We start from the raw sequence: 54735 nt of genomic DNA on the forward strand, positions 1-54735 counted from the left end.
CGGCAGATCCCCGCATGACCCCCCGCCCGCTCCTCGACGGCGCCGCCATCCTCGACGCGCTCCGCGCCGCGCTGGTGCGCTACGTCGTTCTCCCTTCCCCGCAGGCAACCGATGCGGTGGTGCTGTGGATCGCCGCGACCCACGCCCAACCCGCGTGGGCACACGCACCCCGCCTGGTCATTCGCGCGCCGGAAAAGCGGTGCGGGAAATCCCGCCTGCTCGACGTCGTCGAAGCGACCTGTCACAACCCGCTCATCACCGTCAACGCCAGCACCGCGGCTATTTACCGATCGATTGACGACGACCCGCCGACCCTGCTCGTGGACGAAGCCGACACCATTTTCGGCGGGAAATCCGCCGACACCAACGAAGACCTCCGCGGCCTACTCAATGCCGGACACCAGCGCAACCGGCCCGCGCTGCGCTGGGACAACGTCGGCCGCCAACTCGAGCGCTGCCCCACCTTCGCCATGGCCGCACTCGCCGGCATCGGCACCATGCCCGACACCATCGAAGACCGCGCCGTCGTCATCCGCATGCGCCGCCGCATGCCCGGAGAAACCGTCTCCCCCTACCGCCACCGCCGCGACCGACCCACCCTGCGCACCATCGCCGAGAACCTCGCCACCTGGCTACGCCCCGACCTCGATACCCTCGAACGCGCCGAACCCGCCATGCCCGTCGAAGACCGCGCCGCCGACACCTGGGAACCGCTGTTCGCCGTCGCCGACCACGCCGGCGGACCCTGGCCCGACCGCGCACGACGCGCCGTGGACGTCCTGACCGCCGAAGCCGACGAGGGCGAGGAAACCTCCCTGCGCGTCCGGCTCCTACTCGACTGCCGCCGCGCGTTCGGAACCGACGCGGGACTTCCCACCGTCCGGCTGCTGCAACGCCTCAACGGCGACCCCGAAGGGCCCTGGACCGAGCAGGGCCCGGCCGGGCTCACCGGCCGCCGGCTGGCCGTCATGCTCCGCGACTACGGCATCCGCTCCGCCAACATCCGCTTCCCCGACGGCACCCAAGCCAAGGGCTACGACCGCGCCGCGTTCACCGACGCATGGGCCCGCTACTGCCCACCCGAAGAGCTTCCGGAGCAGGTCGCGTCCCATCCGTCCCAAGCGTCCCCGAGCTGGTCAGGGCGGGACGGATACCCGCCCTGGGACGGATCGATCCGTCCCACCACCACCATCCGTCCCAGCCTGACCAGTGTCGGGACGCTTGGGACGGATGGGACGGACACCCCGCCGGCACCCCCAACCGCCCCGGTATGACCGGACGCCCGACCCCGGCGCGCGCCCCGCCTGGTGGCAGAGCAGGCCCGCCGTCCGCCGCCGGTTTCGTGCCCCAGGAGCACCCCATGCCTGCCAACCCGACCAAGGTCCTCCTCACCGTCGAAGAAGCCGCCGAACAGCTCACGATCGGCCGCACCACCCTCTACGGACTCATCCGCACCGGCGCCATCACGTCCGTCCGCATCGGCAAGCTCCGGCGCCTGCGCCCCGCCGACCTGGCGACCTACACCACCCGACTCAGCGACTGATCCGATCCCGGGGCGCGGCGACCGTCTCGCCAAAGTCACCCGCCGCGCCCCGGCCCCTTCACCCCAAGGAGCCACCGACCATGCCCCGCAAGCGCAAGGAAGGAACACGAGCGCCGAACGGCGCCGCATCGATCTACCTCGGAGCTGACGGCCGCTGGCACGGCAGGGTCACGATGGGCGTGCGCGACGACGGGCGCCCCGACCGCCGGCACGTGAACGCCAAGACCGAAGCCGAGGTTCTCCGGAAGATCCGCAATTTGGAGAACGACCGCGACGCCGGCCGTACCAACCGCCCCGGCCGTAAGTCGACGGTGGAATCGTGGTTGTCGCACTGGCTGGAGAACATCGCCGCGCCGACCGTCCGGCCGAAGACCTACGCCGGATACCGGACCGCCGTCCGCCAATACCTCATTCCCGGTCTGGGAGCGCACCGCATTGACCGACTGGAGCCCGAGCACATCGAAAAGCTGTGGGCGAAGTTGCGATCCAGAGGACTCAAGCCCGCGACTGTTCACCAGGCCCACCGGACTCTGCGCACAGCACTGAACGAAGCGTTGAGGCGAGGGCAGATCGTCAGGAATCCGGCCACACTGGCCAAAGCGCCACGGCTGGTCGAAGAGGAGATCGAGCCGTTCACGGTGGACGAGGCGAAGCGAATCCTCGCCGTCGCGGCGGATCGCAGGAACGGAGTCCGCTTCGCACTGGCTCTCGCACTCGGCATCCGCCAGGGGGAGGCTCTCGGCCTCCAGTGGCGTGACCTCGACCTGTCGGCTGGCACCCTGATGGTGCGCCGGGCGATCCAGCGGCACACCTGGCGGCATGGCTGCAAAGTGGCCTGCGGACGGAAGCGCGGCGCCGACTGCCCGATGCGTCACGGTGGCGGTCTGGTCGTGGTGGAAACGAAGTCGCGCTCCGGCCGCCGGACCATCGGCCTTCCGTCGCCGTTGGTGGCCTGGCTCAAGCTGCACCGCCAGAAGCAGCAGGCGGAGCAGGCGACAGCCGCGGATCTGTGGACCGACGGGGGTTGGATCTTCGCTCAGCCCACCGGACGACCCGTCGACCCCCGCGCTGACTACGAGGAATGGCGCGACCTGCTCACCAGCGCCAAGGTCCGCCCGGCGCGGCTCCACGACGCACGCCACACCGCGGCGACCATGCTGCTCGTCCTGAAGGTCCCCACCCGCGCCGTCATGGACGTCATGGGCTGGTCGCAGGCGAGCATGGCCACCCGCTACCAGCACGTGCCCACCGAAGTGCTTACGAGCATCGCCGATCTCATGACCGGCCTGCTCTGGCTCCCGCCCGAGCCGAAACGGGACGAGGGGGACGAGGGGGCGGCCGGGGTACCCGTTCCGGCGCGGTAGGGAGGTACAACGAGACCAGGACTGAGACCAGGGCGGCCGCCGGAACTCCGGCGGCCGTTTCCTTGCCTGGTCAGAGAGTGCCCCTGGCAGGAATCGGACCTGCGGCCTACCGCTTAGGAGGCGGTCGCTCTATCCACTGAGCTACAGGGGCGCTGCGGGGCGATCCCGCACCTGGCCGGTCGGATGCCTGGCGATGGCTCCATGATCGACCGGGCGGGATCACTCAACGCCTCGCAAGCCTACGCATCCAGACACCGGTGTGGGAAGGCGACTCCACCCGGGCCCGCGCACACGCGCGAACCCGGACGGCCGGCGCGTGGATCCCGACGGCCGGTACGGGGCACGGGTGCTCAGCCGAGCTGCTCGGCCATCTCCACGAGCTCCTTGCAGCGGGGGCAGACCGGGAAACGCTTGGGGTCGCGCACCGGTTCGAACTTGTACCCGCACAGCGCCGTCACGCGGCCGCCTTCGATGGAGGCACGGACGATCTCCTCCCTGCGCGCGTAGTGAGAGAGATCATCCCCCTCGTCCGAGCGGGTGTCAGAGGTCTCCGGCGCGATCTGAGTCGTGCTCATACTCTCGAGTGTAGGTACTCGCCGCAGCCGAGCCGCCGGACTGGTGTCCCTGACCGCGGGCCGGCCGTGAGCCGTCCGCGGCGCGGCTGGTGCGGACGTTCACCCTGGCCTAGGCGGGCAACGCCGCGGGCTCGCGCCACGCAGTTCGTCGAGTGAGCGGTAGCCGCGACAAGTTGTACTTGCATCGATACTCTGAGTAGGAGCCAGTCTGGCCAGCGACACGGTGACGGAACGGGCACGGACATACCACACTCCGCCATCAGGACGCAGAGGAATGCGGCTCCTCCTGCCAGGCGTTGCGGCGTACTCTGGTTGCGGACGAAGGAGACCGGTGACTGGACTGATCGACAGTACCGAGATGTACCTCCGGACCCTGTATGAACTACGGGAGGAGGGCATCACCCCGCTGCGCGCGCGCCTGGTCGAGCGCCTTCACGTGAGCGCGCCGGCCGCGAGTGAGTCGACCGCGCGCCTCGCGAACGAGGGCCTCGTCGCGCTCGCCGACGACCGGACCGTGCAGTTCACGGAGAAGGGCCTGGTCAGAGCGACGGCGGTCATGCGGAAGCACCGCTTGGCCGAGTTGCTCCTCACCAAGGTCATTGGCCTGGACTGGGCGCTGGTCCACAACGAGGCCTGCCGCTGGGAGCATGTGATCTCGGACGAGGTCGAGGCCCGGCTGACAGTCCTGCTCGGTGACCCGAAGCGGTGCCCGTTCGGGAACGAGATCCCGGCGCAGCTCGAGACGGCGCAGCCGCCTGGTGTGGCACCGGTGAGCCTGCTCACGTCGGCTGAGCGAAGCAACACCGGGACCAAGTCGGTGACGGTGGCCTGGATCTCGGAGCGCCTCCAGACCGACGAGGAGGCGATGCGCGTCCTGCGGGACGCCGCGATCGTGCCCGGGGCACAGCTCTACCTGAACGCGCGCGGCGACAGGGTGTACATCGCCAAGCCGGACGGCGACAGCGAGGCCGAGATCGACCGCAGCACAGCGGCGCTCGTCTACGTCAATCACTGATCCGGGAAACGACAGCACACACGGCATACAGCACACACGGCGCACAGGGCACGCAGCACCTGTACAGAGCCACAGCACGCAAGCATCTGTACGGATGCGGATCTGACTGTCGGGCCGGGCATAGACGCCCGGCCCTTCGTCTGTCCGAGCGCCACCCGGTGGGCGGGGCAGCTACCCGCCCACCGGCCAACCCCGCCTCGTGCGCGACCCGCACAGCTCGCTCCATCGATTGGGGGGGAGCTACACGGGTCACGCACAAGCCGGGCCGGGGGCGGGGACGGGGCCGGGGCCGGAGCGTCGTCGGGCACCGCGTCCGGGCGCGTCAGGCGCCCGGGCGGACACCGCCCTGGAACGTCGACCACCACACGTTCTCGATCCGTACGACCTCGCCGGTACGCGGCGCGTGGATCATCTGGCCGTTCCCGATGTAGATGCCGACGTGGTAGAGGTCAGCACCGAAGAAGACCAGGTCGCCGGGGATCAGCTCGTCGCGGGTGACCCGCCGGCCAGCCGTCCACTGGTCGCCTGTGTAGTGCGGGATGCTGACGCCGGCCTTTCCCCAGACCCACTGGGTGAGTCCGGAGCAGTCGAAGCTGTCCGGGCCCTCGGCACCCCAGACGTACGGCTTGCCGAGCTGGGCGCGCGCCTCCTGGACGGCGCGGGCCGCGCCGCCGCTGCCGCCGGTCGGGGGTGGCGCGGCCGGCAGGGCGGGTGCCGCGGCGAAGGCGTTGCCGGCCGTCGTGACGAGACCGGCCTCCCGGGTGAGCCGGTCACGTTCCAGGGCGGCCTGGCGGGCCGTCTCGGCGGCGGCCGCGGCCTCGGCGGCCTTGCGGGCCCGCAGCGCGGCGGCCTCGCGTTCCCGGGCCTGGCGTTCCAGCTCCGCCTGCCGGGCGATCAGGCCGTCCAGCAGCCTGCCCTGCTCGCCGGCTGACTCCTCCAGCCCGCGCCGGCGCTCGGCCAGTGAGTCGACGAGCCGTTGCCGGCCGGCGCGGGTCTCGTCGGCGGCCTGCTTCGCCTCGGTCTGGTCGTGGCGGGCCAGCCGCAGGTCGGATTCGGCGGCCCGCTGCCGCCGGGACAGCGCGTCGACGGCGCCGGCGCGGTCGAGCGCGGTGCGGGGATCGCCGGTGAGCAGGATGGAGAGCTGTTCCAGCCCGCCGGAGCGGTAGGCCGACGTCGCCAGGCCGCGGTGCCGGTCGGAAGCGTGCCGGACGGCGACGTCCGCCGTTCGCAGCTGCTGGGCGGCCGTGGCCGCGGCGCGCTCCGCCTCGGCGAGACGGATGCGTTCGGCGTTGTACTGCTCGGCGGCCACGGACATCTTGTGGTTGAGGTCGTCGAGATGGGCCCGGGTCGCGGTGATCTGGGCGGCGATGCTTCCGAGGTCCTCGGCGTGGCCGACCTGTGGCCCTCCGCCGGAGCCGCCGGGGGTGTCGCTGTTGGTGTCGCTGTGGGTGTCGCCGCCGCGGGTGGGCGCGTTCGGCTCCGCGCGGGCCATGCCCGCCCCGATGCCACCGCCCGCGCCGGTCAGCGACGGCCCGGCGGCGAGAACGCCGAGCAGGGTGATGAGGACCGGGCGCATGCCCCGTCCGTCAATGGTCCGGCGCGTTGCCGACCGGTGGGAACCTTTGTCTGTTTCGAGTGCTGGCGTACTTACATTGGCGTTACCTGGCGGGTCCCCGTACGGGGACGAAACGGGCGGAGATACACCCGATCGGGGGATAGTGCAGGCCTCGTGGGACGGGCTACCGGCACTATGGCAGCCCTCCGTCGGAACACTGGTCACGACGCCGCACCGTAACTGTATGCAGTTGTACAGTCACGGAAGCACGCCGAACGACACGGAGAGTCCCGTAACATCCACGCTGAGTCCAAGCTCGAGGAGCATGGGTCGCCCAATTAATCGATTTCACATGTCAGAAACAGGAAAGACACTAGATCGGAACAGATCTTATCGACTCTTCGGCCGAAGGACCGGGACGAGCGCAGCGTGGCCGGGGACCGGGGTAGCGCAGTCCGCGCGGTGCGCGCGGGGGGAATGACAGGAGAGACATGGACGAATTGAGCTCGGGCGATACCGCGTGGGTGCTCGTCAGCGCCGCACTTGTGCTCTTCATGACGCCCGGCCTGGCCTTCTTCTACGGCGGTATGGTCCGCGCGAAGAATGTGCTCGGCATGCTCATGCAGAACTTCTTCTGCATGGGGATGATCACACTGGTGTGGTCGGTCGTCGGTTTCAGTATCGCCTTCGGCGAGGGTAACGGATTCTGGGGCGGTTTCGACTTCTTCGCCCTCCAGGATCTCACTGCGGGTGACGGGGCGATCCCATACGTCGCCTTCGTCGCCTTCCAGATGATGTTCGCGGTCATCACGCCCGCCCTGATCACCGGTTCCACCGCGGACCGGATGAAGTTCAGCTCCTTCGCGATCTTCGTCACGCTGTGGTCGGTCCTGGTCTACTCGCCCATCGCGCACTGGGTGTGGGCGAGCAGCGGCTGGCTGTTCAAGCGCGGCGCGCTCGACTTCGCGGGCGGCACCGTCGTCCACGCGAACGCCGGTATCGCCGCGATCGTGCTGGCGCTGTTCCTCGGCAAGCGGCGCGGCTGGCCTACCGGCGACTTCCGCCCGCACAACGTGCCGTTCGTGCTGCTGGGCACCGGCATCCTGTGGGTGGGCTGGTTCGGGTTCAACGCCGGCTCGGCGCTGGGCGCGAACAAGGTCGCCGCGATCGCGCTGCTCAACACGCAGATCGGTGCGGCCACGGCCATCCTCGGCTGGATCGCGATCGAGCGGCTGCGGGACGGCAAGGCCACCACGCTCGGCGCCGCGTCGGGTGCCGTCGCGGGTCTGGTCGCGATCACCCCGGCCTGTGGGTTCGTCTCGCCGATGGGCTCGATCGCCATCGGCCTGCTGGCGGGTGCGATCTGCGCGCTGGCGACGTCCATCAAGGGCAAGGTCGGCATCGACGACTCGCTCGACGTCGGCGCCGTCCACCTGGTCGGGGGTGTCCTCGGTGCGCTGCTGACCGGCTTCTTCGCCACCCTCGACACCAACGAGATCGGCAAGGACGGTGTGTTCTACGGCGGTCCGTGGAGCGTCGTGGGCGAGCAGGCGCTGGCCATCGGCGCGACGCTGGGCTACTCGGCGGTCGTGACCACCCTGATCGCCCTCGCGCTCAAGTACACGATCGGGCTGAAGGTCTCGGACGAGGACGAGGAGATCGGCCTCGACGAGGCGCTGCACGGTGAGACGGCCTACCGGCTGACGTCCATCGGCGGCAGCGGGTTCACCTCCGCCGTCACCGCGACCAAGGTGCCTGAGGAGGCCAAGGCATGAAGCTCGTGACGGCAGTCATCAAGCCGTTCAAGGTGGACGACGTCAAGACCGCCCTCGAGGGCATCGGCGTCCACGGGCTGACGATCTCCGAGGTACAGGGCTACGGGCGGCAGAAGGGCCACACCGAGGTCTACCGCGGGGCCGAGTACAAGGTCGACTTCGTCCCCAAGATCAAGATCGAGGTGGTGGTGGACGACGAGGCCGTCGACGAGCTCGTCACCGCGATCACGACGTCCGCGCAGACCGGCAAGATCGGCGACGGAAAAGTGTGGGTTGTCCCGGTCGACGCTGTCGTCCGTGTACGGACGGGTGAGCGGGGCTCCGACGCCCTGTAAGCCCGGGAAGAACATTCGGGGGCGCGCCTGTTACGGCGCGCCCCCTTTCTTTTCGGCACTGTGACGCCGCGGCGAACATCTTGCCGTGGAACCGTGAACATCGGGCGAGAAACCGCGACAGACTGCGGGTGCGGGGGATAGGACCCAGTACGACGGGGGTGGCGGGTGAACGACAGGCTCCAGGCCCTGCGGGGCCGGGTGGACGCTTTTCCCGGTGTGACCGGGCCCGCGTTGCGGGAGGCACTGGTCGAGCGCGCCGACGCGGCCCTCGGGGAGCTGTTCGGGGAACCAGGGCCCGGAGTCGCGCTGCTCGCGGTCGGTGGCTACGGGCGAAGTGAGCCCGCCTTCGGCAGCGACCTGGACCTTGTGCTCGTCCACGACGGCCGCCGAGGCGACATCTCCGCCGTCGCCGACGCGATCTGGTACCCGCTGTGGGACGCCGGAGTCGGCCTGGACCACAGCGTCCGCACCGTGGACGAAGCCGTCTCCGTCGCCGACTCCGACCTCAAGGCGGCGCTCGGCCTGCTCGACGCCCGCGTGATCCGTGGTGACGGCGGCCTCGCGGGCACGCTGCTGGAACGGGTCCGGACCCGGTGGCGGGAACGCGCACCGCGCCGCCTGCCCGAGCTCGCCGAGGCGGTCGCGGAGCGCGCGCGCCGGATGGGCGAGCTCGCCTTCCTGCTCGAGCCCGACCTCAAGGAGGCCCGGGGCGGCATGCGGGACGTCCACGCGCTGCACGCCCTCGCCGCGGCCTGGGTCGCCGAGGCGCCGCCGGAGCGCGTCCAGGCCGCCTACCAGGTGCTGCTCGACGCCCGCGGCGAGGTGCGCCGGCTCAGCCACGGCCGCGCGCAGGACCGCCTGCTCCTGCAGGACGGCACGGCGGTGGCCGCGGCACTGGGCTACCCCGACTCCGTCACGCTGTCCCGGGCCATCTCGGACGCCGGCCGCACGATCTCCTGGACGTGGGACACGACCTGGTACCGGGTGGCCGCCGCGCAACGCTCGAAGATCCGTTCCCGGCTGCGCCGGCCGGTCCGACGGCCCCTCGACGAGGGCGTCGTCGAACAGGACGGGGAGATCCAGCTGGCCCGCGACGCCGAACCCGCCACCGACCCCGGGCTGGTGCTCCGGGCGGCCGCGGCCGCGGCACGCGCCGGCGTCCCGTTCGGGCGCTACGCCATCGACCGGCTCGGCCGCGAGGCGCCGGCGATGCCCGAGCCGTGGCCCGAGGCCGCCCGGGACGACCTGGTCAGCCTGCTGGCGACCGGGGACGCCGCGGTGCGGGTGCTGGAGTCCCTCGACCAGGTCGGGCTGCTCGTGCGGCTGATCCCCGAGTGGGCGGCCGTGCGCAGCAAGCCGCAGCGCAACCCCTACCACCGCTACACCGTCGACCGGCACCTGATCGAGGCCGCCGCCCGCGTCGCCGCCCACACCAGGGACGTCGACCGGCCCGACCTGCTGCTGCTCGGCGCGTTGCTGCACGACATCGGCAAGGGGTACCCGGGAGACCACACTGACGCCGGCATCGTCATCGTCCAGACGTTGGCGCCCCGGCTGGGCCTGCCGCCCGAGGACACCGAGGTGCTGGTCGAGATGGTCCGCCATCACCTGCTGCTGACCGAGGCGGCGACCCGGCGGGACATCGACGACGTCGCCACCATCGAGTCGGTGGCGGCCGCAGCTGGCAGCGTGCGCGTACTCACCCTGCTGCACCGGCTTACCGAAGCCGACGCGAAGGCCACCGGCCCGACCGCGTGGAACGCCTGGAAAGCCCGGCTCGTCACCGACCTCGTCGACCGGGCCACCGCCGTGCTCGACGGCAAGGCACCGCCGTGCCCGCCCGCGCTCACCGAACGGCAGACCGCCCTGCTCGCGCTGCCCGACGACCTCACCGTGCAGGTCAACCCGCTCCCCGACGAGGGCATGTTCGAGATCGTGGTCGTCACCGCCGACCGGGTGGGCCTGCTCGCGACCACCGCCGGCGTCCTCGCGCTCAACCGGCTGGACGTCCGCCGCGCCTCCGCGCGGGGCGCCGGCGGCCGCTCGCTGCTACAGGCCGCCGTCGCGTCCGCGCACGGGCACCGCCCGGACCCGAAGCGGCTGCGCGACGACCTGCGCGCGGCCCTGGCGGGCACCCTCGACGTCACCGCCCGCCTGGCCGGCCGGGAACAGGACTACGCCACCACCCGTCGGTGGAACACGCCGGGGGCACCTCAGGTGATTTTCGACGACTCCGGCTCGACGACGGTCATCGAGGTGCGCGCCCCCGACCGTGCCGGGGTGCTGCACCGGATCACCGGCGCGCTGGCCGAGGCCGGTCTGGACGTCCGCACCGCGATCGTCGCGACCCTCGGCCTGGACGTCGTCGACGCCTTCTACGTCGAGGACTCGTCGGCCCCGGTCACAGCTGCCTCCACGGCCAGCACGGCCAGCTCTTCGGCCACCATCTCCACGTCGGCCACCTCTGCGTCTGTCGAGTCTGTGGCCGCGGCGTCCGCCGCCTCCGTGACCGGCCTCGCCATCCCGCGACTTCTGGGTAGCGCGCGGCGGGCCGAGGTGGCGACCGCCGTCATGGCCGCGCTCGACACAGGGGAGCCCGGCTAACCCCCCGCGGGGACGACCGGGGCTGGCCCGCCAGACGGCCTCGGTCGCCCGGCTCGCGCCCCGCTCGCGCCCGGCGAGCGACATGTCCCGTCAAACGCCGGGAGGGGCGGGGTCTGGTTCGCCGCGCGGGACGCTATGCTTGGGACGCACACTCAGGAGGCTTCGCCTAGTCCGGTCTATGGCGCCGCACTGCTAATGCGGTTGGGGGCTTATACCCCCTCCGGGGTTCAAATCCCCGAGCCTCCGCCCCCCGCGGTCGGGCCCGTCCAGCACGGACGGGCCTCTGACCAGGTACTTCTTTTCCGCTCTCTGAAATCCCCGAGCTCTCACCATCGCTGGTGAGGACATGGTGCGGACGTCGCGCTGGACGGGGGATCGCCGCGGCCACCGTCTCCGCCGCCTGCTGCCCCGCCGAGCGCAGCAGATGGACGTACAGGTTCGCGGTGATCGACGACGACGAGTGACCGAGCCGCTTGGAGACCAGGGCCAGGTCGACCCCGGCCGCAAGCTGGATCGACGCCGACGAGTGCCGCAGGTCGTGCAGCCGCCGCGGGGACAATGCGGGGACAACAGGTCCCGGCCGAGCTCGGCCCCGACCTCTTTAGCCCGGCCCGGCGGCAAGCTGCCCGCCCCGGGTTTACCCGGCTAGAGGTAGGGCAGGGGGCGAGCTGGGTGCTGCCTGGCCACTCCCGGAGTTGGCGACTGTGCGGCCGGGAGCGCCCGCCTCGACCGCCGGCCCCGCTGCCCCACCCCGGGACCGGCGGCCTAGCGCGGGAAGCGGCGTGGCGGCGTGGCGGGTGGTCGGCGGCGGGCGGGGCGACGGTCCACGCTGGGACTCCGCCGCCCCAACCGCACGAGCGCCTGCTGCTCGGCGCCCTCGACACCGAAAGACCGAAAGCCCTGGCCTCGCCGCCCTGCTCGGTGACTCTGCTCGGTGACTCGGTGACTCGGTGACTCGGTGAGTTGGGCCTGCGGGTCCCCCGCTGCGCGCCCGAGTGGCGTCGGTCCTGAAGGCCGCCCCAGCTAGCGGCCCCCGGCGGCGTCCGTGACCGCGTCGAGCACCCAGTCGTCCGGCGGACTGCCGCGCAAGCCGTCGGCGGTGGGATAGACCCGGCACTGCAACCCGTAGTCGATCCGGCTCGCCGCCGACGGGTCGACGTCGCGGCCGTCGACCCGCAGCGTCGGCGAGCCCAGGAACCGCAGCGTCCGCGCCCTCTCGGGACCTTCGACCTCGACGAGCCGCACCGGCTCGTGCACGCCCGCACGTGTCAGCAGGTAACCCAGGTGGGCCAGCAACGGCCGGTAGTTCGGGCAGTCCGTGACATAGAGCAGTTCGACAAGCACCGTCACCCTCGCCTCCGTCCGGTCAGAGCGAGTGGCCCACACCAGCGTTGACCGACCTTTCACGCCCGGCAACACTCGACCCGGGCGACGACGCCCGCCGCCGGCACGTGCCGGTCACAAAGCGAGAGGACCGGCTGTGTTCATCAGCACCGACGACCCGCGCGCCGTCGCCGCGGTCGCCGCCGTCCACGCCGGCGACCTGCCCACACTGCGCCAGCTACTCGCCGACCACCCCGAACTTGCCACCGTTCACCTCGGAGACGAGGGGGACCAGGGGATGTCCCGGACCATGCTTCACGTCGCCACCGACTGGCCCGGCCACTACCCGAACGGCCCCGCCACCGTGGCCACCCTGGTCGAGGCGGGCGCCGACGTCGACGCCCGGTTCACCGGGCCCCACACGGAAACCCCGCTGCACTGGGCCGCCAGCAGCGACGACGTCGCCGTCCTCGACGCGCTGCTCGACGCCGGAGCCGACATCGAGGCCGAAGGTGCGGTCATCGGCGGCGGCACCCCGCTCGACGACGCCTGCGCCTTCGGCCAGTGGAAAGCCGCCCGGCGGCTCGTCGAACGCGGCGCCAGCACCACCCTCTGGCACGCCGCCGCCCTCGACCTGCTCGACCGCCTCACCGCCGCCTTCGACGCGACACCGCCCCCGACCGCCGAAGACACCACCCGCGCATTCTGGAGCGCCTGCCACGGCGGCCAACGCCGCACCGCCGAATACCTCCTCGACCACGGCGCCGACATCAACTGGGTCGGTTACGACGACCTGACACCTCTCGACGCCGCCCAACGCACCGGAGCCAACGAACTCGTCGCCTGGCTGCACCACCGCGGCGCCCGGTCCACCGGAACCACCAGCAAGACACAGTGCTGACGAACACCAGCGCATCCTCTGCACACCGCCTCCACTGACCACCGCACCCCTGCCGGTCCACTGAGCCGGGTGGGCCCGGCGAAGGCGCTTGCAGTGCGGCTTCTGCACCCCGGGTTTCGTCATTTCCATCACCGCGCTGCTGCGCGACATCCCGAGCCCGTCGGACGAGGAGATCCGCGAGGGCCTGTCGGGGAACTACTGCCGCTGCACCGGCTACCAGGGAATCCTCGAGGCGGTGCGCCGCGCCGCGGCCACCGGTGCAACCAGCGCGGACGGTTAGCACCGGGGCCGTCCCGCGCGCCGGATCAGCCACAGGGCGACGACGAGCACCGCCGCGACCGGTGCCATCCGCTTCGCCACGGGCACGGCGATCGTCCCGAGCAGGTTCACCGGGACGGGCTCCTGGCCGCGCGCCTCCGCGCGGGCGGCTGTGATGTCCCCGCCGGCCGGGCGCGGAGCGGGGCGCGTGGCAGCTTCCTGGTGAGGAGCGGGAACGTCCGCCGCGGCAACGGGAGTGTCGTCAGGTGCTGAGTCGGGTACGGAGGCGGGGGCCGCGGAGAGGACGTTGCTCTCCAGGCACTGGACGAACTGCCGGAGCAGCTTGGCGCTCACGTCGGCGAGCACGCCGCGGCCGAACTGCGCGGCCTTGCCGGAGATGGTGAGGTCGGTGGAGAGCCGGACGGCGGTCGCGTCGCCGTCCTCGGTGAGGGTGGCGGTGATGACCGCGCTGGCGTTGCCCTGGCCGCGGGTCTCGCGGCCGTCAGCCCTGATCACGGCCCGGTGGGCGGCGTGGTCCTTCTCCTGGAAGGTGGCCTTGCCCTTGTACTGGGCGGTGATCGGCCCGACCTTCACCTTGACCGCGCCGCGGTACTCCTCGCCCTCGACCGACAACAGCTCGGCGCCCGGCATGCACGGTGCGATCAGTTCGAGGTCGGTCAGCACGTCCCATGCCCGGTCGATCGGCACGGCGACCCGGAACTCGTTGGTCAGCTCCACTGCTTATGTCCTCACGGTGTCGGCGCCGCGGACGACCGGCGCGCCTTCTCCAGCAGCGAGACGATCGTCGCGGGGCTGGCGGGCAAACTTGTGATCTTCACTCCGAACGGGGCCAGCGCGTCGGCTACGGCGTTGACGACCGCCGGGGCCGAGCCGATCGCGCCGCCCTCGCCGACCCCCTTGTAGCCTCCCGGGTCGGGCGCGGGGGTCTCCAGGTGGCCGTACTCGATCGTCGGGACCTCGGTGGTCGTCGGGAGGAGGTAGTCGACGAACGTCGAGGCGAGCGGGTTGCCGTCGGGGTCGTAGGCGAGGTTCTCCAGCAGTGCGCCGCCGATGCCCTGCACGGTTCCGCCGGCGATCTGCCCCTCGACGACGTTCGGGTTGATCATCGGGCCGACGTCCTCGCCGACGATGTGGCGCAGCAGCGTGACCTTGAGCCGCTGCGGCTGCCGGCGGTGCCGGCGCCGAACGGCGTGACCGCCGTGTCGCCCTGGATCGTGGCGACCTGGTCGAGGTCGACGCCCAGCGCGTCGGCGGTCAGCTGCACCACCGTCGTCTCGATGCTGTTGCCGGTCGAGCCGCCGGCCACATAGACGTTCACCGCGCCGGACGGCTCGATGCGGATCGTGGCGCCCTCGGTGGCGTAGTACCCCATCCCGGTCGAGGTGGGCTCCACATAGCTGCAGGTGCCGACCCCGAGGTAGCGGCCGGCCGCGCGGGCCTCGTGCTGCTCGCGGCGGAACGCCCCGTAGTCGAGCATCTCCAACGCTAGGTCGAAGGTCTCCCGCGGGGACATGTGGTCGTAGGGCATCCCGCACGGGTTCACGTACGGCATGTCGGCCAGGCCGAGCAGGTTGCGCCGGCGCAGCGCGACCGGGTCGAGGCCCATCTGCCGGGCGGCGATGTCGAGGAGCACCTCGCGGGCCATCGACTCGAACTGCCAGGGGCCCCGGTAGGCCGTCCGGCCGCTGGTGTTCGAGAACAGCGAGACCGTCGACCAGGTGGCCTGGGGGATCCGGTACGGGCCCGGAAAGATCATCCCGACGGCCGCCGACGTCCCGACCGGCCACGGGCTGGGGTAGGAGCCGACGTCCTGGGCGTGGTCGATGTGGGCGGCGAGGATCTCGCCGTCGGCGGCGAACGCCATCCGCGCCCGGCCGTGCTCGTGGCGGGCCTGGCCGGCCGACATCAGGTTCTCGCGCCGGTCCTCGATCCACTTGATCGCGGCGGGGACCTTGCGGGCCGCCAGCATGACGCACATGTCCTCGCGCAGCGGGATGACCTTCTGGCCGAAGCCGCCGCCGGTGTCGCGCATGATGACCCGGACGCACTGCTCGGGCAGGTCGAGCAGCCGGGCGCAGAACGCCCGGACCTCGTGCGGGGCCTGCGTCGCAGCCCAGATCGTGAGCTCACCGGCGGACCACTCGACGACCAGCCCGCGGGTCTCGATCGGCACCGCGGCGTAGCCCTGCTGGTAGATGGTCTCGTCGGCGACGTGCGCCGCGGCGGCGAAGACCTCCTCGGCCGCGGCCGGCGGCGGGCCGCCCATCCTCCCGGCGACGTTGCCGGGGTAGGCCTCGTGCACCAGGGCGTCCGCCGTCTCGGCGTCGCGGTAGTCGGCGACGGCGGGCAGCGGGTCGTAGTCGACCTCGACCAGCTCGGTCGCGTCCTCGGCGATGTACCGACTCTCGGCGATCACCAGGGCGACCGGGTCGCCGACGAAGCGGACCTCGTCCGAGGCGAGCGCCGGCCGGGGCGTGTCCGGGATGTCCTTGCCCATCGAGGTGTACCACTGCTCGCGGATGTCCGGGTTGAGATCGGCGGCGAGGAACACGGCGTGGACACCGGGGAGGTCCAGCGCGGCCGAGATGTCGACATGGGTGACGCGGGCGTGGGTGAACGGGCTGCGCACGAAGCAGGTGTGCAGCATGCCCGGCCGCCGGACGTCGTCCACGAACGTGCCGTGCCCGGTGAGCAGGCGCCCGTCCTCCACCCGCTGGACCCGGGTGCCCGCATAACGCGCCGCGGTGGTCTCGCGCATGAGCACCTGCTCCGTTCGTGCGCCGGACGGCCGGACGGTCGGATAGCCGGCATACCGCGTACGTCACAGATGTCGCGTACGTCTCACATGCCGCCGGCGCACGACTCTAGCCGTCCGGGCTCGACGATGTTGGGCGACCGCTCAGGAGGGCGCGTCCGCGGCGGTGCCGGCCGCGGACGGGCGGGAACCGGGCCAGCGCCGTACATCCTCCGGGGTGTCGAGGTCGGCGGGATCACCCGGGACCGGCACCTCGTCGACCAGATCCGGGTGCGCGGCGAGGAAGCGGCGCGCACCCTCGTCGGCACCGGCGAGCGCGATCGCCTCGCGCCACAGCCGCGGCGCCATGACGATCGGATGTCCGCGCCGGCCGCCGTAGCGGCCGACGGCGACCCGGCCCGGCCGCCAGGCCGCCAGGACGGCGCGCACCGCGTCCGCGCCGATCCCGGGGGTGTCGACCAGCAGCACCGCGACCGCGTTTACCCCCGCCGTATCGGCAGTGGGCGCCGGGCCGCGGGCGCGGTCCAGCGCGAGTGTGAGCGAGCTGCGCTGCCCGCGGCCGGGGTCAGGGTTCACCACGACGTCCGCGCCTGGAACGGCCGTGCCGTCCCGGACCACCGCGATGATCCAGCGGCAGCCGGCGTCCCGCGCGGCGGCCACCGCGCGGTCCACCAGCCGCGCCCCGGCCACGACGAGCTCGGCCTTCGGCGCGCCCATCCGGCTGCCGCCGCCCGCCGCGAGCACGGCCGCGACGATCCGGGCCGGTGCGTGTCCGGTCATGCCGGCCAGTCTGGTCCCGTCGGTCAGTCTGGTCCCGCCCGCGTGGCGGGAACCGGGGCGGGGAGGATGTCAAACTCGCCGTCATGCCGTTACGTGACTTCGCCGACCCGGCGGCGGTGGCCGGTGCGCTCGACGCGGCCGGGTACGTGCCGGACGAGGGCGTCGCCACCGCCGCGTTCCTCGCCCTGCGGATGGGCCGGCCGCTGTTCGTGGAGGGCGACCCCGGCGTCGGCAAGACCGCGCTGGCGCACGCACTGGCCACGGTCTGCCAGGCCCGCCTGATCCGCCTGCAGTGCTACGAGGGCATCGACGTGAGCCAGGCGCTCTACGACTGGGACTTCCCGCGCCAGGTCCTCCACCTGCGTGCCGCCGCCGGCAGCGCGGACCCGGGCGAGATCGAGGCCTCGCTGTACGACCGCCGCTTCCTGATCGCCCGCCCGGTGCTGCAGGCACTCGAGCAGAGCCCCGCCGTCCTGCTCGTCGACGAGATCGACCGCGCTGACGACGAGTTCGAGGCGTTCCTGCTCGAGGTGCTCGCCGAGGGCTCGGTGACGGTCCCGGAGATCGGCACGATCCGGGCGGACGTCCCGCCGCTGACGGTGATCACCTCGAACCGGACCCGTGAGGTGCACGACGCGCTGAAGCGCCGCTGCCTCTACCTGTGGCTGGACCATCCGGACTTCGCCCGGGAGGTGGAGATCGTCCGGCGGCGGGTGCCGGGCGCGGCGCGCCAGCTCGTCGCGGACGTCGCCCGGGCCACCGCGTGGCTGCGGGAGGCGGGCCTGCTCAAGCCGCCCGGCATCGCCGAGACGATCGACTGGGCGCTGGCCCTGCACACCCTCGGCCGCTCCCGCCTCGACGGGGAGGCGGCGCGGATGACGCTGGGCGCGGTGCTGAAGTACCGGGAGGACATCGTCCGCGCAGAGCGGGAGCTGGGCGAGATCGTCGGCGGGCTGACGTGAACGCGCGGCCGTCCGCCGCGGGTCCGTCCGCCGGGGGTCCGCTCGCCGAACCGGACCCGCTGGTCGCCCTGACCGGGTTCGCCCGCGCGCTGCGCGGCGCCGGCGCGGCGGCGGACGCGAGCCGGGTCGCGACGGCGGTGCAGGCACTCACCCACCTCGATCCCACCAGCGCCGCCGACGTGTACTGGGCCGGTCGCCTGGCGCTGTGCGCCGAACCGGACGACCTGCCGCGCTACGACGCGCTGTTCGACGAGTGGTTCCGCGGGCGCCTCGACGGGCTGCCCGGGCAGGCCGCCGCCGGGGCCGTCGCGCCGTCGTCGCGGGCGGTGCGGGTCTGGCCGTCCAGCGGCGCCGGCACCGCGCGCGACGACGGTGACGACAGCCCGGCCGACCCGCTCCCCGTCGGCGCGAGCGACGTCGAGCTGCTGCGCCGCCGCGACGTCGCGGACCTCAGCCCGGCGGAGCGGGCCGAGATCGACCGGCTCGTCGGCCTGCTCGCCCCCCGGGTCGGGTCCCGTCCCAGCCGCCGGCGCCGGCCCGGCGGGAACCGCGGGCTCGACCCGCGCCGCACCGTGCGCGCCATGCTGCGCGACGGCGGCGAGCCCGGTGAGCTCGTCCGCGCGCGCCCGCGGGTACGGCCCCGGCGGCTGGTGTTCCTCGTCGACGTCAGCGGTTCCATGAGCCCCTACGCCGACGTGATGCTGCGCTTCGCGCACGCCGCCGTCCGGGTCGCCCCGTTCGCCACCGAGGTGTTCACCTGTGGGACCAGGCTGACGCGACTCACCCGTCCGCTGCGGCTGCGGGACGCGGGGGAGGCCCTGCGGGCGGCCGGCGAGGCGATTCCCGACTGGAGCGGCGGCACCCGCCTCGGGGAGTCGCTGCGCGCCTTCCTCGACCTGTGGGGGCAGCGGGGCACCGCCCGCCAGGCGGTCGTGGTGATCGTGTCCGACGGGTGGGAGCGCGGCGACGTCACCCTGCTCGCCGAGCAGATGGCCCGGCTGGCCCGGCTCGCGCACCGGGTCCTCTGGGTGAACCCGCACACCGGCCGGGACGGGTTCACGCCGACCGCCGCAGGTATGTCCGCGGCGCTTCCCCACGTGGACGACCTGCTGGCCGGGCATACGTTCCAGGCACTGCGAGGACTTGCCGAGGTGATCTCCGATGCGTGACGTGCTCCCCGACCTCGAGAGCTGGTGGCAGGCGGGGGAGACCGTGGGCCTGGCGACGGTCGTCGGCACCTGGAAGTCGGCCCCGCGCCAGCCGGGCGCGGCGATGGCTGTCACCCCGGACGGCTCGGTCGTGGGCAGTGTCTCGGGCGGCTGCGTCGAGGGGGCCGTGTACGACCTGGCCGAGCAGTGCCGCGCGACGTCCGTCCCCGTCCTGCAGCGCTACGGGGTCAGTGACGACGACGCGTTCGCGGTGGGCCTCACCTGCGGGGGCATCATCGACGTCTTCGTCGAGGCGGTGAGCCGGCGGACGTTCCCCGAGCTCGGCGGGATCCTCGCCGACGTCCGGGACGGCCGGCCGGTCGCGATCGCGACGCTGGTCAGCGGGGTGGGCACCAGCACCGTCGGGTCCCGCCTCGTCGTCCGGCCGGGCTCCGTCGAGGGCACCCTCGGCAGCGCGCGGTTCGACACGGCCGTCCGCGACGACGCGCGCGGGATGCTGGAGCAGGGCCGGACGGGCATCGTCCGCTACGGCCCGGACGGCGAGCGGCGCGGTGACGACAGTGCCGTCTTCGTCGCCTCCTACGCGCCGCGGCCGCGGCTGATCGTCTTCGGTGCCATCGACTTCGCCGCCGCCCTGGCCAGGGTGGGCGCCTTCCTCGGCTACCGGGTGACCGTGTGCGACGCACGGGCGACGTTCGCCACCCGCAGGCGGTTCCCCGAGGCCGACGAGGTGGTCGTCGACTGGCCGCACCGCTACCTCGCCGCGACGGCGGTGGACGAGCGCACGACCGTCTGCGTCCTCACCCACGATCCGAAGTTCGACGTGCCGCTCCTGGAGGTCGCGCTGCGCCGGCCGCTGGCCTACCTCGGCGTCATGGGCTCGCGCCGCACCAACGCCGACCGCGCGCGGCGGCTGCGGGAGCTCGGCTTCTCCGACGCCGACCTGGCCCGCCTGCACGCGCCCATCGGCCTGGACATCGGGGGGCGCACACCGGAGGAGACCGCGATCTCCATCGCCGCGGAGATCATCGCGACGCGGCACGGGGGATCGGGCGCCCAGCTACGGCAGCTGTCCGGCCCCATCCACCATGACCTGTCCGCGCCGGCCGGTGACCCATCCACGACGTTCGGTGATCCATCCGCGCCGGCCGGTGACGTGCGGGCGTCGGCCCATGACGGCTGAACGTCGAGTGCCGATCGCACGGATCTGATTCCTGTTACTCTCCGGCCGTGCTGTTCGCCTTACGCTTCGACTTCCGTAATCCGGACCTCGCCGGTACGACCATGGCCGACCGTTACGCGGCGGCCCTCGACATGGCCGAGTGGGCTGACCAGCTGGGCTGCGTGACCATCGCGGTCTCGGAGCACCACGGCTCGCCGGACGGCTACCTTCCCAGCCCGATCCCGATGCTCGCGGCGATGGCCGCCCGCACCACCAAGGTGCGCTTCCGTATCGCGGCGCTCATCGCACCGTTTCACGACCCGCTGCGCCTCGCCGAGGACCTGATCTTCCTCGACAACATCAGCAAGGGTCGCGTCGACCTGATCGTCGCGGGCGGGTACGTCCGCGAGGAGTTCGCCATGTTCGACATCCCGATGTCCGAACGCGGGCGCCGGGTGACCGAGACCGTGACGACCCTCAAGGCCGCGTTCTCCGGCGAGCCGTTCGAATACCGCGGCCGGACGGTCCACCTCACCCCCGGTCCCTTCCGCCCCGGCGGCCCGCAGATCTCGCTCGGTGGCAGCAGCGAGCCGGCCGCCCGTCGCGCGGCGCGCATCGCCGACGGCTTCGTCCCCTCGGTGCCGGAGGTCTGGGAGTTCTACCGCGACGAGGTCCAGAAGCTCGGCCGGCCCGATCCCGGACCGAGCCCGATCGGCCCTAACCAGGTCACCGCGCTCGCCGAGGACGCCGACGAGGGCTGGAAGCGAATGTCGCCGTTCTTCCTCCACGAGACGAACGCCTACGGCGTCTGGCAGGCCCAGAACAACGCGGCCTCTCCGTACCGCACGGCTGTCGATGCCGACCATCTGCGCACGACCGGGCAGTACCGGGTGCTGACGCCCGAGCAGCTCGTGGCCGAGCAGAAGGCCGCGTCATTCGCGTTCACCCAGCTCCACCCGCTGTGCGGGGGAATGCCGCCCGAGTCGGCGTGGGACAGCCTGCGCCTGTTCGAGCGCGAGGTTCTGCCGGCCTTCCGCTGATCCGTCGCCCCGTCTGATTCGCGCCCGCCGGCGGTCGACGCCGCTTCTGGCCGCTGGCGGACCGTACTGATCCCTGGTTCCCGAATGCTGATGCCCGAAGCCCGAACCGGCTTCGGGCATCAGCATTTCGGGCCCGTGGAACCCCGGTTTCGCGATTCCAGCCGGCGTTCGTGTTCGCGGGCCGGCGGCCCGCGCGGTCAGATCCCCGGATCGGCCGGGTCCACCCGTACGACGCGGAAGTCGGCGCCGACGATCCGCCCGTACATCTCGGCTGACATCGGGCCGGGGAACGTCCCGACGACGGAGGTCGGGGACCCGGCGTCGTCGACGAGCACGACGGCGTAGGCGCTGGGTGCCGCCCACTTCCCGCGCACGGCGTGCTCGACGTGCCGCCAGCTCTCCTCGGACGGGGGGTGCAGGGGGCTCGGCGTCGTCACGCCGGCCTCGCTCTGCGGAAAATGAATTTAACTTCTTTAAATGAATCTAATGCCACTCTGTCGGCCTCGACGAGGTCGGCCTCGACGAGTCGGCGCCCCTTTGTCATGTATCGCTCCGGTCCGGGCGGTGTTCCTGCTGGATGGCGTCCCCTCTCCCTTCGACCAACGGTCCACCATGACGGGCGATCGGGCGAGGGTGTGAGTGGCGTCATACTGCAGGCATGCGGAGGAAGGGACACAGAGCCACCGGCGCGTCGAATGCGGCACGGTCAACGGGCCGGTCCGGTATGGCACGATCAGCACGGGAGATCAGCGGACGAATTGTGGCGGCCCTGGCGGCCGGCGCCTCGCCCGCGTGGGTGTGACAACAGTCAGACCAGCTGGAATCGGTCGGCGACGAACCAGAACCGAGGACCCCGGGTAGACGATGTGAAGCACATACAACCCTGTCTCGCCAAGTTGTTGGGCGCAATCGTCCAGCGCAGGAAGGCCGCCGGGCTCAGCCAGGCCCAGCTGGCCAACCGGGTGCGTTACCAACCGAGTTACCTCTCGAAGGCCGAGCGCGGCCTGCTGGGCGTGCCGTCGCAGTCGCTCGTGGCCGCGATCGACGCGGAGCTGAACGCCGGCGGCGCGCTCGTCGAGCTGCGCCGTCATGCGTGGCTGGAGGACAAGGGCGGTCAGGCGGGCGTCATCTGGCGGGGAGTCCCGGAGGAGGTGGACATCACGGATCGCCGACAGCTCATCGTCGGGGGCGGCGCCGTCGCGGTCGGGCCGGCGGCGGCCGCGGCCCTGCCGGCCGTGCCAGCACTGTCCGATGCACCGGCATCGTCGGGCGCGTCGGCCGTTCCCGCGCCCCGGTCCGGAGCGGCCGGGCCCCCGGCACCGAGCCGGATCGACCTGTCGGGGCGGTGGTGGACGTCCTGGCAGACCTTCCGGGACGGCAAGGAGATCCGCTCCTCGCAGGAGGTCAGCGTGGAGCAGGCCGGCGAGGTCCTCCGCATCGAGGCGGTCTCGCGCGGGCTGGCCCTGGAGGAGGGCGGCTACCTCTGGTCGGGCGAGCTGCGCGTCTTCGACAACGAGATCGTCATGGGTTGGTACGTGGCGGTCGACGGCCCGGTGCGGTCGAAGGGCACGCTGTTCCTCTCGCTGCACCCGCACGGTGACCGGCTCACCGGCCGCTGGGTCGGCCTCAGCTACGACGGCCTGTTCATCGAGGGGTGGGGAGCGATGGCTCGTTCGGAGGAGGCCACCGTGACCCTGATCGACCGCCTCAAGAAACAGTTTCCGAAGGTGGCGTGACGGCCGCTGGAACCGGCGAGCCGGAGCAGCGTGGAGGACCTCGGTGCGGCGGTCGTCGCCCTCCGGCCGGAGGGCGCGACCGCCGTCACCGAGATCATCTTCCGCATCCGCTCGCCGAGCGTCTCAGCGCGTCGCGCGGATGGACTCCCGCAGCGAGGTCAGCGTGGCGGCGATGGCCGTCGGCTCGTAGCCGCAGTGGGCCATGCAGTTCTCGCAGCGGGGGTCGCGGCCGCGGCCGTACGACTCCCAGTCGGTGGTGTCGAGAAGCTCCTGGTAGCTCGAGGCGTATCCGTCACCCATCAGATAGCACGGCTTCTGCCAGCCGTAGAGGGAGTACGACGGAATTCCCCACGCGGTGCAGGGGAAGTCGACCTTGCCCTCGAGGAAGTCGAGGAACAGCGGCGAGTGCTGGATGCGCCAGCGCTTGCGCCGGCCGTCGGCGAACGCCTTGCGGAAAAGCTCCTGAGTCTCCTTGACGCCCAGGAACTTGTCCTGCTCAGGGGCCTTCTCGTAGGCGTAGGCCGGCGAGAGCATCATGCCGTCGACATTGAGGTCGTTGTTCAGGAAGTCCAGCACCTCGATGACGGTTTGCGGGGTGTCGGTGTTGAAGAACGTGGTGTTCGTCGTCACCCGGAATCCGCGTTCCTGCGCGTCCTTGATCGCGTCGACGGCCTGGGCGAAGACGCCCTTCTTCGCCACGGACTCGTCGTGGCGGTCCTCGAGCCCGTCGATGTGCACCGCGAGCGACAGGTACGGCGAGGGCTTCAGCTTGTCGATCTTGCGCGGGAGCAGCACCGCGTTCGTGCAGAGGTAGATGAACTTCTTGCGCTTGACCAGGCCTTCCACGATCTGCTCGATCTGTGGGTGCATCAGCGGCTCGCCACCCGCCAGACACACGACGGGCGCGCCGCACTCGTCGACGGCGGCGAGCGCCTGCTCGACCGGCATGCGCTGCTTGAGGACGTCCGCGGGGTGCTGGATCTTGCCGCAGCCCTCGCAGGAGAGGTTGCACGCGAACAGCGGTTCCAGCTCGAGCGTGATCGGGAACTTGTCTCGACGTGCGATTTTCTGCTTCAGCAGATAGGCACCGATCTTGATCGCCTGACGCCGCGGAATGCTCATATTCACCCTTCCGGTGTTGATCTACGTTCGCCTGGTGGGTGGTGGAGTCGCGATGCCGTACCGCTCCCCTAAGTCTAAGGAGGCGCCTTATCTAGTTCTTGGAAAAATTCTTCGATGAGAGCTACTTAACCGGCTGGCCGAGATCTTTTTCCGGTCAACTATGTCGCCACCAGCCCGTTTACCGAAGCGAGATGCGATTTTCACGTACCCGCCGGCTACCGCGGTCTCACATCGAACTGGACCTTTGGGCCCGTCTTAGGTCATCGTCAAGGGCACAACGCCCGTCGAGGCGGCGGACGTCCGACTGCTCGCGTACGCACCCGCGAAAGCCGTTGCCCGGCCAGTCAGGCCCGGCGAAGCAGGTCGGAGCCACGACCGTAACCCGGTGGACGGAAATGCGCCGCGCCCGAACGTGCCGGGTCATCGGGCGGGCGGGTCACCGTGCCATCCGGTACCGGGACGCGGGCGGGCCGTCGGATGCCGCCACCGGACTGAAGACCCCGGTCACGCGGTACGTCTCGGCGGGCACCGGCACCGGGCCCGGTCCCGGGACGCGGAATCGTCCCGGCGCGGCCTCGGGGCGCCGATACCAGTACGGGGGCGCCCGGCGGAGCCGGTCCCGGCGGCCGGCGGGGGCGATCGACGTGTATGCGGGGGAGCAGACGCTCGGCCGCGGCATCCCGGCCTGGGGGAGACGAAGGAGCCCGCGGGCGCAGAGGGAGTGGAACGCGCGGAGGAGACGGGGGCGCAGAGGCAGCCGAGGAGACGGCGGAGATCGCGTGGGCGCGGGCGGTGCGCGGCCACGCATGGCCCGCCCGGTCGCGCGGGCCGACGGGTTCCGTTCGCCGGCTTGGGCGTCGGTGCCGTCGAGGTGGTGTGCACCGGTGGTGATCACGGTGCCGGGCGCGGTGCGCCTGATCGTCCAGTGCTGGAGCCGGGGTGGCTTCGTAGCCGACACGATCCGGCGGGTGCCGGGCGGCGTTGTCGGGAACCGTTGTCAGGAACCGTTGTCGGGCGGCGTCATCGGGAACCGGTGCCGGTCAGCGTCGTCGGGGCCGGCACCGGCGCGCTCGTGGTTCGGCCCCGCCGCGGGAGCGCCGTCCCGGGCGGACCGTGCCGGCGGCGGCCGACCACGAGCTGGCGGACGTCACATGTCGAGGCGTGACTCGATGGTGCGCAACCGGTGGCGGGCCATCGCCAGGTTCGCGCGGCTCTTGTCCAGCACCAGATACAGGAACAGGCCGCGCCCAGTGTGGCTGCTCAGAAGCCTGATCAGGTGGTACTGCCGACCGAGGGTGATGAGGATGTCCTCGATGGTGTCCTGCAGGCCGAGGCTCTCCATCGTGCGGATCTTCGCCCGGACGACCTCGGTGTTCCCGGCGGCCGCGATCTCCAGGTCGAAGTTATGGATGTTGCTCAGCTTGCCGAGCGTCATCCCACTCGTGAAGTCGACGAGGGCGACCCCGGTCGCCCCCTCGATCTCCAGCGATTCCTTCAGTGCAACGTCGACGCTGTTCATGTCGCCTCCCACGTGATCATCAACTTCTTCCAGGGCAGCCAGGTCACTGCCTTCGTCGTTGGCGGATCGGTCCGCTCGTGCAAACCACCAGGTCCCGAGCCTTATCCGCATTTCGCCCCACCTGAAAATGGGGGCACTCTCCGGGTCGTCGAGCGCCATGTCGTGGCGGCCCTCTCTCCCGGCAATGCCAACTCGCAGGTGCCTGTCAGGGCCATCTCACCAGGATTCGGGCAGATCTGACCCGTGCATTGGTGGAGCACTTCGCACGGTGATCGACTGACCAGGCAATTAGAGTGTCGCGAGTGCATAAATTGAGAGGTCCGTGGGATTGTCTACCTGAATTCGTATAACCGCAGGTCAAGACAGGTGTCGAGCCCCAGGAGCAGGCGGCGCCGGCGGGACGGGCACGCGACCCGGCCGATTCGTCCCGTGGCCGCGGTGGTCTCGGCCCCGCCACACCGCCCCGAAGCCCCCACGTGGCAGGCGATCCACCATCGTTCCGTGGACGGCCCTCCGGTCCTACGGCCTACAACCGGGAGCCGCCCGCGATGCCACGGGCCACGCCGAGCACGCGTTCAGAGCGGAACGTGTGCTCAGAGCTGAGCGATCTGCTTGGCGATCGTCTCCACGTCGGAGTAGGTCACACCGATCAGCCCGACCTGCTTCCAGCGTAGTATGCCGTTCGCATCCACGAGGAACACCGACCGGCGTAGTCCGAGTCCTGGCAGGGAGATGCCATACTGCTTGACGACCGTGCGGTCGTCGTCCGCGAGCAGGGGAAAGCCGAGAGAATACGAACGGGCGAAGGCTTCGTGGCTGTCGAGGTCCTGCGGGCTGATTCCCCAGACCAGGGCCCCGAGGTCACGGAACACCTCGATGCCGGCGGCGTAGGAACACATCTGCTTCGTGCAGACCGGAGTGTTGTCACCCGGGTAGAAGGCGAGGACGACCGGGTGGCCCCGCTCCCCGGAGAGGGCGAACTCGGACCGGGTGGCCTCCTCACCGGTCAGCGTCAGGCCGGGCAGGGTGAAGTCGGGCGCCGGCTGACCGATCGCGGGCGTCGCCATCTCAGGCCACCCCCCACTCGCGGCCGAGCGACCCGCCGGGCATGACACGGCGGCCCGGGTCACGGGGGCAGCCGGGGTGAACCCGCCTGGTGGGATCGTCGAGAAGACTCGACATCTGGCTCCTTCCGGGTGCGCCGCGGCGGGGACCGGTCGCGTGCGCCGGGTCACTGGACCCGCGCCCGTGGTGGATGACGGCCAAGCCGTGGATGGCTGAATTAGGTAGCCGTACCGGTGACGTAAAGCGCCGTGTCACGTTTTCGGCTGTTTCGGTCACCTTTCCACCCACCCACGGGCCGCGGAGCTCGCGGGGGACGGGGCGTCCGAGCCCCGAGCGGGCGTGGGATCTGAAGTGTGGCGACTGAGAGAGTCCATGGTGTCACTCGGTCGCCACGCTTCTGTCCGGTGCCGGGATGGGATCGGGTTGGGGTGCGGCTCGGGCCTCGGGGAAGGTGCCGGGAGGTCCGGTGTAGGGGCGGGTGGTGCGCGGTGGTGTCGTCTGGACATTGTTCTTCTATTGAGGGACCAAGGGCCCTGGTCTGCGGCGATGGTCCCGGCTTCCGGGAATCGGAGTCCGCGGGGCCTTCCGTGCCGCGACAATGGCCGGTCGGGATTGCAGGCCTGTGGCACCGCTCCGAGCGAAGGCCTGCCCACCCGGGTCCGGCTCATATCGAGTCGCCAATGTGTCGATAAAGTGAATGGCTGGCATTTCCGGTTACACGGAACGCATACTGCACGGTCCTGGTATTCCACCGGCGGCTGCGTCGTCGGGTGGCTCTGCGGCACGTGGTCGGCGGCCCCGGATCCTCCAGCTGGTCGACCTGCGTTCCGTCGGGTTCCGTAGCGCGCGGAATGGTGGAGGATGACCTCTTCGGCGGTGAAAGAAGGGTCGATTCCTGACGCGGTGGAACCGTCGCCGAGCGACTTCTTTCGCATCCGCTGGCCGTCTCCGTCGACTACTTTGAGTCACATGACGCGCTGGTGGCTCGCGTCCACGCCCCGCGCTCGCGGCTCCGCCATGCCCTCCCGCGGTAGCCGAGCCGCGGAGCCGCCGCGGTTCCGCGGAGCCGCCCAGCCGCCCAGCCGCGGTTCCGTGGAACCGCGGAATCGCAGCTCCGTAGTCCTGTCACGCCACTGCGTCACGTAGCGCCGTAGCGCCGTAGCGCCGTAGCGCCGAGCAGGCGACGCGCTCGGCGGTACGGCGGAATGGCTGGTTCAGAAGGTGACGGGTTGCGGAACGCCGCCGCTGCGGGCCAGGAGCACGTCGAGGTCGTAGTCGTACCAGCGGCGCAGCGGCCGCGGCGATGCCGAGCGGCCCCACTCGTACATCTGGCGCTGCGCGTCGAACGAGCCGTCGTGCCACCTGCGCAGGACGTCGCCCAGACGCAGCGGCTCGGGCAGGAAGGCGGCGGTGCCTAGCAGGTCCGCGAGGCGTCCGACCGCCTCGGTGGGTGTCGCCTGGCCCTGGTCCACCTCGTCCATCACACCGCCGAGCCGGCGGAACAGGTCCTGGAACTCGGGCAGGTCCGGGCAGAAGGTACCGGGGAAGGGGGCGTCGAAGAGCCGGTCGAACAGCGCCGGGTCGCCCCGCTCGAGGAAGCCGAAGTAGGTGCCGACGATCCGCGAGATGCCCAGGTTCCAGGCCATGAACCACACCTTGGACCAGGCCCGCCACAGGTCGAAGTCCTGGAAGGACGTGTACGAGCCGGCCACCAGCCGGTCGTTCACGTCGAGGATCGTCTGGTTGAGCTGGTCGATGGAGGCGAAGCGCTCGGCCGAGAGGTCGCCGTCGGTGAGGGCGTCCATGAGCATGGGCGCGAAGGCGTAGATGACCTGCATGGTGTTCGCCATGCCGCGGGAGAACAGCGCGTCGATGGCGCCGGCGGCGTGGCTCATCATGGTCCAGCGGTCACCCACCGTCCGGGTGCTGGAGTACTGGGTGCGCCCGGTGGACACCCAGTCCCAGGTGGGCCGGGCGGCGGCGAACTGGCGCGCCACGCTGGGGAAACGGTCCAGGTAGGTCTGCCACTCCTCGTCGGCGGTGACGCCGGGCTGCTTCGGGAAGCGGCGGGTGTCGAGGTTGAGGCCGACGCTGCACAGCGGGTTGGTGGCGCTCTGGTGGTTGTCGAACGGGATCACCCAGAGCCACCCGCCGTCGAAGATGTGGTGCAGCGTCCCCTGGTGCCACGGTGACGGCTGTCCGCTGGGCCGGGTCACCTCGTCGAACGGGGTGACCCCGACCATGTGGGTGAACAGCGTCCGCGAGTGTGTCCTGAACCGGCAGGGGTCCTCGCGCAGGCCGTACTGGTTGGCCAGCACCGAGTTCCGCCCGGAGGCGTCGACGACGTAGCGGACCCGGATCCGCTCACCGGCCCGCGTCGTCAGGGTGGCCGCGTCATCGGTGATCTCTACGTGGTCGACGAAGGTCCGCTGCCGCGGGTGGGCGCCGTGGCGCACCGCGGAGTAGAAGAGGTAGGAGTCGATGTCCTGGCGGTGCATGTGCATCTCAGGGCCGTTCGGGAACTCCGAGACACTGCACTGCGTGACCTCCTCCGGGTCCTGGATCTCCCCCTCCCGGTGGTAGACGAAGCCGAAATTGCGTTTCACGCCGCACGCGGACGAGACGTGCTGCCGGACGCCCTCGAAGCTGCTGACATGGCCGAGCTCCGGGACGTCGAAACGTTGCGCGAGAAGTTTCAGCAGATAGGTCGTCTCGCCGATCGTCGATTCCCCCAGTGCGAATCGCGGGTGTGTTCCACTGTCGATGAGTACCACACTGTGACCGTGGCGGGCGAGGATGTTGGCCAGGGTCGAGCCGGCGATGCCGCTGCCGAGAATGGCAACCGAATAGTCGTACTCGCTCATTGCGTGACTCCCTGTACGCCGCTATCGGAGATGATCAGCGGGTCTCGCTCCGCTTGCGGGCTCTCGAGATCCCCCGATCCCTTCACAATCGCGTACTGAACCACTTATCCGTCCGTTGGTCTAGATAAACGCAATATAAACTCGGATGGATAGGCAATTCTCCCGATATCGTTTGGTATAGAGTTTTTGCTCCTATATTTACCGATTAAGGTAAATGCCCGGAATCGTCCGTTGGCAGGGTCGTCGGCGGGCCCGTCCCGGCGCGGCGGCGGCCGGCGGGCTGCCACGCTGGTGGCATGGATGTGGCATGGATGCGGTGACGCTGTCGGTGGTGTCCAGTGCGCTGGGCGGCATCGCGGAGGAGATGGGGACGCTGCTCGTCCGGAGCGCGTACTCGTCCAACATCAAGGAGCGGCGCGACTGCTCGGCGGCGATCTTCGACGTGGACGCCCGGATGATCGCTCAGGCCGCCCACGTGCCGGTGCACCTGGGCGCCATGTACGAGTCGGTCCGGGTGGTCGCCGAGCGCGGGCCGCTGCCTGGTGACGTGTGGGTGCTCAACGACCCGTTCTCCGGCGGGAACCACCTGCCCGACGTCACGCTGATCTCCCCGCTCGCGTTCGACGGCGAGGTGGTCGGCTACGCGGCCACCCGGGCGCACCACTCCGACATGGGCGGGATGCGTCCCGGGTCGATGCCCGCGGACTCCACCGAGATCTTCGCCGAGGGCCTGATCATCCCGCCGGTCCGGCTCGTCCGGGCGGGGCGCTGGGAGGAGGACCTGCTCGACCTCATCTGCGCGAACTCGCGGACGCCCGACCTGCGCCGCGGTGACCTGCGCGCGCAGGCGGCGGCGAACGGGCTGGCCGCCACCCGGCTGGCCGAGCTCGCGCGCCGGCACGGCACCGGGCTCGTCCTGGAGTCGTTCGCCGAGGTACTCCGCTACGGCGAGCGGCGCAGCCGGGCGGTGATCGCGCGGCTGCCCGACGGCGTCCACCGGGTGGAGAGCGAGCTCGAGGGCGACGGCGTCGACGACCGGGACATAGCGCTGCGGGTCGCGGTGACCATCGAGGGCGACGGCATCACCGTCGACTTCACCGGCACGTCACCGGCGGTGCGCGGCAACGTCAACTGCCCGCGCGCCGTGACCCGCTCCGCGTGCTGTTTCGCGCTGCGGGTGCTGCTGCCCGACGACGTCCCGACCGGCGACGGCACCTACGCCCCGCTGACCGTGGTGACCGAGCCCGGTTCGCTGGTCGACGCGCAACGCCCGTCCGCCGTCGTGGCGGGCAACGTGGAGACATCGCAGCGCATCGCCGACACGGTGCTGGCGGCCCTGCGGCTGGCGGTCGGCGCCGGGTCGGACGTCCTGGCGGCGCCCGGGCAGGGGACGATGAACAATCTGGTGATCGGCGGCGCGACCTGGACGTACTACGAGACGCTGGGCGGAGGGCAGGGCGCGTCCGCCCGCGGCCGGGGCCCCTCCGGGGTGCACGTGGGGATGACGAACACGCTGAACACCCCGATCGAGGCGCTCGAGCTGGAGTACCCGATGCGGGTGGAGCGCTACGAGCTGGCCGACGGCACTGGTGGGGCCGGCAGGCATCCGGGCGGGGACGGCCTCGTGCGCTCGGTGCGGGTGCTGGAGCCGGCGACGCTGTCCGTCCTGACCGACCGGCGGCGGCACGCGCCCGGTGGGGTGGCGGGCGGTGGGCCCGGCGCGGTCGGGCACAACGATGTTGACGGTGTTCCGCTCCCGCCGAAGGCGAGCCGGCAGCTCCCTGCCGGGTCGGTCGTCACTCTGCGCACACCGGGCGGTGGCGGATGGGGCCCGCCGCCGTAATTCCTCGGGATCGACATCATCGCGCAGGGTGTACGTCTGGCTGTCGATCGTTATCTGGACGGCCACGCGCCCACCTTCGCGCGCGTGTTCGACTGCGGCGATGCGCACCGGGCTACCCATAGACCAAAGGTGTGATCGGTAGATCTATGTAATTGGCTGCGGACGGACCACACAGCGTTCACGATCGAGGGTGACCCGACCGGGATGCGAGGAACCGGGAGGCCACATGGAGGCTGAGTTCGGTGTTGGCGCCGCGATGGCGGTGGCCGCGGTGCCCGGTGCGCCCGCGACCCCGACCGCGACCGCCGCGACCGCCGCGCCCGCCGCGACCGCCGCGGCCGTGACCGCCCCTGCCCCACGCTCACCGCTGGCCAGGGCGTTCGACGGCGCGCTGGTCGCGGTCGGCGCGACGGCGGACCCGGGGGAACGGGTCGCCGCGTTCGTGGACCTCGTCCGGAGGTACCAGGAACCTGGTCGGCACTACCACACCCTGCGGCACGTGGCGGAGACGACCGCCGCCTTCCACCTGCTGATCGCCGCCGACCGGGCCGAGGCCGCCGAGGTGCGGCTACCGGTCTGCCTGCTCGCCGTGCACTTCCACGACGTCGTCTACGACTCCCGGGCGCGGGACAACGAACAGCGCTCCGCCGAGCTCGCCGCCGGCGTCCTGACCCGTCTCGGCTGCCAGGCCGAGGCGATCGCCGACGTGTGCCGCCTGGTCGAGGCCACAGCGGGGCGCCGGGCGGTGTCCGTCGACGAGGCGTTCGTCAACGACGCCGACCTGCGGGTGCTCGCGCGTCCCGCGCCCGCCTACGACCGGTACGTCCGCCGGGTGCGCCTGGAGTACGCCTGGGTCGGTGGCGACACCTGGGCCTCCGGGCGCGGCGCCATCCTGCGGCATCTGCTGGACGGGGAGATCTACGCGACCTCCTGGGCCCGCAGGCACTGGGAGCCGGCCGCCCGCGCCAACCTCAACCGCGAGCTCTCGGCGCTCTCCCTGACCTGAGGGCTGTCTTCGGCCGCCGGCGCGGATCACCTTCCGGCCACGGCCGACCGTCGCTGGCCGGAGCGGAGACAGAGCCGGTCGTCGATGCGGAGTCGCCGTTCGGCCGATGCCCGCGACGGGCGTCGGCCGGCACGATCATCGCCATGATTCGTGTCGAGTCGCTGACCAGACGTTACGGGGTGTCCACCGTCGTACGGGACGTCTCCTTCACCTGCGAACCGGGGACGGTGACGGGCTTCCTCGGCCCGAACGGCTCCGGCAAGTCCACCACACTGCGCATGATCACCGGCCTGACCAGGCCGGACGCCGGCCAGGCCACCGTAGACGGACATCCGTTCGCCGCGCTGCCCAACGCCTCCCGCGCGGTCGGCACGCTGCTGGACGCGTCCGCGACCCACCGCGGCCGCAGCGGCCGGGCGATCCTGCGGACGGCCGCGGACATGGCCGGCGTCCCCCGCCAGCGGGTCGAGGAGATGCTCGACCTGGTCGGTCTCGCCGGCCCGGCGGCCGGCCGCCGCTCGGGTACCTACTCGTTGGGGATGCGCCAGCGGCTCGGCTTCGCCCAGGCGCTGATCGGCGACCCGTACGTCCTCATCCTGGACGAGCCGGCGAACGGCCTCGACCCGGAGGGCATCGCCTGGATGCGCCGGCTGCTGCGGGAGTTCGCCGCGCGCGGCGGGACGGTGCTGCTGTCGAGTCATCTGCTCGGCGAGGTGCAGGCGACCGTCGACCGGCTCGTGGTCATCGCCGCGGGCGCGGTGGTGGCGCGCGGGCGGCTGGACGAGCTGCTCGCCCCCGCCGGGCTGATCGTCGGCGCGCCGGACCGGGCCGCGCTGGCGGCGGCACTGTCCCGGGCGGCGATCCCGTTCACGCCGAATCCGGACGGGGCCCTGCTGGTGGACGTCTCGTCCGGCACGACCGCGGCGGACGTCGCCCGGGCCGCCGTCGGCGCCGGCGTGCTCGTGACCGAGCTGCGCCCGGCGGACCACGGAACCCTCGAGGACCTCTTCTTCTCGCTCACCGCCTCCCTCCCCACGGATGTGCCCGCCGGCACCGGCACCGTTGCCGCCAGCTCCGTTGCCGGCTCCGCCGCCGGCACCGCTGCCCGGACCGAGGTGGCCCGATGACCGTCACCGCCACGAGAACCGGTGGCCCCGGCGCGGTGGCACCGCGGCCGGCCGCCGTCCCGATCCCGTTCGCCCGGCTGGTGCGGGTGGAGTGGGACAAGTGCCTGGGCACCCGCGCCACGCGATGGCTGCTGGCCGTCGCCACCGCCGTGTCCGTCCTGTGCCAGCTGGTCCCGCTCCTGCTCCCGGACGACGTCGACCAGTGGGCATCGGTCTATCTAGGCCTCGGCTCGGTCGGGTTCGGCGTGCTGCTGCCGGTCGTCGTGATCCTGGCGCTGACCAGCGAGTGGACGCAGCGCACGGTGCTGGTGACCTTCACCCAGGAGCCACGCCGCGCGCGGGTGCTCACTGCGAAGATCACGGTCGGCGTGATCCTGGCCCTGCTCGCGGTCGTCGCGACCTTCGTGATCGCGCTGGGCGGGATGGCGGTCGCCGAGTGGGGGCTGGGCCGCTCGGTCGTCGCCGACCGCCCGTGGAGCCTGCTCGTCCTGGGGCTCGTGCTCGCCTCGGTGGTCGGGACGGTCTCGGCGATGGGTTTCGCGGCGCTGTTCGGCTCGAGCGCGGCCGCGATCGTGAGCGTCTACCTCATCCCGACCCTGTGGGGCGTCGTCTTCTCGTTCGGAGTGCTGCGGAAGCTGAGTCCGTGGCTGGACAGCGCGCGGTCGGTAACCTGGATGCAGGAGGCGCGGTTCGACGGCCATCTCGGCCAGATGGCCGTCTCGTCTGCGCTGTGGGTCCTGGTGCCGCTGGTGGCCGGCTTCGTCCGCACCCTGCGCCGCGAGGTCTCCTGACGGCCTCACCTGCCGGTGGCGGGTGTCGGACGTCCGCCAGGCGTCGGATGCCCGGCGGGCGGGCTGCCGGCGGGCGGGCTGGTGGCGGGTGTGTCGCCGGAGGAGCGGCGGGCTCGTCGGCGTAGCAGCGCGGCGACGCCCGCCCCGGCCAGCAGGACTCCGCTGAGCACCGGCCCGGCGGTGAACTCGGCCGCGTCCGGTTCGAGGCCGGGCCAGACGAGGGCGAACAGCAGCAGCGAGCAGATGGCCCCGACCGCGCTGGTCAGCAGCGGGAAGCGGCGGACGCCGGGCAGCCCGAGCAGCGCGAGCCCGCCCAGCACACAACCGAGGACCGCGCCCGCGAGCAGCGCCGCCCCGACGGAGTGGACCACGACGGCCGGCAGCCACCCCGGCTGCCACGACCACGAGTCGCCGTTCCAGCGCAGGCGCTTGCCGCCGCCCGCGCCGGCCGTCCCGAGCGGTGCGCCCGGCCAGACCAGCAGGTGCACCAGGCCGTGGGTGACGATGACGAATCCGCCGGCCCAGCTGGCGCCACGTCTGACCGCGCCGCGGCCGACCGAGTCTCGGCTGACGGGGCCACGGCTTACCGAGCCCTCGCTGACCGGGCCGAGGGTCACCGGGCCACGCTCACGCCGGTTCGCTCACTGCAAGGTGACCGCGTCGACGTCGGACCCGGCGTCGGCGCCCGGCCCTTCCCAGCCCGCCGGATCCTCCCGGCGTGCCGGATCCGTCCAGCCGGTGGCCGCCGAAGGAACGGTGGAGGCGGGCGTGTCCGCGGAGAGCGCGTGGAGGTCGCCGGCGGTGGCGGTACCCGACTCGGCCGCGGCGGCGAGCACCGTCGCGGCGAGGACGGGGTCCAGGTCCGGTGGAACCGACCGCAGATCCAGCAGGCAGCAGCCCTGCTCGACCCGTCCGAGGACGGACGGGCGGCCGCGGCGCAGGAAGGCGGCCAGGGCCGCGTCCAGCGCGACGGCCGCACTCGGCAGGCCGCTCTCCCACACGTCCGGCCCCGACCCGTAGACCGTGTGGCCGCCGTGGCCCGCTCCGGTTCCGACGGCGCCGCGGCGCACGGCGGCCCCGGCCCGGGCGGTGTCGTCGATGCCGTCCGAGCCGACGACCGCCCGGCTGGTCACGGCGGAGGCAGGGACCCCGGACTGCCGCAGCCAGGACGCCAGCCGCTCGGCCCGGTGCCGCAGCTCGGCGGGCTCGGCGCGCAGCGACCTGCGGACGGGGTTGTCCCCGGTGCCCAGCGTGGCCTCCAGTGCGGCCAACGTCAGTTTGCCCACCCGCAGGGCGCGGGCGAGCGGATGCCGGCGCAGCCGGTCGACCAGGTCCGCGCGGCCCAGGACGAGGCCGCACTGCGGCCCGCCGAGAAGCTTGTCGCCGCAGGTGGTGACCAGGCTGACCCCGCAGCTCAGCCAGGTCGAGGCGTCCGGTTCGTCGGGCAGGGTGGGCTCGGGGTGCAGCAGTCCGGATCCGGGATCGCCGACGAGTGGCACACCGCGGCCGGCGCACAGCTCGGCGAGATCGGCGAGCGCCGGGGCCGTCGTCAGCCCGACGACCCGGTAACTGGGCGGATGTACCCGAAGTACGAAACCGGTGCCTGGCCCGATGGCGTCGGCGTAGTCGCCGAGTGTGGTCCGATTTGTGGTCCCAACCTCGCGCAGCCGGGCTCCGGTCGACGTCAGCAGCTCGGGCAGGCGGAGCCCGTCGGCTGTCTCGATGAGCTCGCCGCGGCTGATGACTATCTCCCGGCGGCCCGCGAGCGCCGCGGCCGACAGGATGAGCGCGGCCGCATTGTTGTTGACCACGTGCACGGAACGGGCCATTGGCACGGCCGCGGCCAGCGCGGTCATCGCCGTGCGGCCGCGCCGGCCGCGGCGACCCGTGACCAGGTCGACCTCGACGTCGCAGGTCCCGGCCGCGGCGTCGAGCGCGGTGCGGGCCGCCGGGGACAGCGGCGCGCGGCCGAGGCCGTCGTGCAGGAGAATGCCGGTGGCGTTGATCACCGGGCGTGGGCCTCCGGCCTGCCGGGCGGGCGCCACCAGCACGGCGGTCGGCGCGGGCGTGGTGAGGAACCGCGTCGGCTCGGTAAGAGGTCGACCTGGATCGGCGGTCACCTTGAGTGATGTTAATGGCCCTTATCTGTGATGGATGGTTGGCTCTCCGTCGTCTGTCCCCGATGCGTGGCCTGACTGTCGTCCTGAGACGGGATCGCCGTGGGTTCCGTCAGGGCGTTGTTGGGGGTAGCTTCGGAGCTGAAGGGGAGTAGCCCCGCCGTGTGGCCACCGGCCGTGTCCGATCGCCGCGCCCGTGTCACCGCGCTCCGTGCGCGGCGGATGCGCCGCGGTCGTCGGGCCGCCGGGGAGCCGCACGGTCCGGCGCGTCGACATACTGGCCCGACCTGTTCGGGCCCGGCCGTCGGGCCTGACCTCCGTCAGGTGGGCGAGACCTTCGATCTGGCTGTCATGCCGGGTCGAAGGCGGCTCCCGTCCCGGCCCGGCTCCAATGAGAGGGACCCGAGCCGTGAGCCTCACCGCCGTACTTGTCACCTTCGGTGTGATCTTCCTGGCGGAACTGCCTGACAAGACGATGGTGGCGAGCCTCGTGCTGGGCAGCCGCTACCGTCCCCTCTACGTCTGGACGGGTGTCGCGGCCGCCTTCGCGATCCACGTGACAGTGGCGGTCGCCGCCGGCAGCGCGATCTCGCTGCTGCCCGGGCGGCTCGTCGACGCGGTCGCGGCGGTGCTGTTCGCGCTCGGCGCGGTGCTGGTGCTCCGCGAGGGACGCGAGGAGACCACGGACGAGTCCGAGCCCAGCCCGGCCGAGGCGCTGCCCGCGCCGAGGGCTGCCACCGTGGTCGCGGAGCCGGCGGGCGGTGCCGGTGCGGCTGGCGGTGCTGGCACCGGGCATGCGTCCGGCCCGGTTCCCGCTGCGGAGCCGAGTTCGGCGCGCCCGGCGAGCGCGGACCCGTCGCGGTCCACGTTCCCGCGGGTCGCGGCGACGTCCTTCGCGGTCGTGTTCGTCGCGGAACTCGGTGACCTCACACAGTTCTCGACGGCGAACCTCGCCGCCCGGTTCTCCGCGCCGGTGGCGGTGTGGCTCGGCGCGGTCCTCGCGCTGTGGACCGTCGCGGGTCTGGCCATCGTCGGCGGTCGTGGGCTGCTTCGTGTCCTGTCGGTAAAGGTGATCACGCGGATCGCCGCGGTCGCGTTCACGGCACTGGCGCTGATCTCGCTCGTGGACGCCATCCGCGGCTGACCGCCCGGCACGGGCCCGGTTCGCCGGCCGAACGCGGCGCGGCAGACTCCGCACATGCCGCCGCGACGCAGGACCGACCTTTGGCAGCCGCTCCCTCCGGCCATCGACGACCAGCCCGGGAGTGCCGCCGCGTCCGCGGGAGGTGGCCGCCGGGTCGTCCGTGGAACCGTCGACGACCTGGCCGCGGCCGTCAGCGAACTCGACCCGGACGCCGGTGGCCTGACCGGGACGACGGTGGAGTCGATCGTCCTGGCCGGCGCCCGTGTCCTGGGCGGGCGGGTCACGGGCCTGCGGTTGCGCGACATGGTCGCCGATCAGGCCGTCCTGGCCGGCATCGTGCTCGACGGGGGCGGCGCGACGCGGGTCCGGGCCACCGGCGGCCGGGTGTCCGGCACGGTGTGGATCCGCGGGGAGCTCAACGACGTGGTGTTCGACCAGGTACGGGCGGACGGGCTCGCGCTGCGGGCCTGCCTGCTGCGCCGGGCGCGGTTCGTGAACTGCGACCTCTCCGGGCTGGATATGACGGACACACGGCTCGACCACGTGCGGTTCGAGGACTGTGATCTCAGCTCCGCGATCTTCACTGGTACGCAGATCGCGGCGGCTCAGCTGCGGGGATGTCGTTTCGACGGCGTGGTGGGAGCCGATGGCCTGGCTGGAGCCGAGGTGGACTCGTCGGACCTGGCGAGTCTCGCCGGGCCGATGGCCGCCGCGCTCGGAATATCTGTGGTCTGAGCGTTTCCGCCCGTACCTGGGTTGTGCCTGGTCGCGTTCGGTGTAGCGGGCGATACCGGTGCTGGAGTGATACAGGCGGACCGCGACCGCGACCGCGAGGCCGCCGGTCGCGCGCGTGACGGCCGTCGCCTGAGGTACCCGTGGTCCGGAGGCTCGACCCCGACCTCCGGTCCGGATGACCGATTCGGATGTCCTTAGTGGGAATTCTCCTGATTTCGGGTGAAGGTGGAGGATCGCCGGAATGCGGAACGTGATGAAAGGCGCGCGGACCCATGAACGGGATGTTTCCGCCCTGCTGGGAGACCTCGCGACGGTCCGTGCTTATATCGGTGCGTCGATCGCGCTTGTGGCGATGTGGACACGAAGAGTGCCCCAATACGCCCGATCGAACCGGTGGCGATGGGGCTGCCGGCGGACAGCGGAGGGAACGGCGACGAGATGATCACGGAGGAGGGCAGCTGCGGTGCCTGGCAGCGCGTGCCCGAAGAGATAGCGATACGGCTCGACGATGTGCCAGGAGCCGCGTACGAGGTGCCCAGCGAGGTGACCTGCGCGCTTCAGCAGGGCCACCCGGACAACCACATGGCGGTACTGCAGGGATGGGGGAACGAGGAGGTCTGGCTGTCGTGGTCCGCCCCGAGGACCATCACGGCTCCCGGGTGCCGCGCCGAGGGGATGACCTGCCTGCTTCCGACCGGCCATCAGGGCCACCACTATGTGATCATGGCTGACGTGGTGGAGGACGAGGGCCCGTACTGGGTCGCCGACCGCGCCGATCTGGACACGCGGCGGGCCGGCGTCCCCGGGGGCTGACCGACCTGGCTGTTCTCCGCTGGCAGGCAGTGGCCCGGCAGTGGTGTCCCGCCGCGGGCACCTGCGGTTTCAGGGCCGCCGCGGGCATCGGCGGCTTCTGGACCGCCGCCGGTACCAGCGTCTTCAGGGCCGCTGCCGGTGCTGGCCGAAGACGAGGACGACCTCGGTGTCGGTGACGAAGTCCTGCAACCGGGCCTCGGCCGGCACGGAGGCCAGCGCCTGGCGCAGGCCTCCGGCCGTCGTGCCCTCGGTCGCCACGACCGTGAGCCGTGAAGCGCCCCCGGCCGGCTCGGGTGCGGCCCGGAACGCGGCCGGCCGCGTGGAGACGATCGTCATCAGGTGATCGACTATGCGGAGGATCTCGTCCGGCTCGAGGTCGACGAAGGCGGCACGGCCCGGTTCCGGCGGTTCGATCCGCAGCCGCACGGTCACCTCCTCCTCCTTGCCTTCCGTGTCCTCGTCGTCCGTGATCTCGTTGTCGCTATTGACGTGAGCGCCCCGGGACCCGCCCGTGGGCCCAGTCTCCGGACGGCCCCCCGAACCGGGCGTCACGGTGACGGTGACGGCGGTCCCGTCGACCCGGCCGACGAAGATCCTGGTGTCACTCGGGAACGTCGGGACGTCGGTCGGGGCCGTCGTGGTGCCGGTCGGGGAGATCGCCGGATCCGAGGGTGACCCGGAGTGAGCGTCGCGCGGCCCGGTGGCCGGGGCCGTGATGGGGCTGGGGGTGGATCGGGGCATCGTTACTCCTGTCCGCGGCCGAGGGATTGCTCGATCGCTGTTCACGGGACGACGCTCTCATGTGAATTTCGGCCATTACACCCCGCGGGCCGGGGAGCTTTACCCGGCATCCGCCTTTCCTCGACGGATCGGCGGCGGAGATCGGTGGAGGTGGCCGCGGTGGGCCGTCCCGCGTGAAACAGGACCACCGTGAAACAGGACCACAGAGAGACGCAAATTCCGCCGGTCGGTTGCTCCACGTAAACCAGATTGCTTCAGGTAGCTGTTCTACGCCATCGGGTGTCAGCGCAGGCCGGGGGAGATCGCTGTGGCCGCTCCCACGCCCGCCCACGGCGAAGACGCGGACGGATGAAAACGTGACGGACGCGCGGGTGTGAGCCCGATAGCGGAGGGGTAGTAGCTGGATTATCGCGCTTGTCAGGAGCGCGTCGCGCCGCGGGAGGCAGGCCGGCCGTGCTTCCCGCCCCGCACCGTCGTTTCGGCCGACAGCGGAGCCATGGTCCCCAGCGTGCGTGTGGAAGTGACAGGTCGGGACGCTGTCGTGGTGCACCCGGTTGGCGAGATCGACTACTCGTCACTGGAACCGCTGCGGGAGGCGTTGCTCGACGCCCGAATCGCCGGAGTTCGTGAGATCGTCGTCGATCTCGAGCAGGTCTCGTTCCTGGACTCGCAGGGGCTTGCCGTGATCCTCTACGCGCACCAGCGGCAGCGGTCCGCGGGCGGGCGCCTGATTCTGCGAAACCTGAACGAGAACACCTACCGGCTGCTCGACGTGACCAATCTGACGACCGTGATCGACGTCGACCACGGCTCGGTCGCCGTCCCGAACGGCACGCGCTCCAATGCTGCGCGTCCGAACGGCATGCGGGCGAGCGGCGCGCGTGGCATGGAACGGTGGCCGGGAGTGGTGTCGCGCCGCGGAGCCTGAGCTGCCCGGCCCCTGAACGGACCCGTCGCTGCGTCCATCCACGGCACCGGGCCTAGCCGCGCGCCGGGTGCCGGTAGGAGACGTCGGCGGCGTGCCGGCGGAACCCGAGCCGGGTGTAGAGACGGACGGCGCGCGCGTTGTCCTCGTCCACGTAGAGCATCACCGAGGCCAGGCCGATGTCGCGCAGGTGCCGCAGACCCACGATCGTCAACGCCGCGCCCAGCCCGGTGCCCGCCGCCGCCGAGGCCACTCCGACGACGTAGACCTCACCGATCGGCCCTGGTTGCCCGGCCGGCTGGTCCGGCGCGGCGGGGTGCTCGGGTACCGGGTCCTGCGGGTGCACCTTGGTCCAGTGGAAGCCGAGCAGGGCGCCGTTCCGTTCGGCGAGGAAGAAGCCGGCCGGGTCGAACCAGGACTCACCCTCCCGCGCACGCAGGTCGTCCAGCGTCCAGCGGCCCTGCTCGGGGTGGTCGGCGAAGGCCTCGGCGTTGACGGCGAGCCAGGCCTCCTCGTCCACGCCCACTTCGAAGGCCCGGATCGTCACGTCGGCCGGGATGATGGGCCTTGGCAGATCATCCGGATCACCGGGGCGGGCCGAAGCCAGGGGCCGGCGCAGCTGCAGGAGCACCCGCTCCCGGTCGAACCCGTTGCGCGCGGCCAGCGCGGCCGCGGCCGGTGTGTCCCCGTGTGCCCAGATGTTCAACGAGACCGGTGACGTCGTCGCGAAGAGGGCGTGGACGAGCGCGGTGCCGACTCCCCTGCGGCGGTGGTCGGGATGGACAACCAGCTCAGCCTGCCGCTCCATGGCCGTGCCGCCGAGCGCCGCGTAGCCGACGACAGCCGAGCCGGCGCGGGCGACCAGGTGCTCCACGCCGCCACCGACCGGGCCGGGGCGGAGGGCGAGGCGGACGTCCTCGGAGACGCCGCCGTTGCCGTCGGCCCGCTCGGCCGCGGCCAGCAGGTCGGTGATGGCGGCGATGTCGGCCACATCGAGCGCGCGGAGCCAGCTCAGCGAGGTCACCAGTCGACGTTAGTGCGTCCGGGCCGGACATTCGCCCGGCACGAGGACGTTCCCCAGAACGTCGATCTTCCCGGTACCGGTGTCAATGTGACGAGCGCCGGCGGGGGGCGGTGGCGGCGGGACCTGTGTCCCGCCCGGTCGCGGCGGAGCCTGCGTCTGCACGTGACCACGAGGTTACGTCAGGCGTCAACGGACGCCGACCATGGCTGTCCGTGACCGGTGGCGGAAGGCGCCGGTAGCGGAAGGCGCCGGTGGCGCAGGGCGATGGTGGCGGAAGACGCCGGAAACGCCGAAAGGGTCCGGCGGTCGTCGTCACCGACGACCGTCGGACCCTTTCGGAACGCGCGCGGTGGTGCTGGCGCGAGCCCCGTGCCTGTGGAGCAAGTGGCGCCTGTGGAGCGGGTAGCGCCAGTGGTGAGGTCAGACGCGCTCGGGGGTGCGGATGTCGTCCCGGTCCATACGGTTGGCACCGGACTCGGGCAGCGGCGAGATCGGCGGCGCCACGAACTTGTAGCCAACGTGGCGGACGGTTCCGATCATCGCCTCGTGCTCGGGCCCGAGCTTCGCCCGCAGCCGGCGGACGTGCACGTCAACCGTGCGGGTGCCGCCGTAGTAGTCGTAGCCCCAGACCTCCTGCAGGAGCTGCGCGCGGGTGAAGACCCGCCCCGGGTGCTGCGCGAGGTACTTGAGCAGCTCGAACTCCTTGAACGTGAGCTCGAGCGGACGTCCACGCAGCTTGGCGGAGTAGGTGGTCTCGTCGACCGACAGGTCGCCGGACCGGATGACCCCGGCCTCGGCCGTACCGCCGGCGGCGGCGACCCGCCCGATGGCCAGGCGCAGCCGCGCCTCGACCTCGGCGGGACCCGCGGTGTCGAGGACCACGTCGTCGACGCCCCAGTCCGCCGACACGGCGGCGAGCCCACCCTCGGTGACAAGGGCGAGCAGCGGGGTGGTGAGCCCGGTGGTGCGCAGCAGCCGGCACAGGCCCCGCGCGATCACGAGCTCACGGCGGCCGTCGACGACGATCACATCGACCGGCGGTGCGTCGAGCAGTGCGCTTGCCTCCAGCGGTGCCACCCGGACCGTGTGCGTGAGCAGGCCGAGCGACGGGAAGGACTCGGCTGACGGACCGGGGGCGTTGGTGAGCAAAAGGACGACGCTCAAGACGGCTCCTCCAGGTGCGGTGTGTGTTGGGGCAGCGTCGACCCAGCGATCCTTGTCTCCGGTGTCCCACGTTCCACGACCGTCATGGGCATGAAACGAGCACCGGTCCATGGGGAGGATAGCGGAGTGCCCTACTCCGCTCCTACTGTCTACCGACTTCTTCCCACCGCAGACGCTGAGATCCTGGCCACGGAGCTGCGTAATCGTGTTCCCGCGGTGACAGACCCGCACGGGGTCTGCGTCGTTCTCGTCCACGGGTTCTCCGGATCGATCGGGCGACCCGCGCTGCGTGCTGTAACAGCCGGATTGCGCACGCACGTGAGTGTGCTGTCGATGGACCTGCGAGGTCACGGCAGATCGACCGGCACCTGCACTTTCGGGGACCGCGAAGTCCTGGATGTCGACGCGGCGGTAGGCGAGGCGCGACGGCTCGGCTACCGCGAAGTGGTCACTATGGGGTGGTCCATGGGTGGTGCCGTGGTGGTCCGGCACGCGGGGCTGGCAGCCGGCGGCGAGCCGGCGCACGGGCACCGGGTCCGGCACCGTCCGGACGCGGTCGTCGCCGTCAGTGCCGCGAGCCGGTGGTTCGTCCGCGACACGGCGCCGATGCGCCGCATCCACTGGTTCGCCGAGACGGCGTCCGGACGAGCCGCGGCCCGGGTCGCCCTGGGCGTGCGCATCGCCGCGCAGCCATGGCCGGCGGTGCCGCCCTCGCCGGTCGAACTCATCGGACGGATCGCGCCGACGCCCGTCCTGATCGTGCACGGTGACCGTGACTCGTACTTCACGCTCGAGCACCCGCGGGCGCTGGCCGCCGCGGCCAGCCCGACCGGGCAGCTGTGGGTGGTCCCGGGATTCGGCCACGCCGAGGCCGCCGCCACCGCGGGCCTGCTCGACCGCATCGGCGCCCACCTGCCCGATCTGCTGGCCGGCCGTCCCGAGTGGTCGGCGCGCGCGGGGCGCATCGCCGGGGAGACGGCCGAGGGCCTGGGGGCGGGTCTCGACGCTGGCCGGGGGGTTGGCCGGGGCCCGGGAGGTGACACGTCCCCAATACTGGGCGAACCGTCGTCCGGAGTCCTGCGGCCACCGGTCGCGCGGCGGGGAGCGGCGGGGGAGTGGCGTCGTTCCGGCCCTGGCCGAGGGAGCCGGTCACGACGCGGTTGACGTGGATTGAGTCGACGTGGACTGACCGGACGCGGTCGACGTGGACTAGACGTGAAGGAGAACCGTGGCACGCATCATGGTCAGGTACTGGGCCGCGGCCCGCGACGCGGCCGGCGTCGCCCAGGAGGAGCTCGACGCCGCCACCCTCGCGACCGCGCTGGCCGACGTCACCGAACGCCGGGGCGAGCGCCTCGGTGCGGTACTCGCGAGGTGCGCCTTCCTGGTGGACGACGAGCCCGTCGGCCGGCGTGATCCCGACAGCGTCACGCTGCGGGAAGGCGCGCTCATCGAGGTGTTACCCCCGTTCGCGGGGGGATGAGCCGCTCTCTCTTTGACGTCGTGCTCGCCGTTTCGGGGTCGATGGGGCTGCTCTGCTCCTGAAGCGGCGAGTGGGACGGCGAACGACAAGTAGTTCGATGATTCGGTGCGGCCTGGGTCGCGATGACGGCGCTGGGTGCGGGCGTCCGCGGCCGGCTGACGCACGGACACATGCAGCCACCGTTGGGCCCTGGAATCTTCGTCGATCGACCGTGGCAGCATGGTGCGGTGCCCACGCCCGAGCCCGGTTCGCCCGGATCGCCGGAAGTCGCCCGGCCGGTCGGTGCGGCACGCCCGGCCGAACCGGCCCTGCCGGATCCGTCGGTCGCGCCGGGCGAACCGGACCTGCCGGTCCCATCGGTTCTGCCGGGTGGGCTTGAGGCGGTGTCCGTCGGGGCGACGGTCGCGGTGCTGGCCGCCGGTGCGGCGTTCGCGGCGGTCGCTGGTCCCTGGGCGCTGGCGGGAGTGCTGCTCGCGGCGCAGATTGTCCTCGGCTGGGCGTGGACGCGCTCCCTCGGTGCCTCGGCGGGAACCGTCGCCCTCGTCGCCGGCAGCGCGCTGGCCTGTGACCTCGCCGTGCTCTGGCCCGGCGACGGCGAAGCGGGCGGTCACGGCTACGACGACAATGGGATCGGCACGGTCGCCGGCGTCATCGGGGTCTCCCTCGCGGTGACGGTGCTCTACCAGCTCGCGCGGCGCGTACACCGGCCCGGCCCCGCGGCGGTGCCCGCGGAGGGTCGGCCGTCCCGCGCGGCGGACCGGGTCAGCGGTGACATGGCTGCCGCGCTGGGCGGTGTCGCCGTCACCGCCTTCCTGACCGGATTCCTGGTGCTGCGCTCGGAGGCCGGAGCCCCGAACCCCGCCGACAGCATGGTGATCGCCGGGCTGATCGGGGCCGGGACGTCGGTACTGGCCGGCCGGCTGCTGGCCGCGCTCGCCGGCCTCGGCCGTTTCGCGGCGCCCGGCGGACCTGGCTCGGTGGGCGGGGGTGTGGCACGAGCTGTGGTCCTCATCGCGGCGGCGTTCGGCGCCATGGCGGGTGCGGGTGCGGGCTCGCTCTACGGCTCGCTCACGGACCTCGGGGCGGCCCCGGCGGCCGCCCTCGCCGCCGCCGGGGCCGTTGCCGCCGCGTGCGTGAGCCTCCTGCTGGGCCAGACCGCGCCCGAGGCACCGTCCGCGCCGGACTCCGAGCCACGAGCCGGGGCCCTCGCCCCGGGTGGCCTCGCTCCGGGTGGCCTTGCCTCGGGCAGCCCTGTCTCGGGCAGCCCTGCCTCGCGTGGCGTTCTCGCTCCGGGAGGCGCCCTGGCCGGGGTGCTGCTCGGCGCGCTGCTCCCGATCGCGCTGGCGGCGCCCATGGTGTACCTCGTCGGCAGGCAGCTTCCCGGATGAGCCCCGGTGGCCGGCGCGGCCTGCGCATCTTCCTGATCACAATGGTCGTGGCTCTGATCGTCGTCGGGGTGCTGGACCGGGTCGCCGCACGCGTGGTCGCCGACCAGATCGCGACCAGGGCCCAGAACGCCGAGAACCTGGCGCAACGGCCAGATGTGTCCCTCGGCGGCTTCCCCTTCCTCACCCAGGTCGTCGCCGGCCGGTATCGCGACGTCCAGCTCGAGGTCCGCGGCTACGAGCAGGACGGCACACGGATCGATCGCGTCCACGCCGACCTGACAGGGGTGCGGCTCCCGCTCTCCGACGTCCTGCGCGGCGCGGTCGAGCGGGTGCCCGTCGACCAGGTCGACGCCGAGGTCGACCTGACCTTCAACGACCTGAACGCATACCTGGCCAGTCAGAACTCGCAGCTGAAGATCAGCCCGGCCGGGCAGGGGATCCAGGTCGGCGGAACGGTCGATCTCCTCGGCACGGCCTACCCCGTCTCCGGTACGACCGATATCGGCGTCGCGCCGGACGCTGTCACCTTCACCCCGCGCGACCTGGCCCCCGGCCTGGCGGCGGTGATCCCGCCGGGCCTGCTCGACACCGTCCGCTCACTGCTCACGGTGCGGGTGCCGGTGACCGGGCTGCCGTTCAACATGAAGCTGCGGTCCGCCACAGTGGGCGCCGACCGGCTGACGTTCGCCGCTGGTGGGGAGAACGTGCTGCTCGACGCCACCGTCGCCCCGACGGTCGCCCCCGCGGGCACACCCGGCCTCTGACCCGCGGCCCGGCGCGCACGCGCGCCTCGCGCCTCGCACGGAGGTGGGAAGGTTTCGCGGTCCTGAGGCGCTGCACCCGCCATGACCGGCGTGTGGGTCCTGCTGGCGGCACTTGTAGCGGCGACCGGGGTCGGCCTGGTGACCAGGGCGCGGGACGGCCGGTTCCGGGTGTCCCGGGTGCGCGGTGGTCCCCGGGGCGCCGGCGCGCGCCGCGGTGACCAGCACGGAGGTGGTGAACGTGAGGGTCGTGGGGACGCGGGTCCGGCGGCGGTGACCGGTGTCGGTGCGGTGCCGGGCCCTGATCCGGGCGATCACCGCCCCGAGGCGCCTGGCGAGACGGCGCCTGGCGAGACGGCGCGGGGCGGGCGGGGTGGTCTGACGGCGGAGCTTGCGGCGCTGGGGCACGTGCCCGGCGAGGTCGCGACCCTGCTGCAGTTCTCGACGGCGTTCTGCGCCCCCTGTCGGGTGGTCCGGAGGGTGCTCGCCGACGTCGCCGCGATCGTGCCGGGGGTGCGCCATGTCGAGGTGGACGCCGAGTCGCACCTGGAGTTGGTGCGCAGGCTGGGTGTGCGCCGGACGCCGACGGTGCTCGTCCTCGACGCCGAGGGTGTCGAGGCACGCAGGGCGAGCGGTGCGCCGCCGACCCGGGACGCCGTCCTGGCGACCCTCGCGTCGCTCGTCGAGTCGGCGCCCGGAGACCATCGGAAGGGTACTGATGGTGATTCGGTGGGTCTGTCGGGTAACGCTTAACACAGACGTGACGTTCGCTGCTACCGTGACACGAACCATGTGCAGCACTGAGCTGGTCAAGCGCCGCGCGGTCGACCTGTGCCGCGTGAGCAGCTGCTTGTGTCGCATCTTCTGACAGCGCGTTGACGTACGTCCGCGCCCGTGCCGGCCGGGTGTGGCAGCCCCGCCCGGCTGCCCGAGCTCGTTTGCAGGTCAGGAGAACAGCACCATGGTGGATCCACGTGGGCCGCGGTTCGCCGCGGCCGTGACCACTGTTGTACTCGCCGTAACGATCATTACCGGTAATCCGTGGCTCCTGCTCGCGCAGACCGTGGTCTTCCTGGTCGGCGCCGTGGCCGGGATCCGAAACGCCCCCTACGGGCTGGTGTTCCGTCACCTCGTCCGGCCGCGGCTCGGCCCGCCCGCCGACCTGGAGGACGAGGCGCCCCCGCGGTTCGCCCAGGCCGTGGGCGCCGTGTTCGGCGTGCTGGGAACCGTCGGGCTGCTCGCCGGGCCTGCCGCGCTGGGCTACTCGGCGGCGGCCCTCGCCTTCGCCGCGGCCTTCCTGAACGCGGCGTTCGGATTCTGCCTCGGATGCCAGATCCACCTCGTCCTACGTTCCGCAACCGTGAAGGGAGCACGCACATGAGCCGTGAGAACGCGCTGGTCGACGCGACCTGGGTGGAAGCCCACAGCGGCGACCCCAAGGTCGTCCTCGTCGAGGTCGACGAGGACGTGTCGGCCTACGACAAGGGCCATATCCCCGGCGCAGTGCGGCTTGACTGGAAGTCCGAGCTGCAGGACCCGGTGATCCGTGACTTCGTGAACAAGGAGCAGTTCGAGAAGCTCCTGTCGGAGAAGGGCATCGCCGACGACGACACCGTGGTGCTCTACGGCGGCAACAACAACTGGTTCGCCGCCTACGCCTACTGGTACTTCGTCCTCTACGGCCACGCCGAGGTCCGCCTGCTCGACGGCGGCCGCAAGAAGTGGGAGCTGGACGGCCGCGAGCTGACCATCGAGGTCACCCCGCGCGCGGCGACCAAGTACTCCGCCTCGGAGGCGCGTACCGACATCCGCGCGTTCCGCGACGAGGTCATCACCGCCATCGGTGACAAGAACCTGGTGGACGTCCGCTCGCCCGACGAGTTCAGCGGCCGCCTGCTCGCCCCGGCGCACCTGCCGCAGGAGCAGTCGCAGCGGGCCGGCCACGTGCCGACCGCGAAGAACATCCCGTGGGCGAGGACCGCCAACGAGGACGGCACCTTCAAGTCGAACGCCGACCTGGAGAAGCTGTACTCCGAGGCCGGTGTCGACCTGTCGAAGGACACCATCGCCTACTGCCGGATCGGGGAGCGCTCCGCGCACACCTGGTTCGCCCTGCACGAGCTGCTGGGCCTGGCGAACGTCAAGAACTATGACGGCTCGTGGACCGAGTACGGCTCCCTGGTGGGCGTGCCGATCGAGAAGGGTGCCTGATCATGTGTGGCGCTACCAGTGGTGGACCCTCGGTGGAAGGAATCGACGTGGCCAAGGAGACCGTGATCCAGGGCGTCGTGGTGAAGGACGGGTCGCCGGTCTCGACCGGCTACGCCCGGCTGCTCGACTCCGGCGGCGACTTCACCGCGGAGGTGCCGCTCTCGGCGACCGGCCAGTTCCGTTTCTTCGCCCGCCCCGGTGAGTGGACGGTCCGCGCGCTCGTCCCCGGCGGGAGCGGTGAGCGCAAGGTCGTCGCCCGGCAGGGCGAGCCGGTCGACACCCAGGTCGACGTCGCGGCCTGACCTCGTCTGACACTTCTGGGCATCCGGCTGGCAGCTTGGTGCCCGGTGGCGGCCGGGTCCCGAGGAATCGCCTCCCCGGGACCCGGCTGTTACGCGTGGGGCGCCATCCCAGGTGGGACGAGTGTGGCCCGGAGTGGTGGTCAGCTCGTGGCCTGGCGCGGGGCGGGAAACCTGTCGGCGGGCTCGGCGTCGTCCACGACGCCGAACGGGATGCTGGTGGGGACCGCGAAGGCCATCGGGCCCACGGTGAAGTGACGCAGGTCGTTGTCGACGGCGAAGGTCGCCGCGGCGCTGCGGTCGGGGAACGGCGCGACCACGCGACGGACCGTGTGCCGGCCCGCTCCCTCGAACTGCACCACGGCGAAGAGCATCTCGGACTCCGGCATCATGCGATCATGAAAGCGCATCCCGGCGTTCCGGTGAACGCGCCGCGTCGTGTGCTGTCAGTGGTCTGCCGTGCGCGTGCAGAAGTAGCGCGCATTCTCGGTGCACACGCACCGCTCATGTGCAGGTGCGTATAACGCGAACGTCAGCCACCTGCGGACGCCGGCCACATGCGGACGCCGGCGGAGCGGACGTCAGTAGACGAGCGCCTGGACGTCGTCGGCGAGCGCCTCACTCACGAAGACGGCCGCCCCGGCGATGCGGACCCCGGGAATGACGTCGTCCGGGCCGATCGACCGGCGGGCGGCGCACTGCGTGCACAGGGTCACCCGGCCGGCGGTGAGAATCGCGTCGAGAAGATCGTTCAACGGCGCGGCCTCCGGCAGCGAGAACTCCGCGGCACGCCCCGGGAGCGCGAACCAGGCCGATTCGCCGGTGAGCCACAGGGAGACATCCACTCCGGACGCGACGGCCACCGAGGCTACGGTGAAAGCCTGGGAGCAGCGTTCCGGGGCGTCGGCGCCGGCGGTCACCTTGACGAGCAGCGAACGGGTCACCCGTCCAGTGTGCCGTGCCGGGCCACCGCGGGCCGGCGGCTGGTAGCTGGTGGCTGGTGGCGGACACGCACCGGCCAGGTGCGGTACGGGGCAGGCGTTACGGAACGCGTCAGGGCACGGCCTAGGCTGTGGTCCGTGCTGCACTACTTCATGAGCGGCCTGCTGGTGGCCATGGCGATGCTGATCGCCTGGTTCTCCGGCTACGCCGTCTACAAGCTGTACGGAGGCCAGCGCTGAGCGGCCGGGCGAGAGGTGGCAGGACGATGAGGGCGGACGCGACCGGCGACACGGCGGCACGCGGCGACAGAGCGGCACACGGCGACACCGCGAGCGGCGGAGCTACCGGCGGCACGGCCGGGAACATCGCGACGGTCGACCTGCACCCGAGCCTGCTGCCGCTGGCGTTCCTCGTCGGGACCTGGCGCGGCGAAGGCGTCGGCGGCTACGAGGGCATGGAGTCGTTCCACTACGGCCAGGAGATCACCTTCGCGGCGGACGGGCGCCCCGCGCTCGGCTACGTCTCGCACACCTGGTGGTCCGACGAGCCGCGGGACGGCCGCGAGCCCGGCAGCCCGCTGGCCACCGAGACCGGCTTCTGGCGGGTCCAGCCACCGGCCACCGAGCCCGGCCCCGACGGGAAGGTGAACGGGAGCCCGGTCGTCGAGGTGATGCTCGCCCACCCCTTCGGCATCGCCGAGATCTACGTCGGGACGGTCACCGGAACCAGGATCGATCTCGACTCGAACGTCCTGATCAGGACGGCCACCGCCCGGGAGGTCACCCGGTCGGTCCGGCTGTACGGCCTGGTCGAGGGCGGTGACCTGGCGTACGCGATCGACATGGAGGCCGGCGGCAAGCCGCTGCAGTCCCACCTCTCCGCCCGCCTGCACCGCTCACCGTCCTGATCCGGCACCGGCCGGGTTACCGGCCGGTCGGGGCTGTCGGCCGGCGGCTGGGGCGTCAGGTGGGGCGGGGGGCGGTGCCGGCGTCGGCGGCCAGCCTGGCGCGCCAGGCGCGTTCGCGCTCGATGGCGCCGGCGAAGCCGAGCGCGATGGCCGGGTCGAAGTTGTCGTCGGCGTAGGAGCCGACGCAGCCGAGGAGGCGGTCGACCTCCTCGGCGGTGACCGCGGTCAGCGGGACCTGGCCGGTCAGGAAGATGTCGCCGACGCGGTCGATCGAGAAGTGCACGCCGTAGGTGCGGGCGTTCCGGCTGAGCAGGAAGCCGTAGGTACCGGCGGCGTTCTCGGCGGGCGCGCGCATGAAGAACGCCTCGACGAGCAGCGTGTGGTCCTGGACCACGAGCCAGGTCATGGTGCGCAGCTTGTGCTCGCCTTCGAGCGTGACCAGGAAGGCGCCGGTGTCGGGGTGCTCGTAGGCCACGCCGAGGTCGTCCAGGGCGGTACTGATCAGCTTGTCGAGCCGTTCGCGTTCCGCGCCGTCGATGGGTGCCGTCATGCGCAGGGACCTCCCCGTTCGTGGTGCCGGTCAAGCCGGGCGGGCGCGGTGACGCCGAGCCCGGCCGAACCCGCCGTCGGCGACGCTAGCCGACTCGGCGACGGAGGGTACGCCCGAGTGGCTGGTCCGCCGAGCGGGTCGGCGGTGACCGGCTCGCCGGGGCGGGTCAGACGGCGACGGCCGCTGGTGAGATCGCCGCCTGGTAGCTCGCGAGGACGCCCTTCGCGGTCGCTGTCCAGCCGAAGCTCGCGGCGCGCAGTCGGGCGCCTGTCGACAGGTGCCGGCGCCAGCGTTCCTCGGTGAGGATGCGTTCCAGGGCGTCGGCGTAGTCGGCGGGCTCCCAGCCGTGGACGAGGACTCCGGACGTCCCGTGGGCGACGGCGGTGCGCAGGCCGCCGACGGAGGCGGCCACCACGGGGGTGCCGCAGGCCTGGGCCTCGACCGCGACCAGGCCGAAGCTCTCGCTGTGGCTGGGGACGACGACCGCCGTCGCCGCGCGGTACCAGTGGGCGAGCTGCTCCTGGGGTACCGGCGGCTGGAAACGGACGATGTCGGTGATGCCGAGTTCGGCGGCGAGCTTGACCAGAGAGTCCGGGCGTTCGAGCCCGGAGCCGCTCGGGCCGCCGACGACGACGACCGCCAGCTGTCCGCGGCGGTCGGGGTCGCGGTGGATGAGTTCGGCCGCGGCGGCGAGCAGGACGTCCGGTGCCTTGAGCGGCTGGATGCGTCCGACGAAGAGGAGGAGCTGGGTGTCGGGGTCGAGGCCGACCCGCTCGCGGGCGGCCCGGGGGTCGCCGGGGCGGAAGACGTCGAGGTCGACACCGGGGGCGACCACGTCCACCTTGCCCGGCGCCGCGCCGTAGAGCTGGGTGAGGTGGCGGCGCTCGGTGTCGGTCGACGCGATGAGCCGCGTCGCCGCCTTGATGATCTCCTGCTCGCCCTGGACGCGCGGTTCCGGCTCGGGGCGGTCGCCGTCGGCGAGGGAGGCGTTCTTGACCCGCGCCAGGGTGTGGGCCGTGTGCACCAGAGGCACGCCCCACCGGCGGGCGGCCGACAGCCCGACCTGCCCGGACAGCCAGTAGTGCGAGTGGACGACGTCGAACCAGCCCGCTGCGTGGCCGGCCTCGGTGCGCAGGACGTCCGCCGTGAAGGCGCACAGCCAGGCGGGCAGCTCCTCGCGGCCGATGTCCTCGAACGGGCCGGCGGGCACATGCCGGACGATGACCCCGGGGGCGATCTCCAGGGCGGGTGGGAGCCGGCTGCTCACGGCCCGGGTGAAGACCTCCACCTCGGTGCCGAGCACGGCCAGCTGCCGGGCGAGCTCGATGACGTAGACGTTCATCCCGCCCGCGTCGCCGGTGCCGGGCTGCTCCAGGGGCGACGTGTGCATCGACAGCATCGCGACCCGCGAGGCTGGCTTCGGCCGGGCTGGTTCGGGATGTTCCGGCGGCGCGCCTCCGACCAGATGCACCAACCACCTCCACAGGCAGATCTACCCGACGACCGGCGCCAAAGCGGTTCAACACCGGGCGGTGGCCGTCCTATGCCCGCCCGGCACACTCGGTACGAGCTTGTATGTGCCCGGACCAGGTCGTCGCCATCCGACCGACTCCGCGCCACGGCGACGCTGTGCCAGTGCGACGCTGCACCACAGCGACGCTGTGCCAGTGCGACCCGGCATGACGGCGACCGTGTACAACAGCGTGCTTCGTGGTCGAGTTCTCCGATGGGGGGTGTGAGGGGTGTGACAGTCGCGCGGCGGCCGCCGAGGCTGGCGGCGGGGCGGGCGCGGGCGCTCGGACTGCCCACCCGGGGCACGACGGCGCCGAACCGGCTGCGCCGCGTCGACCGGTGGCTGACCTCGGCGGCCTGGTCGGCGTTGCGCGCCGCCGAGGACCCGCTCGTGGTCGACCTCGGGTTCGGGTCGTCGCCGGTCACCACCGTCGAGATGTACGACCGGCTGCGGCCGGTGCGGCCCCACCTGCGGGTGGTCGGGCTCGAGCTGGACCAGGGGCGGGTGGCCGCGGCGGCGCCGGCGGCCCGTCCGCCGGGGCTGGCGTTCGCGCGCGGCGGCTTCGAGCTCGCCGGACTGCGCCCGGTGGTGGTGCGGGCGATGAACGTGCTGCGCCAGTACGACGAGGAGGCGGTCGGCGCGGCGTGGGCGGCGATGGCCGGTCGGCTGCAGGACGGCGGGCTGCTGGTCGAGGGGACCTGCGACGAGATCGGCCGGCGGGCGTGCTGGTTCGCGGTCCCGCCCGGCGGGGTGCCCCGGACGCTGACCCTGTCGGCGCACCTGCCGAGTCTGGCCCGCCCGTCCGACCTGGCGCCGCGGCTGCCGAAGGCGCTGATCGCGCGCAACGTGCCCGGTGAGGACGTCCATGACCTGCTCACGGCGTTGGATCTGGCCTGGGAGCGGGCGGCTCCGCGTGGTCCGTTCGGGCCACGTCAGCGCTGGATCGGCGCCGTCGAGCTGCTGCGGCGGGACGGCTGGTCGGTGCTGGACGGCCCGCGCCGGTGGCGCCTCGGCGAGCTCACCGTCGCCTGGCCACCCCGCCCGCCGCGGACGTCCTGAGGCGCTTCAGCCGGTCGTGGCGTTCTCGAGGGCTTCGGTGAAGATCCGCAGCATGGCCTGGTCGAACAGGACGAAGCGGGCCTCGGTGACCGAGCTGGGGGTGGTGAGCACGGTGGTCACGGCGATGTCGGCGGCGTCGCGGGCCGGCCAGCCGTAGGCCCCCGCGCTCACCGCGGGCAGCGCGAGGGTCCGGGCCTCGATCTCGTCCGCGACGGCCAGGGAACGCGCGTAGCACGACCGGAGCAGGTGGGACCGGTCCTCGTGGGGGGTGTGGACCGGCCCGACGGTGTGGATGACGTGCTTCGCGGCGAGCCGGCCGGCGGTGGTCGCGACGGCCTCGCCGACGGGTAGCCCGCCGGGCAGGGCACCGGCCCGAAGACGGCGGCAGGCGGCCAGGATGTCGGGTCCGCCGGCGGCGTGGACCGCCCCGTCGACGCCGCCGCCCCCGAGCAGCGACGATTTGGCGGCGTTGACGATCGCGTCCACGGCCTGGGTGGTGATGTCGCCCTGAACTAGCCTCACCGTGACCATGCGGACACAGTACCGAGACCAGAGTGGGCCCCTCGCGGGAATGTCCGTTTGCCAGACGTCAACGGCCTGCGATGCGATGGAGGCGTGGCGGAGTTGGTCGTACTCGGGTTCGACAGCAGGCGCCAGGCCGAGCAGGTCTGGGAGCTGGGTCGGCGGCTGTCCCGGCAGGGGCTGGTCGACCTGGCTGACCGGGCGGTCGCGTGGCGCGAGGACAGCGG

53 protein-coding genes, 2 tRNA genes and 3 pseudogenes (1 of these 58 only partly in view) are annotated in these 54735 nt (G+C 72.0%); 35 read left to right on the forward strand and 23 right to left on the reverse strand.

The genetic code is table 11. The annotated features are described in order from the left end of the window. Window positions 1–14: 14 nt before the first annotated feature. The 3 genes from FMEAI12_RS17720 (at window position 15) to FMEAI12_RS17730 (ending at window position 2907) form a co-directional block, all read left to right on the forward strand. Window positions 15–1274: a DUF3631 domain-containing protein gene (locus tag FMEAI12_RS17720; RefSeq protein ID WP_112106900.1), complete on the forward strand. Its 1260-nt coding sequence runs from the start codon at window positions 15–17 to the stop codon at window positions 1272–1274. Between the two features lie 86 nt (window positions 1275–1360). Then, window positions 1361–1543, forward strand: coding sequence for a helix-turn-helix domain-containing protein (locus FMEAI12_RS17725; RefSeq protein WP_112106901.1), 183 nt, complete (start codon window positions 1361–1363; stop codon window positions 1541–1543). 80 nt (window positions 1544–1623) lie between these two features. Next, window positions 1624–2907: a site-specific integrase gene (locus FMEAI12_RS17730; protein WP_112106902.1), complete on the forward strand. Its 1284-nt coding sequence runs from the start codon at window positions 1624–1626 to the stop codon at window positions 2905–2907. A 78-nt stretch (window positions 2908–2985) separates the two neighbouring features. Here FMEAI12_RS17730 and FMEAI12_RS17735 read toward each other — a convergent pair. Both FMEAI12_RS17735 and FMEAI12_RS17740 read right to left on the reverse strand, forming a co-directional pair. Continuing rightward, a tRNA-Arg gene (locus tag FMEAI12_RS17735) sits at window positions 2986–3058 on the reverse strand. Between the two features lie 199 nt (window positions 3059–3257). Further along, window positions 3258–3482, reverse strand: coding sequence for a DUF3039 domain-containing protein (locus FMEAI12_RS17740; protein WP_020463628.1), 225 nt, complete (start codon window positions 3480–3482; stop codon window positions 3258–3260). Between the two features lie 331 nt (window positions 3483–3813). Here FMEAI12_RS17740 and FMEAI12_RS17745 point away from each other — a divergent pair, with 331 nt between their 5' ends. Then, window positions 3814–4497, forward strand: coding sequence for a metal-dependent transcriptional regulator (locus FMEAI12_RS17745; protein ID WP_041254947.1), 684 nt, complete (start codon window positions 3814–3816; stop codon window positions 4495–4497). Between the two features lie 322 nt (window positions 4498–4819). Here the strand turns inward: FMEAI12_RS17745 and FMEAI12_RS17750 are convergent, their stop codons facing one another. After that, a complete protein-coding gene (locus FMEAI12_RS17750; RefSeq protein ID WP_112106903.1) occupies window positions 4820–6073 on the reverse strand; it encodes an NlpC/P60 family protein in 1254 nt (417 codons plus the stop codon). 470 nt (window positions 6074–6543) lie between these two features. Between FMEAI12_RS17750 and FMEAI12_RS17755 the strand changes: the two genes are divergently transcribed. The 4 genes from FMEAI12_RS17755 (at window position 6544) to FMEAI12_RS17770 (ending at window position 11012) form a co-directional block, all read left to right on the forward strand. Next, a complete protein-coding gene (locus FMEAI12_RS17755) occupies window positions 6544–7827 on the forward strand; it encodes an ammonium transporter (protein WP_112106904.1) in 1284 nt (427 codons plus the stop codon). Beyond that, window positions 7824–8162 (forward strand): P-II family nitrogen regulator, encoded by a 339-nt coding sequence (locus FMEAI12_RS17760; protein WP_020463624.1) that lies wholly within the window; start codon window positions 7824–7826, stop codon window positions 8160–8162. Before FMEAI12_RS17755 ends, FMEAI12_RS17760 begins: the two co-directional genes overlap by 4 nt. Window positions 8163–8327: 165 nt before the next feature. Beyond that, a complete protein-coding gene (locus FMEAI12_RS17765; protein WP_112106905.1) occupies window positions 8328–10766 on the forward strand; it encodes a [protein-PII] uridylyltransferase in 2439 nt (812 codons plus the stop codon). A gap of 155 nt (window positions 10767–10921) precedes the next feature. Next, window positions 10922–11012: transfer RNA gene (locus FMEAI12_RS17770), tRNA-Ser, on the forward strand. A gap of 232 nt (window positions 11013–11244) precedes the next feature. Here FMEAI12_RS17770 and FMEAI12_RS38300 read toward each other — a convergent pair. Beyond that, a pseudogene (locus FMEAI12_RS38300) lies at window positions 11245–11325 on the reverse strand (recombinase); the annotation flags it as partial. 464 nt (window positions 11326–11789) lie between these two features. Then, window positions 11790–12116 carry a thioredoxin family protein gene (locus FMEAI12_RS17780; protein WP_200835326.1) on the reverse strand — a complete coding sequence of 109 codons (327 nt, stop codon included), beginning with the start codon at window positions 12114–12116 and terminating at the stop codon, window positions 11790–11792. Window positions 12117–12246: 130 nt separating this feature from the next. Here FMEAI12_RS17780 and FMEAI12_RS17785 point away from each other — a divergent pair, with 130 nt between their 5' ends. Both FMEAI12_RS17785 and FMEAI12_RS17790 read left to right on the forward strand, forming a co-directional pair. Beyond that, window positions 12247–12990, forward strand: coding sequence for an ankyrin repeat domain-containing protein (locus tag FMEAI12_RS17785; protein ID WP_112106906.1), 744 nt, complete (start codon window positions 12247–12249; stop codon window positions 12988–12990). Between the two features lie 82 nt (window positions 12991–13072). Next, window positions 13073–13270, forward strand: a pseudogene (locus tag FMEAI12_RS17790) ((2Fe-2S)-binding protein); the annotation flags it as partial. On the opposite strand, the gene FMEAI12_RS17795 reads toward FMEAI12_RS17790, so the two are convergent. From FMEAI12_RS17795 to FMEAI12_RS17805, 3 genes and pseudogenes are all read right to left on the reverse strand, one after another. After that, window positions 13267–13986, reverse strand: a complete 720-nt coding sequence (locus FMEAI12_RS17795; protein WP_112106907.1) for an SRPBCC family protein — start codon at window positions 13984–13986, stop codon at window positions 13267–13269. The pseudogene FMEAI12_RS17790 and the gene FMEAI12_RS17795 overlap by 4 nt on opposite strands. Window positions 13987–13997: 11 nt before the next feature. Beyond that, window positions 13998–16027: pseudogene (locus FMEAI12_RS17800) on the reverse strand (xanthine dehydrogenase family protein molybdopterin-binding subunit). A 141-nt stretch (window positions 16028–16168) separates the two neighbouring features. Beyond that, a complete protein-coding gene (locus FMEAI12_RS17805) occupies window positions 16169–16804 on the reverse strand; it encodes an NTP transferase domain-containing protein (protein WP_112106908.1) in 636 nt (211 codons plus the stop codon). Between the two features lie 83 nt (window positions 16805–16887). Here FMEAI12_RS17805 and FMEAI12_RS17810 point away from each other — a divergent pair, with 83 nt between their 5' ends. Genes FMEAI12_RS17810 through FMEAI12_RS17825 form a run of 4 tightly spaced genes read left to right on the forward strand, consistent with a single transcriptional unit; the run spans window position 16888 to window position 21137 of the window. Continuing rightward, window positions 16888–17766, forward strand: a complete 879-nt coding sequence (locus FMEAI12_RS17810) for a MoxR family ATPase (protein WP_112106909.1) — start codon at window positions 16888–16890, stop codon at window positions 17764–17766. Next, a complete protein-coding gene (locus FMEAI12_RS17815; protein WP_112106910.1) occupies window positions 17763–18935 on the forward strand; it encodes a VWA domain-containing protein in 1173 nt (390 codons plus the stop codon). Before FMEAI12_RS17810 ends, FMEAI12_RS17815 begins: the two co-directional genes overlap by 4 nt. Further along, window positions 18928–20118, forward strand: coding sequence for an XdhC/CoxI family protein (locus FMEAI12_RS17820; protein WP_112106911.1), 1191 nt, complete (start codon window positions 18928–18930; stop codon window positions 20116–20118). The genes FMEAI12_RS17815 and FMEAI12_RS17820 overlap by 8 nt, the downstream gene beginning before the upstream one ends. A 47-nt stretch (window positions 20119–20165) precedes the next feature. Continuing rightward, window positions 20166–21137, forward strand: coding sequence for an LLM class flavin-dependent oxidoreductase (locus FMEAI12_RS17825; protein WP_112106912.1), 972 nt, complete (start codon window positions 20166–20168; stop codon window positions 21135–21137). 197 nt (window positions 21138–21334) lie between these two features. Here FMEAI12_RS17825 and FMEAI12_RS17830 read toward each other — a convergent pair whose 3' ends face one another. Then, entirely contained in the window at window positions 21335–21574 is a 240-nt protein-coding gene (locus FMEAI12_RS17830) for a hypothetical protein (RefSeq protein ID WP_112106913.1), read from the reverse strand. 462 nt (window positions 21575–22036) lie between these two features. On the opposite strand from FMEAI12_RS17830, the gene FMEAI12_RS17835 reads away from it, so the two are divergent. Next, window positions 22037–22873, forward strand: a complete 837-nt coding sequence (locus FMEAI12_RS17835; protein WP_235014132.1) for a helix-turn-helix transcriptional regulator — start codon at window positions 22037–22039, stop codon at window positions 22871–22873. Window positions 22874–22996: 123 nt separating this feature from the next. Here FMEAI12_RS17835 and hpnH read toward each other — a convergent pair whose 3' ends face one another. The 4 genes from hpnH to FMEAI12_RS17855 all read right to left on the reverse strand — a co-directional run bounded on the left by hpnH (window position 22997) and on the right by FMEAI12_RS17855 (window position 29443). Next, window positions 22997–23995 carry an adenosyl-hopene transferase HpnH gene (gene hpnH / locus FMEAI12_RS17840; protein WP_112106915.1) on the reverse strand — a complete coding sequence of 333 codons (999 nt, stop codon included), beginning with the start codon at window positions 23993–23995 and terminating at the stop codon, window positions 22997–22999. Between the two features lie 1147 nt (window positions 23996–25142). Further along, window positions 25143–25514 carry a hypothetical protein gene (locus FMEAI12_RS17845; protein ID WP_020463613.1) on the reverse strand — a complete coding sequence of 124 codons (372 nt, stop codon included), beginning with the start codon at window positions 25512–25514 and terminating at the stop codon, window positions 25143–25145. Window positions 25515–26107: 593 nt separating this feature from the next. After that, complete coding sequence (locus FMEAI12_RS17850; protein WP_112106916.1) at window positions 26108–26581, reverse strand: peroxiredoxin; 474 nt, start codon at window positions 26579–26581, stop codon at window positions 26108–26110. Between the two features lie 1212 nt (window positions 26582–27793). After that, window positions 27794–29443: an NAD(P)/FAD-dependent oxidoreductase gene (locus FMEAI12_RS17855; protein WP_112106917.1), complete on the reverse strand. Its 1650-nt coding sequence runs from the start codon at window positions 29441–29443 to the stop codon at window positions 27794–27796. Window positions 29444–29750: 307 nt separating this feature from the next. Here FMEAI12_RS17855 and FMEAI12_RS17860 point away from each other — a divergent pair, with 307 nt between their 5' ends. From FMEAI12_RS17860 to FMEAI12_RS17875, 4 genes are all read left to right on the forward strand, one after another. Next, window positions 29751–31286, forward strand: coding sequence for a hydantoinase B/oxoprolinase family protein (locus tag FMEAI12_RS17860; RefSeq protein ID WP_112106918.1), 1536 nt, complete (start codon window positions 29751–29753; stop codon window positions 31284–31286). Window positions 31287–31512: 226 nt separating this feature from the next. Continuing rightward, a complete protein-coding gene (locus tag FMEAI12_RS17865; protein ID WP_112106919.1) occupies window positions 31513–32292 on the forward strand; it encodes a hypothetical protein in 780 nt (259 codons plus the stop codon). A gap of 143 nt (window positions 32293–32435) precedes the next feature. Continuing rightward, window positions 32436–33419 carry an ABC transporter ATP-binding protein gene (locus tag FMEAI12_RS17870; RefSeq protein WP_235014133.1) on the forward strand — a complete coding sequence of 328 codons (984 nt, stop codon included), beginning with the start codon at window positions 32436–32438 and terminating at the stop codon, window positions 33417–33419. Beyond that, window positions 33416–34210, forward strand: a complete 795-nt coding sequence (locus FMEAI12_RS17875; RefSeq protein WP_112106920.1) for an ABC transporter permease — start codon at window positions 33416–33418, stop codon at window positions 34208–34210. The genes FMEAI12_RS17870 and FMEAI12_RS17875 overlap by 4 nt, the downstream gene beginning before the upstream one ends. A gap of 5 nt (window positions 34211–34215) precedes the next feature. Here the strand turns inward: FMEAI12_RS17875 and FMEAI12_RS17880 are convergent, their stop codons facing one another. Both FMEAI12_RS17880 and selA read right to left on the reverse strand, forming a co-directional pair. Next, window positions 34216–34827, reverse strand: coding sequence for a hypothetical protein (locus FMEAI12_RS17880; RefSeq protein WP_112106921.1), 612 nt, complete (start codon window positions 34825–34827; stop codon window positions 34216–34218). Between the two features lie 24 nt (window positions 34828–34851). Beyond that, window positions 34852–36330 (reverse strand): L-seryl-tRNA(Sec) selenium transferase, encoded by a 1479-nt coding sequence (gene selA, locus FMEAI12_RS17885; protein WP_112106922.1) that lies wholly within the window; start codon window positions 36328–36330, stop codon window positions 34852–34854. Window positions 36331–36736: 406 nt separating this feature from the next. On the opposite strand from selA, the gene FMEAI12_RS17890 reads away from it, so the two are divergent. The 3 genes from FMEAI12_RS17890 to FMEAI12_RS17900 all read left to right on the forward strand — a co-directional run bounded on the left by FMEAI12_RS17890 (window position 36737) and on the right by FMEAI12_RS17900 (window position 39019). After that, window positions 36737–37471, forward strand: a complete 735-nt coding sequence (locus tag FMEAI12_RS17890) for a TMEM165/GDT1 family protein (protein WP_112106923.1) — start codon at window positions 36737–36739, stop codon at window positions 37469–37471. Window positions 37472–37525: 54 nt separating this feature from the next. Further along, window positions 37526–38206 carry a pentapeptide repeat-containing protein gene (locus FMEAI12_RS17895; protein WP_235014134.1) on the forward strand — a complete coding sequence of 227 codons (681 nt, stop codon included), beginning with the start codon at window positions 37526–37528 and terminating at the stop codon, window positions 38204–38206. Window positions 38207–38605: 399 nt separating this feature from the next. Beyond that, entirely contained in the window at window positions 38606–39019 is a 414-nt protein-coding gene (locus tag FMEAI12_RS17900) for a hypothetical protein (protein WP_235014147.1), read from the forward strand. Between the two features lie 123 nt (window positions 39020–39142). On the opposite strand, the gene FMEAI12_RS17905 is transcribed toward FMEAI12_RS17900, so the two are convergent. Then, on the reverse strand, window positions 39143–39760 hold the full coding sequence (locus FMEAI12_RS17905; protein ID WP_112106924.1) for a hypothetical protein: 618 nt from the start codon (window positions 39758–39760) through the stop codon (window positions 39143–39145). A 496-nt stretch (window positions 39761–40256) separates the two neighbouring features. On the opposite strand from FMEAI12_RS17905, the gene FMEAI12_RS17910 reads away from it, so the two are divergent. Continuing rightward, window positions 40257–40688, forward strand: coding sequence for an STAS domain-containing protein (locus FMEAI12_RS17910; protein WP_235014135.1), 432 nt, complete (start codon window positions 40257–40259; stop codon window positions 40686–40688). A gap of 52 nt (window positions 40689–40740) precedes the next feature. On the opposite strand, the gene mshD is transcribed toward FMEAI12_RS17910, so the two are convergent. Together mshD and FMEAI12_RS17920 are read right to left on the reverse strand one after the other, a co-directional pair. Then, window positions 40741–41709, reverse strand: coding sequence for a mycothiol synthase (gene mshD, locus FMEAI12_RS17915; protein WP_112106926.1), 969 nt, complete (start codon window positions 41707–41709; stop codon window positions 40741–40743). Between the two features lie 420 nt (window positions 41710–42129). Then, window positions 42130–42873: a response regulator transcription factor gene (locus FMEAI12_RS17920; protein ID WP_020463598.1), complete on the reverse strand. Its 744-nt coding sequence runs from the start codon at window positions 42871–42873 to the stop codon at window positions 42130–42132. A 90-nt stretch (window positions 42874–42963) separates the two neighbouring features. On the opposite strand from FMEAI12_RS17920, the gene FMEAI12_RS17925 reads away from it, so the two are divergent. The 9 genes from FMEAI12_RS17925 (at window position 42964) to FMEAI12_RS17960 (ending at window position 49018) form a co-directional block, all read left to right on the forward strand. Further along, entirely contained in the window at window positions 42964–44037 is a 1074-nt protein-coding gene (locus tag FMEAI12_RS17925) for an alpha/beta fold hydrolase (RefSeq protein ID WP_235014136.1), read from the forward strand. Window positions 44038–44101: 64 nt separating this feature from the next. Then, entirely contained in the window at window positions 44102–44356 is a 255-nt protein-coding gene (locus tag FMEAI12_RS17930; RefSeq protein WP_020463596.1) for a MoaD/ThiS family protein, read from the forward strand. A gap of 383 nt (window positions 44357–44739) precedes the next feature. Beyond that, window positions 44740–45744, forward strand: coding sequence for a hypothetical protein (locus FMEAI12_RS17935; RefSeq protein ID WP_235014138.1), 1005 nt, complete (start codon window positions 44740–44742; stop codon window positions 45742–45744). After that, entirely contained in the window at window positions 45741–46508 is a 768-nt protein-coding gene (locus FMEAI12_RS17940) for a DUF2993 domain-containing protein (protein WP_112106928.1), read from the forward strand. The genes FMEAI12_RS17935 and FMEAI12_RS17940 overlap by 4 nt, the downstream gene beginning before the upstream one ends. A gap of 81 nt (window positions 46509–46589) precedes the next feature. Beyond that, entirely contained in the window at window positions 46590–47258 is a 669-nt protein-coding gene (locus tag FMEAI12_RS38305; RefSeq protein WP_235014140.1) for a thioredoxin family protein, read from the forward strand. A 37-nt stretch (window positions 47259–47295) separates the two neighbouring features. Beyond that, on the forward strand, window positions 47296–47373 hold the full coding sequence (locus FMEAI12_RS39990) for a putative leader peptide (RefSeq protein WP_368672084.1): 78 nt from the start codon (window positions 47296–47298) through the stop codon (window positions 47371–47373). Window positions 47374–47466: 93 nt separating this feature from the next. Then, entirely contained in the window at window positions 47467–47886 is a 420-nt protein-coding gene (locus FMEAI12_RS17950) for a DUF4395 domain-containing protein (RefSeq protein WP_112106929.1), read from the forward strand. Then, a complete protein-coding gene (locus tag FMEAI12_RS17955; protein WP_071066507.1) occupies window positions 47883–48716 on the forward strand; it encodes a sulfurtransferase in 834 nt (277 codons plus the stop codon). The genes FMEAI12_RS17950 and FMEAI12_RS17955 overlap by 4 nt, the downstream gene beginning before the upstream one ends. A gap of 2 nt (window positions 48717–48718) precedes the next feature. After that, entirely contained in the window at window positions 48719–49018 is a 300-nt protein-coding gene (locus tag FMEAI12_RS17960) for a DUF1416 domain-containing protein (protein WP_020463590.1), read from the forward strand. 140 nt (window positions 49019–49158) lie between these two features. Here the strand turns inward: FMEAI12_RS17960 and FMEAI12_RS17965 are convergent, their stop codons facing one another. Further along, window positions 49159–49407 (reverse strand): hypothetical protein, encoded by a 249-nt coding sequence (locus FMEAI12_RS17965; protein WP_112106930.1) that lies wholly within the window; start codon window positions 49405–49407, stop codon window positions 49159–49161. A gap of 189 nt (window positions 49408–49596) precedes the next feature. Beyond that, the gene (locus FMEAI12_RS17970; RefSeq protein WP_112106931.1) at window positions 49597–49959 is read right to left on the reverse strand and encodes a DsrE family protein; all 363 of its coding nucleotides are present in this window, start codon (window positions 49957–49959) and stop codon (window positions 49597–49599) included. A gap of 263 nt (window positions 49960–50222) precedes the next feature. Here FMEAI12_RS17970 and FMEAI12_RS17975 point away from each other — a divergent pair, with 263 nt between their 5' ends. Continuing rightward, window positions 50223–50864, forward strand: coding sequence for an FABP family protein (locus FMEAI12_RS17975; RefSeq protein ID WP_112106932.1), 642 nt, complete (start codon window positions 50223–50225; stop codon window positions 50862–50864). A gap of 55 nt (window positions 50865–50919) precedes the next feature. Here the strand turns inward: FMEAI12_RS17975 and FMEAI12_RS17980 are convergent, their stop codons facing one another. Both FMEAI12_RS17980 and mshA read right to left on the reverse strand, forming a co-directional pair. Continuing rightward, window positions 50920–51414, reverse strand: coding sequence for a YbjN domain-containing protein (locus FMEAI12_RS17980; protein ID WP_112106933.1), 495 nt, complete (start codon window positions 51412–51414; stop codon window positions 50920–50922). Window positions 51415–51580: 166 nt separating this feature from the next. Further along, window positions 51581–52885, reverse strand: coding sequence for a D-inositol-3-phosphate glycosyltransferase (gene mshA / locus FMEAI12_RS17985; protein ID WP_071066503.1), 1305 nt, complete (start codon window positions 52883–52885; stop codon window positions 51581–51583). Window positions 52886–53140: 255 nt separating this feature from the next. Here mshA and FMEAI12_RS17990 point away from each other — a divergent pair, with 255 nt between their 5' ends. Further along, complete coding sequence (locus FMEAI12_RS17990) at window positions 53141–53986, forward strand: class I SAM-dependent methyltransferase (protein WP_112106934.1); 846 nt, start codon at window positions 53141–53143, stop codon at window positions 53984–53986. Window positions 53987–53992: 6 nt separating this feature from the next. Here the strand turns inward: FMEAI12_RS17990 and FMEAI12_RS17995 are convergent, their stop codons facing one another. Next, the gene (locus FMEAI12_RS17995; RefSeq protein WP_112106935.1) at window positions 53993–54517 is read right to left on the reverse strand and encodes an O-acetyl-ADP-ribose deacetylase; all 525 of its coding nucleotides are present in this window, start codon (window positions 54515–54517) and stop codon (window positions 53993–53995) included. Between the two features lie 84 nt (window positions 54518–54601). Here FMEAI12_RS17995 and FMEAI12_RS18000 point away from each other — a divergent pair, with 84 nt between their 5' ends. Then, a protein-coding gene (locus FMEAI12_RS18000) for a DUF1269 domain-containing protein (RefSeq protein WP_165938533.1) crosses the window boundary here: on the forward strand, window positions 54602–54735 show its 5' end (the start). Its footprint extends 364 nt past the window's final position; only the first 134 of its 498 coding nucleotides appear in the window; the start codon lies at window positions 54602–54604; its stop codon lies beyond the right edge, outside the window.

Source organism: Parafrankia sp. Ea1.12, assembly GCF_900465275.1.
Taxonomy (GTDB): Bacteria; Actinomycetota; Actinomycetes; order Frankiales; family Frankiaceae; genus Parafrankia; species Parafrankia soli.

Excerpts from the sequence above, each read along its gene's own strand:
- FMEAI12_RS17805 (WP_112106908.1), bottom strand. The coding sequence starts at position 16,804 with ATGACCGGACACGCACCGGCCCGGATCGTCGCGGCCGTGCTCGCGGCG.
- FMEAI12_RS17975 (WP_112106932.1), top strand. The coding sequence starts at position 50,223 with ATGAGGGCGGACGCGACCGGCGACACGGCGGCACGCGGCGACAGAGCG.
- FMEAI12_RS17950 (WP_112106929.1), top strand. The coding sequence starts at position 47,467 with ATGGTGGATCCACGTGGGCCGCGGTTCGCCGCGGCCGTGACCACTGTT.
- FMEAI12_RS17925 (WP_235014136.1), top strand. The coding sequence starts at position 42,964 with ATGAAACGAGCACCGGTCCATGGGGAGGATAGCGGAGTGCCCTACTCC.
- FMEAI12_RS17900 (WP_235014147.1), top strand. The coding sequence starts at position 38,606 with ATGGGGCTGCCGGCGGACAGCGGAGGGAACGGCGACGAGATGATCACG.
- FMEAI12_RS17895 (WP_235014134.1), top strand. The coding sequence starts at position 37,526 with ATGCCGCCGCGACGCAGGACCGACCTTTGGCAGCCGCTCCCTCCGGCC.
- FMEAI12_RS17755 (WP_112106904.1), top strand. The coding sequence starts at position 6,544 with ATGGACGAATTGAGCTCGGGCGATACCGCGTGGGTGCTCGTCAGCGCC.
- FMEAI12_RS17855 (WP_112106917.1), bottom strand. The coding sequence starts at position 29,443 with ATGAGCGAGTACGACTATTCGGTTGCCATTCTCGGCAGCGGCATCGCC.
- FMEAI12_RS17955 (WP_071066507.1), top strand. The coding sequence starts at position 47,883 with ATGAGCCGTGAGAACGCGCTGGTCGACGCGACCTGGGTGGAAGCCCAC.
- hpnH (WP_112106915.1), bottom strand. The coding sequence starts at position 23,995 with ATGAGCATTCCGCGGCGTCAGGCGATCAAGATCGGTGCCTATCTGCTG.
- FMEAI12_RS17875 (WP_112106920.1), top strand. The coding sequence starts at position 33,416 with ATGACCGTCACCGCCACGAGAACCGGTGGCCCCGGCGCGGTGGCACCG.
- FMEAI12_RS17845 (WP_020463613.1), bottom strand. The coding sequence starts at position 25,514 with ATGAACAGCGTCGACGTTGCACTGAAGGAATCGCTGGAGATCGAGGGG.
- FMEAI12_RS17740 (WP_020463628.1), bottom strand. The coding sequence starts at position 3,482 with ATGAGCACGACTCAGATCGCGCCGGAGACCTCTGACACCCGCTCGGAC.
- FMEAI12_RS17820 (WP_112106911.1), top strand. The coding sequence starts at position 18,928 with ATGCGTGACGTGCTCCCCGACCTCGAGAGCTGGTGGCAGGCGGGGGAG.
- FMEAI12_RS17860 (WP_112106918.1), top strand. The coding sequence starts at position 29,751 with ATGGATGCGGTGACGCTGTCGGTGGTGTCCAGTGCGCTGGGCGGCATC.
- FMEAI12_RS17760 (WP_020463624.1), top strand. The coding sequence starts at position 7,824 with ATGAAGCTCGTGACGGCAGTCATCAAGCCGTTCAAGGTGGACGACGTC.
- FMEAI12_RS39990 (WP_368672084.1), top strand. The coding sequence starts at position 47,296 with ATGTGCAGCACTGAGCTGGTCAAGCGCCGCGCGGTCGACCTGTGCCGC.
- FMEAI12_RS17810 (WP_112106909.1), top strand. The coding sequence starts at position 16,888 with ATGCCGTTACGTGACTTCGCCGACCCGGCGGCGGTGGCCGGTGCGCTC.
- FMEAI12_RS17995 (WP_112106935.1), bottom strand. The coding sequence starts at position 54,517 with ATGGTCACGGTGAGGCTAGTTCAGGGCGACATCACCACCCAGGCCGTG.
- FMEAI12_RS17870 (WP_235014133.1), top strand. The coding sequence starts at position 32,436 with ATGATTCGTGTCGAGTCGCTGACCAGACGTTACGGGGTGTCCACCGTC.
- FMEAI12_RS17720 (WP_112106900.1), top strand. The coding sequence starts at position 15 with ATGACCCCCCGCCCGCTCCTCGACGGCGCCGCCATCCTCGACGCGCTC.
- FMEAI12_RS17725 (WP_112106901.1), top strand. The coding sequence starts at position 1,361 with ATGCCTGCCAACCCGACCAAGGTCCTCCTCACCGTCGAAGAAGCCGCC.
- FMEAI12_RS17965 (WP_112106930.1), bottom strand. The coding sequence starts at position 49,407 with ATGATGCCGGAGTCCGAGATGCTCTTCGCCGTGGTGCAGTTCGAGGGA.
- FMEAI12_RS17980 (WP_112106933.1), bottom strand. The coding sequence starts at position 51,414 with ATGACGGCACCCATCGACGGCGCGGAACGCGAACGGCTCGACAAGCTG.
- FMEAI12_RS17990 (WP_112106934.1), top strand. The coding sequence starts at position 53,141 with ATGGGGGGTGTGAGGGGTGTGACAGTCGCGCGGCGGCCGCCGAGGCTG.
- FMEAI12_RS17960 (WP_020463590.1), top strand. The coding sequence starts at position 48,719 with ATGTGTGGCGCTACCAGTGGTGGACCCTCGGTGGAAGGAATCGACGTG.
- FMEAI12_RS38305 (WP_235014140.1), top strand. The coding sequence starts at position 46,590 with ATGACCGGCGTGTGGGTCCTGCTGGCGGCACTTGTAGCGGCGACCGGG.
- FMEAI12_RS17940 (WP_112106928.1), top strand. The coding sequence starts at position 45,741 with ATGAGCCCCGGTGGCCGGCGCGGCCTGCGCATCTTCCTGATCACAATG.
- FMEAI12_RS17750 (WP_112106903.1), bottom strand. The coding sequence starts at position 6,073 with ATGCGCCCGGTCCTCATCACCCTGCTCGGCGTTCTCGCCGCCGGGCCG.
- FMEAI12_RS17905 (WP_112106924.1), bottom strand. The coding sequence starts at position 39,760 with ATGCCCCGATCCACCCCCAGCCCCATCACGGCCCCGGCCACCGGGCCG.
- FMEAI12_RS17730 (WP_112106902.1), top strand. The coding sequence starts at position 1,624 with ATGCCCCGCAAGCGCAAGGAAGGAACACGAGCGCCGAACGGCGCCGCA.
- FMEAI12_RS17850 (WP_112106916.1), bottom strand. The coding sequence starts at position 26,581 with ATGGCGACGCCCGCGATCGGTCAGCCGGCGCCCGACTTCACCCTGCCC.
- FMEAI12_RS17865 (WP_112106919.1), top strand. The coding sequence starts at position 31,513 with ATGGAGGCTGAGTTCGGTGTTGGCGCCGCGATGGCGGTGGCCGCGGTG.
- FMEAI12_RS17910 (WP_235014135.1), top strand. The coding sequence starts at position 40,257 with ATGGTCCCCAGCGTGCGTGTGGAAGTGACAGGTCGGGACGCTGTCGTG.